The organism is Kluyvera genomosp. 3 (assembly GCF_011765685.1).
In the GTDB taxonomy this organism is placed as follows: Bacteria; Pseudomonadota; Gammaproteobacteria; order Enterobacterales; family Enterobacteriaceae; genus Kluyvera; species Kluyvera georgiana_A.
Genome location: NZ_CP050321.1, coordinates 3310201 through 3367871 on the forward strand (window position 1 = coordinate 3310201; position 57671 = coordinate 3367871).

Sequence of the window (57671 nt, forward strand, 5' to 3'; positions counted from 1 at the left end):
ATGCTGAAACGCTGAACATGACCCGCGAGCCGGACAACAACTTCGCAAACAAAACTCAGAACTTCGAAGCTGTTGTTCAGTATCAGTTCGACTTCGGTCTGCGTCCGTCCCTGGGCTACGTACAGTCCAAAGGTAAAGACCTGATCGGCCGTGGCGACTTCAAAGGCGGCGATGCTGACCTGGTTAAATACATCGAACTGGGCACCTGGTACTACTTCAACAAGAACATGAACGTCTACGCGGCGTACAAGTTCAACCTGCTGGACGACAACGCGTACTCTGCTGCCACCAAGCAGGGAACCGACGATCAGGCTGCTGTTGGTATCGTTTACCAGTTCTAATCAGCAGACCCTCACTGCTATATGCCTCAAGAGCAGGACTTCGGTCCTGCTTTTTTGCGTTCTAAAGAGGAAGATCTTAACTTTTGAAAAGCTTCGCGCTTTTAGTCTCTAACGGTTGGCATTTTGTAAATCTACCGTTAACCTGATAGCGGATTTCCCCCGAACTTATTAATGGAACCTCGTCATGTTTGAGAACATTACAGCCGCCCCTGCCGACCCAATTCTGGGCCTGGCCGATCTGTTTCGCGCCGACGAACGCCCGGGAAAAATCAATCTCGGGATAGGTGTTTATAAAGATGAAACCGGCAAGACGCCGGTGCTGACCAGCGTAAAAAAAGCTGAACAGTATCTGCTGGAGAATGAAACCACCAAAAACTATCTCGGTATTGATGGTATTCCTGAGTTTGGTCGCTGCACGCAAGAGCTGCTGTTCGGCAAAGGCAACAGCATCATTAGTGACAAACGCGCGCGCACCGCTCAGACCCCAGGCGGCACCGGCGCACTGCGCGTGGCGGCGGATTTCCTCGCGAAAAATACTGACGTGAAGCGCGTTTGGGTCAGCAACCCAAGCTGGCCGAACCACAAGAGCGTCTTTGGCGCTGCTGGCCTGGAAGTACGCGAATATGACTACTACGATGCAGAAAAGCATGCCCTTAACTTCGACGGCCTGCTGGCGAGCCTGAATGAAGCCCAGGCGGGTGACGTGGTGCTGTTCCACGGCTGCTGCCATAACCCAACCGGCATCGACCCGACGCTGGAGCAGTGGCAACAGCTGGCAAATCTGTCGATTGAAAAAGGTTGGCTGCCGCTGTTCGACTTCGCCTACCAGGGCTTTGCTCGCGGTCTGGAAGAAGATGCCGAAGGCCTGCGCGCATTTGCCGCGCTGCACAAAGAGCTGATTGTGGCGAGCTCCTACTCGAAAAACTTCGGCCTGTACAACGAACGCGTTGGTGCTTGCACCCTGGTCACAGCCGATGCCGACACCGCCGATCGCGCCTTCAGCCAGCTGAAAGCCGTGATTCGCGCGAACTACTCTAACCCGCCGGCGCACGGCGCATCCGTGGTCGCAACCATTCTCAGCAACGACGCGCTGCGCGCCATCTGGGAACAAGAGCTGACCGATATGCGTCAGCGCATTCAGCGCATGCGTCTGCTGTTCGTTAATACGTTGCAGGAGAAAGGCGCGAGCCGTGATTTCACCTTCATCACGAAGCAGAACGGTATGTTCTCGTTCAGCGGTCTGACCAAAGAGCAGGTACTGCGCCTGCGTGAAGAGTTCGGTATTTATGCCGTCGCTTCCGGCCGTATCAACGTGGCGGGCATGACGCCGGACAACATGGCGCCGCTGTGCGAAGCCATCGTCGCGGTCCTGTAATCAATACGCTCCCTTCAGGGACAAAAAAGGCCGCATTCGCGGCCTTTTTATTATTCTGAGATTACCACACCGGCAATTCATCCTGCAGGAATGGATTATGCAGACGCTCATAACCCAGCGTCGACATTGGGCCATGGCCGGCAATAAACTTCACGTCATCGCCTAACGGCAGCAGTTTGCGCTTAATCGCATCAATCAACTGCGCGTGATCGCCACGCGGGAAGTCGCTGCGCCCGACGCCGCCTTTAAACAGCACATCACCCGAGATCAGCAAACGCGCCTGGTCATCGAAGAACACGACATGCCCCGGCGTATGTCCCGGGCAGTGCAGCACCTGCAGCTTCACGTTGCCGACACTCACCGTATCCCCTTCGTTCAGCCAGCGGTCCGGCGTCAAAGGCTGACAGTCCTCGAGGCCAAACATCCGGCTTTGCGCAGGCAGCCCCTGCAACCAGAATTCATCTTCTTTTTCCGGGCCAATAATTGGCACCCCGTAGTGCTGCGCCAGTTCAGCCGCCGCCCCCACATGGTCAAGATGACCATGGGTCAGCAAAATTTGCTGCAACGTCACGCCCGCTTCGGCAACCTGCTGCTTGATAGTTTCCGCATCGCCACCTGGGTCGACCAGCGCCGCCAGTTTAGTTTGCTCGCACCAGATCAATGAACAGTTTTGCGCGAACGCAGTCACCGGAATAATACGATAATTCATGTTGCTCCTGTTTGGACTCGTCACCGTTCAGACACTTCAGTGTGCCTGAACGGTTGGCGTAGAGCTACCAGTGCCGGACCGGCCCGGTATCAATATGCACAAAGTTGCTACGTGGGTAATATCCTACACCACCTGCGCGCATAGATAACGCAGCTTTGCGTATATTACTTAATGAAACGCCTTCAATATGAAAATCCATTGCCTGACCTTTCGTGTGATAACTATTTTTAGCCACCCCACGACTGTGCGCTCTCAGTTCGGTATTGGTATCAACAGAACGATACCCGGAAATCAATTGCACAGGTTTATTTGTTCCTAATAGTCCCTGAAGGCGATAAAGCTGATCAAACAAAGAAGGATCGATGCTTTTTATTTTATTCGCGCGATAGTCACGGAAAAAATGGTTTAGTTTTGCTAATTCATCCTGAATATAGCCTCGGCCGTCAAAAAACTCGGCTTTTATCAACTCACCTGTATGCAGGTTATTCAGCGTTAAAATACGCGGACGTGGGGTCGAGAGGGTGGCAAGTGCAGGCGTGGGCAAGATGGCGGCCGCGCCGAGCGCAACACCACCTAACGCCAGCAGCTTGCGGCGATTAGCGTCAAATTTGTCCATGATAATCAGGTCTACAGTCAGTAATGTGATCGAAAAATATGCACTTCTGGCGCACGTTAAGCACCTTACCGGGCATCAAAGCCAGCGTCAAGGCGGCCTGCCGCGCAGAGACACCAGCCCTGGACCTGCGGGGCTGGTATCTGCGCTTTTTATTCGACAACTACATTACCTGAACTACTTCATTTATCTGATCAATTGTTCCGCTTTTGGCAAAATCTGTGCACCCGATCGCGCAGTGACATCGTAATTGTAAATATCTGTTCGATATTGTGTCTGACCGTCAGCACCGACAAAGGCGGTCAGATAATAGAGATTAACCGGAATATTCTGCCGGATATTCACGTAGCGCGTATTCCCTTCTTTAAGGGCATCAGAAATTCGGGCGTCATTCCAGCCTGCATCCTGTAACAGCATATTCGCCAGATCGGAAGCTTTATTTACCCGCACGCAGCCGGAGCTTAATGCCCGCGCATCTTTCTGGAACAGATTATGGTTAGGCGTATCATGCAGATAAATGGCATCGGAGCTTGGCATATTAAACTTATAGCGCCCCAGCGAGTTATGTTCCCCCGGCGCCTGCTGGAAACGGAACGGCAAATTCGACGGCGTGATTGTCGACCAATCGACCCGCCACGGATCGATAGTCTCTTTACTGTTCCAGCCGCGTAACACAGTGTAATTATGTCGCTCCAGGTAGCCCGGGTCATTACGCAGCTTCGGGAGAATATCGTTACGCGCCAGCGTCGGCGGCACGTTCCACGGTGGGTTGACCACCACATTATTCAGCGCGCTGCTCATCATCGGCGTTTTACGATCGGGGCGGCCCACGATAACCCGCGAGGCCAACGCTTCGTTGCCGTTGAGATAGTAGACCAGCGAGTAAGCCGGAATATTCACCATAATCCCGGTAGAGACTTTCCCCGGTAACAGGCGCAGACGCTGAATGTTCAGCGCCAGCACGCCCGCACGCTGGGCGGAGGAGACGTTCAGCCAATCGCGCGTCGATGCCCCAATGACGCCGTCCGCGCCAAGCCCCTGCGCCGCCTGGAATCGTTTCACCGCATCCACCAGCTGGCGGTCATAGGCGGCGGGCCCGCTTTTCGCTGCCTTTTTCGTCTTGCCGACGTTATCACCCGGCAGCGGAATGGCCGGACTGTTGTCCAGCACGCCATTACGTTGCAGGATTTCACGTAGCGCCGGCACATCGCTGCTCCACTGCCCCGGACGCAATGCGGCCGTCGAGGTCAGTTTTGGCCACGGGCGGTTATCCCCCGTCAGCGCCAGTAGCGCCTGATGCATTGCGCTATACTGCGGATGCTGCGGCGCCAGCGCGGCGATAAACTGCGGCAGCGAGCCGTTTTCCAGCGCTAACTGCCATTGGTTAATCACCGACAGCGGCGGCGTCGCCAGCGTGTACGGTTTATCGCTATACAACCAACGATTGCCCTGAACCGGAATACCGCTGATAAAGTGCAGATAGCCCATCAGCGCGTCGGAAAGTACGACATCACGTGCCATCCCATTGATGCCGGGATCGGTCAGCAGCTCGACCCAACGGGTAAACTGCGGCTGGAAACCGGCGATCGCCACTTCCGCCAGTTGCTGCTGGAAGGCGCGTACCGCATCACGGTTTTCCCACATGGGTTTCATCTCTCGGGCGGCATACAATGTCGCCAGAGGATTCAGGTAGACAGGTTGATATCCGGCAGGTAGCGTAGCCAGAATATCGGCGCGGCTTTTCGCCGCCGCCCCTTCAGCCAGCGGCTGAGTGCCGACAAGGCTCGCCATTGCCGACGATTGCGCGCCCGAGTTCAGAAGCACTGGCGCTTGTTCTGCTGGCGTTGCGGTGCTATCAGAAGGAACCAGTTCTGGTTCATCCGCAAAGGCAGTAAACAGCGGAGCAAATGTCATCGCCAGACACAAACTCATGGCTGACAACCGACGACCATTTTCTTTTTTCAGCAACATCCCTTGCCCCCTGTTATCTATACGAAGACCCCTAACGTGGGCTTACCTTCAGTATATAAAGACAAAAACTATTTTGCCCGCTCAAATGTAAAGAAGTCTAAAGATAATAACGCGCTGGCGGCGAAAAACAGATAACAAAAAAGGCGACATTGCTGTCGCCTTGGATTCTGTATTCGGACACATGGACCGTTTCCCGGAGTCGCTGCGCGCCTCCGGGCGACGGTTATGACGCGTCGGCGGTCCCTGGTAAGGTTTCCGGTAACTGAGCAGCAAAGCCGCGCAGCCCCACTACGTGTACGTGTTCGTGGTTGTGTACCACTTTACGCACCAGCTTGTAGGTTGTGCCTTTCTCCGGGCTGATGTTTTCCGGCGCCGCGATAATCAGCTGCATCTCGAGGCGTTCGCACAGCTCGAACAGCGTGGCGATGGAACGTGCATCAAGACGCGCGGCTTCATCGAGGAACAGCAGACGGCACGGTGACAAATCTTTACCGCGCAGACGGCGTGCTTCATCTTCCCAGCTCTGCACCACCATCACCAGAATCGACATCCCGGTACCGATCGCCTCACCGGTCGACAGCGCGCCGGACTCCGCGCGCAGCCAGCCGTCAGAACCACGGTTAACCTCAACTTCCATCTCCAGGTAGCTACGGTAGTCGAGCAGCTCTTCACCAATAGTCTGCGGCGTACGCTGGCCCATATCGATCTGCGGGTTCAGGCGCTGGTACAGCTTCGCCAACGCTTCCGAGAAGGTCAGACGGTTGCTGTTGAACAGATCCTGATGCTGTTCGTGCTGCTCAGAGAGCACGTCCAGCAGCGTTGAGTGACTCTCACGCACGTTCACGTTCAGACGCACGCTGTTCACCTGGCCGAACGACACGCTCTGCAGCCCCTGGTTCAGCTGGCGAATACGGTTCTGCTCGCGCTGAATGGTTTTGCGAATAATATTCGCCACGCTGCGGGAGCTGATCGCCAGCTTCTGCTCACGGTTGGTCAGTTCTTCAGTCAGACGGCTCAGTTCGATTTCCATCTGTTCGATGGCTTCTACCGGATCATCGGTGCGGATAATATCCTGACGGATACGTTCGCGCAGATGCTGATATACCGCCACGAAGAACTGAATCTTACGCTCAGGACGCTTCGGATCTTCCGACATACGCAGCACGTCACGCAGATGTTCGTTATCCGCAACCGCCAGACGCAGCGCGCCCAATGCTTTATCCGACATTGAACGCAGATCGTCTGCGGAGAGATAGGCCAGCTCGCGGCGGTGCAGGCGACGTTCAACGTTATTGTCTTTCACCAGACGCATCACCGCGCACCATCCCGCTTTCGCGCTGACGACTTGCTCACGCATTTCGAGATAATCACGCTCCAGCTTGCGCAGCTTACGGGTCAGGTTATCCATCTCCGCTTCGCAGAAGGTCAGAGCTTTTTCCAGCTGGTTACGGCGCGCACGGTTGTTGCTCAGCTGCGCGTGCAGCTCGTCACGGCGAATGCGCGCACGCTCTTCTGCACCCGCATCAGCACGTACGCCAATATCTTTCAGCTCTTTGTAGAGATCGTTAAGCAGCTCTTTCTTGGTGTCGTAGGAGCTCTTCAGCGACGCCAGCACCTGGCTGTACTGACTCACCTGCGCAGCGTGCGTGCGCATGGCTTCACGCGCGCGGCTACGCTCGCTTTCTGCCTGCGCCAGACGTTCGCGTAATTTTTCGTTCAGGTCGCTGTTGCCGCTCAGCATTTCCGCTGAGTCAGAGTAACCAAAGTGGGCGCGACGCTGCACGACTTCGGTCAGGGCAAACGCCTGCTGACGCGCTTCGCGCTGTACCTGCTGCGACCAGGCGTAATCTTCTTTCAGCTGTTCAAATTGCTCCGGGTCGCTCTGCAGTACAGAGACCATCGGCTCAAGTTTCGCCAACTGGTTACCGTGCTGCTGAATAAAGCGCGCCGCTTCCTGCGCTTCATCCAGACGCTCCTGAATTTCATCCACGCGATCGGCCAGCGTTTCATCGGCCAGCAGGTTCAGACGCGGCAGGAGACGGTTGAGCAGCGCAACGCCCTCTTTCGCCTGTTCGTACTGCGCCTGCTGCTGCTGGTTATCACTTTCGTGGCTGCTCAGCGCGCGTTCCAGCTCGTTGCGACGGGTATTCAGCTTGCGAATTTCCGCTTCCGGATCGTCGTCAAACGCCACCGACAGGTGACTGCCGATAAAGCGGCTGAACGCCTGATGCAAACGCTGGGTTTTCTGGACGTCGAACGACAGGGTCGCAAAACGTTCAGACAGCACTTCACGCTCGGCGTGCAGGCTCTCAATGCGGCTTTCGCGCGCGGCGCGGCCAAACAGCGGCACCGCCGGGAAGCGCGAATAACGCCACTGGCGGTCGGCGGTCTTCACCACTACCGCTTTTTCCAGCTCGTCGACGTTGAACACGCTGTCATCGAAGGATTGCGGATCCCCTTCAATCAGGTAGAGATCTTCCGGGCAATCTTCCAGCCCTTCCAGATACTCGGCGATCTGCGACAGATCCGGCACCACGATGGCATGACGCGACGGACCATACAGCGCGGAGAAGTACGGCGCGTCGTCCAGGCTGACGTCATCATAAATTTCCGACAGCAGTACGCCGCCAAAACGTTCAGCCAGCGCGTTAAGGCGCGGGTCTTCGGAACCGCCCGGCTGGCTTAAGCGCTCGATTTCATCATCGACGGCACGTTTGCGCGCGCCCACTTCGTCGCGTTCCACGATCGCTTCGCGCTCGCGCTCCAGCAGTTGCTGAAGGTATTCGGTCACATCCTGACTCGACTCGAACTGCTCGCCGCTCTGCTCGCACAGCTGGCTCAGGCTGTTCTGCGCCGCCAGCCAGACCGGCGCGCGGTGCATCAGCGCGGAGATACGCGATTGCAGCTGTTCCTGTTCCTGGCGCAGTTGCATACGCTGCTCGCGAGCGTCAGTCACGCTATCGCTCAGAGCGGCGATGCGCGCTTCCAGCTCACGATGCAGGTTTTCAAGATCGTCAATGTCGTACTGTTTGCCCTGACGCTTGCAGAAATCGGCCAGCAGACGCTCGGCCTCCTGCTGTTCGCGCAGACGTTGTTCCAGCTCATTCAGACGGCTGCGCAGCGGCTGCGCCTGTTCCGCCAGGTGACGCTGGTTTACGCCGTCGCGCAACAGTTCACGCGCCACGTCCCAGGCTTCGTTACGCGCCAGCGGGCCGTTGATTGACGCCACCAGCTGATAGGCTTGCTCAAACTGGCTGTGTGCCGTCTCGGCAACGCTCATTTTCTGCTCGAGCGACAGCAGTTTTTCCGTCGCTTCCTGCTCTTTGGCCTGGAAGGTTTCCAGCCATTCCGCTGCGCTGTCCGGGGTTAAATCCGGCAGGTGGCACAGCGCTTTCGCGCGTTCCAGCGCCTGTAGCGCCTGGGTGTACTGAATGGCGCGCGTTTGCTGCACGTCCAGCGCCTGCTGGTAGTCGGCGAGCTGGCTTTTCAGCTCATCCACTTCCAGCTCGGCGGCTTCGGCGCGCGCTTCGTTCTCTTCCTGCTGTTCGGCGGCTTCCGCCACCACTTCGTTCTGCTCTTCGAGGCGAATTTGCAGCTCGTCTAAATCCGCTTCATAGCGCTCAATTTTTTCCTGCTGACGCAGCGCGGTCTGCACCAGGTTCAGGTGGTCGCTGGCAGCCTGGTGATCGGCTTCGAGATCGCCTTCCGCGCCGTTGTGTTCCTGTAGCTCACGCGCCATGTCGACGTGCTTGTACTGTTCCGCCGCCAGCTGCGAGCGGGAGGTAAACAGTTCGCGACGGTACTCCAGCGCTTTATCCAGATGCACACGGCGCTCGTTGGCGTGGCGCATATAGTCGGCGGCCACGTAGTCGGTGGCTTCGGAGATCAGATGCTTGAACAGGTCGCGGTCAGACTGGGTGACGCGAATCGCTTCCAGCGTCATCCGGTTTTCACGCAGCGCCGCTTCCATATCCTGGAACGCTTTACGCACGCCGCTGTTTTCCGGCAGCAGGTAGTCACGCAGCGAGCGGGTAATCGCGCTGGAAATACCGCCGTACAGCGAGGCTTCAATCAGGCGATAGAATTTACTACGGTCAGCGGCAGAGCGCAGACGACGCGCGACGATGCCCAGATCGAACATCAGCGCGTGGTAGTCGGTTATCGAGTTGAACTGCTTGAACTGTACGCCTTCGATGGTCTCAAGCTTATCTTTCAGCTCCTGCAACGTCAGCACGCGCGCCTGGCGCTCGTTCAGCGTTTCAGTCAGCAACTGGGTCGGCTGAATAGAGGTTGGCAGTCCCTGAATGGCGAATGGTTTAATGTCGACTTTACGATCGCGCCCCGCCACCTGTTGCAGACGCACGCCGACCACCACGCGCTGGTGACGCGAGTTCATCACGTCAAGCACCGAGTAGCAGACGCCCGCTTTCAGCTTACCGTGCAGACCTTTATCGCGTGAACCACTGGTGGCCCCCGCTTCGGTGGTATTGCGGAAGTGCAGCAGCGTTAAGTCGGGGATCAGCGCCGTGACGAAGGCCGCCATGGTGGTCGATTTACCGGCACCGTTACCGCCGGACAACGTGGTGACCAGCTCATCCAGATCGAAAGTACGGGCAAAGAACCCGTTCCAGTTAATCAGCGTTAGCGAACGAAATTTACCACGTTCGATCATTATTCTTCCTCCCCGCTATCCTGCTGATGGTCGTCGTTCTCGTCATTGAGCTGCAGATGGTTTTCAATCGCCATGGCTTCCCCGTCGCGAATCATGCGCAGCTGCGCTTCGCGCGCGTCATCGCCGGAACGCACATCGGCGCCGAAGCGGAACACCGATTCGGTGATGCGGAATTTGCTGCTGTCATGGCCCATAAACCACACCATGCCCAGACGGCGCAGGCGGTTGAGCGAAGAACGCACCTTTTCCTGTAACTTCTGACGGTCAAGGTCAGAACCGGTGGAACGGTTGTTAACCAGTTTCAACAGTTTGGCTTCATCGGCCAGCGCCAGCAGCTCATCGTACAGTTCCTGCTGGGTGAAGATGCCTTCATTTGCCAGACGTTCCGGGCTGAGGTAGAGGTAGCAAAGGATTTTGCCGACCATCATGTCCAGTTCGGAGAGAACCGAACGCGGAATCAGCGTGGTAGAACGCGGGCGCAGATAGAAGAACCCTTCCGGCGCGCGGATCAGTTCAACATTATAGCGAGCGTAAAACTCTTCCAGGTACTCCTGGAAATCCATCAAAAAAGCGTGGTTGTCGAGCTCGTCCAGGCCAATATGGCGGCCAGCACGCAGCGCGCTATCCAGCGCAGGGAAAAGGGGGTTGGCCAGGGCCTGTGCCAGTTTAACCGGCATCACTTGTTCAATATTTGTCAATGACATGCGCCTGTACCTTGGCTCCGTAATCATTAATTGCCTGCCATTTGGCCGGCAGTCCGGTGAAATCTGCTTGCGCTACGCCCAAACGAACCGCCTGGTCAACCACAATACGCGCCACGTCGAAGTGGCGCGCTCGCGGATACTGAGCCAGATACTCTTTCACCACCAGACCGAGGTCCAGCGGCAGCTGTTTGGTTTTATAGATAGCCAACTGTTCTTCGATCAGCGCGGCAAGCTGTTCGCGGATTTCGTTAAATTCTTCGAACTCTAAGTCCGGCGGAAGTTCGCCGGTGACCTCTTCGTCGCGCAGCGTCATCTCTTCATCACGCATGTCCAGCAAACGGTCGGCGCTGGCGTAGGTGAGCGCCCACGGCGCGTCGAAGTAGGACTGCACCGACTGGCGCAAGCGCTGAGCAAAGACGCGGTTTTTATCCATATCGATAGCGGTACGAATAAACTTATGCACATGACGATCGTAGCCGATCCACAGGTCAATGGCCTGCTGACCCCAGCTAACGATACGGTCGAGCTTGCTTTGCAGGTCGAACACCAGCCGGTCGACAAAATGCAGATCGTTATGACTCAGCGTGGCATCCTGAATGCGCAGCAGGTTCGCCTGCAGCTTATCGCCCGCCGCGTCCAGCGTATCCTGCAATTCGCGTAACGTGCCGGAGGTTTCGGACAGCAAAAGCTCACAGCTGGAGATCGCCGCGCGCCAGTCTTTATTCAGCAGCTGCGCGATGTCATCTTTGACCGACTGTTGCTGCTCATCCATGATGCGCTGCGTCAGGTCGATGCTGTCAAAAATCTCCGCCACCGAATATTTCAGCGGCGCGTAAACATTGCGGTGCCAGTGAAACTCATCGCCGCCCTCTTCCGCCGAATCGGCAGCTCTTTTCAGCTCGCTGGCCACAATCGACAGCTGCATTGACAGGCGCAACGTCGAAAATTCACGCTGGCGAATATAGTAGTCGGTAATGCCAATGCCCAGCGGCGTCAGACGATAGATGGCGTTTCCTTCCGTGATTTCGCTGGTAAAGCGGTTCAGCAGACGTTGGCGAACCAGATCGTTAATCGCGTTGTTGGCGCGCGTACCGATGGTTTCACTGGTTTGCTCAAACGCATCACTGACGTGACGGAACGCATCCACCAGCTCGCCTTCCGTCATTTCACCTTCCAGCCGCTCGCCGTTCAGCGTTGCGATAGCCAGCAAAAATGAGAGCCTATCGACGGGTAGCGAAATGGCGAAATCATTTTTTCTGGCCCAGGCAACCAGTTCGGGGACTGTCTGGGAAAATTCACTCATCGTTTATCCTTGTTTCTGTCTGCGGCTTAAGCGCGGTGACATGAATATAGCGCCCCAGGCTGATATAAGGTTCCTGACGGCAATAGCGCGTTTCCAGCTCCAGCAGGATGTCATAGCTATCCTGTTGCTTATGCTTATCGCGCAGATAGTCATGAAACACTCGCACGCCGGTTTTCCCGTTAATTTGCCAGCCAATCTCTTCCAGCCAGCTATAGACCTGCTGCGGGTCGCGCGGGTAGTTCGGCGACAGCGTACGCTTTTTCTTTTTCGGCATGCCAAGAGCAACATAATCAAAGTTGCCCGCCACCATGTTATGCATCAACAGGCCGTTTGCATTGTAGAACATTAATGATAATGCGCCGCCTGGACGCAGCACCGACCACAGCGTTTTTAACGCCTCCTGCGGTTCGGCCACCCACTCCAGTACAGCGTGAAACAATATCAGATCAACCGGGCTTTCCAAATGCCCGGCCACGTCCTGCGCCGCGCATTGTATGAAATGCATGTTGTGGCTCACACCTTTGTCGCTGGCAGCCTGACTTGCACGGGCGATCATCTCGGCAGAAAGATCGCACAGCGTCACATGATGACCGCGCTCCGCCATTTTGATCGCCGTCTGGCCTTCACCGCCGCCGGCGTCCAGAATGCGCAGCGGCTGCGTGCCCATGGCGGCAAGCAGCACATCAAGATCCTGCCACAGAATAGCCTGGCGCAGCTGGCCCTTGGTGGTGCCATAAATATTGCGCGAAAACTTTTCCGCAATGTCATCGAAATTGCGATCCTGCACGGGACGTCCTTCCATCACCAGCCACAAAGGGTCTATTTTGTCACACCCACAGCGAGAATGAAGCTATCTGGTGTAATATCCCTGCATTCATGCGTCAGATGGTTAAAAAAGGTACTCAATAGAATGCTTTTTATGCTGAAAAAGTTTATCGGCGGCATGATGCTGCCGCTACCTTTGCTGCTTTTATTGATCGGTTTGGGAATAGTCCTGGTGTGGTTTACCCGCTTCCAGAAAACGGGTAAATGCGCCATCACCGCTGGCTGGCTTTTTTTACTGCTGCTGAGCCTGCAACCTGTTGCCGACGGCCTGCTTAAACCTATTGAAGATAAGTACCCGACATGGCGCGGCGAGCAGCCAGCGCAGTATGTGGTGGTGCTCGGCGGCGGCTATACGTGGAACCCACAGTGGGCGCCCAGCTCAAACCTGATTAGCAATAGCCTGCCGCGGCTGGCGGAAGGGATTCGCCTGTGGCAGGCCAATCCAGGGTCGAAGATGATCTTCACCGGTGCCCCGGCATTAACCAACCCGGTCAGTACCGCCGAAGCGGGTGCGCGGGTCGCGGAAAGCCTTGGCGTACCGCGCAGCGAGATTATCGTGCTGGATACACCAAAAGATACGGAAGAAGAGGCGAGCGCGGTGAAAGCCGCCATTGGTGATGCCCCATTCCTGCTGGTGACGTCGGCGTCGCATCTGCCGCGCGCGATGATTTTCTTCCAGCACGTTGGCCTGCATCCGCTGCCCGCGCCGGCCAACCAGTTGGCTATCACCTCGCCGCTGAATCCGTGGGAGCGTATTATCCCTTCCCCGGTCTGGCTGATGCACAGCGACCGGGTGGGCTATGAAACGCTGGGGCGCATCTGGCAATGGCTGAAAGGCGATTCAGGAGAGCCAGGGGAGCAGTGATTTCGAGGCCAGGTCAAAATTGGCGCGGTTAAATTTTCCCGTGTTGACCAGCTTCTCGACCTCATCCCACAACAGATACAGCCAGCGCCGCCAGAGAAACGCTTCGGCGACCGGCGCGCGCTGGAGGTAGTGCCATAACAGCTGTTCCGCCTGCGGGCTTTCATGCAGGCGGAACAGCTCGTATTCGCGCGGCGCCCACAGAATCGGCCCTGGGCCGACCATCGCCAGCAGTTGATCGCTGCGCGAATCTTTCAGCATGCTGCGTAAAGTAAGATGACCGTGCACCAACACGCAGTTATCGCTAAAGCCCTCAAACAGCGCCTCCAGACATTCGCGGGTGCGGAACAGCAGTCGCCTATCCTGCATGGTCAGGCCCGTATTCTGATACAGATTCAGCGTGCCCCACAGCACTTCGATCCGCTGTCGATACCATTGCGGCCAGCTGTTTTCCTGAGTGCTATCCACAAAGCCTACGCAACCCGCACTGTCTACCCGATGCCACGCCAGCAGCGCTTCGACAATCTGATCTTTTAACGCGTCCCAGCGTTGCTGATTACGGGTGGGCGCTTCAGCAGGAACTCCCCGCAGTCGCTCCAGCAGCAAGACATCCGGCCCAGGGTGCTCTTCGTGGGTCATCACGCCATACACTACCGGCATCCGCACGGTGCCGTGACGCGCCAGCGTTGAGATTTTCCATGCCAGCTGGCGAGCCAGGCCGGGGGACGTAAAGCTGCGCGCCAGCAGCGGCATGGCATTGCCTTCGGCATCATACAACGACCACAACGCGGTATCCGTTTGCTCGTTGATGCACTCTACGCGGCTGAGCGATTCACCCAAAAGATGGCTGAGTTCTACCCGTAGCTGTTCCATATCCGATTACCCCCATAAAAGCCATTGCTTTCATAATGAGCATATGAAAAGTGAATTTCACCAGACAAGATCAAAATTGAAACAGAAAGTCAGAAATACCCGGCAGGAAGATGCCCCCGCGGAAAGCGGGGGCGGTAGAATTACTTCAGTTCGGCGCGGACGCGGGCCAGATCTTCCGGCGTATCAACCCCCGTTCCCGGCACTTCTTTGGCGACGGCAACGTGAATTTTTTCGCCGTACCACAGCACTCGCAGCTGCTCGAGCATCTCAATATGCTCCAGCGGACTTGGCGCCCAGTTAACATAGCGGCGAATAAAGCCGGCACGGTAGCCATAGATACCGATGTGGCGCAGCAGGGTGTCGCCAATTTCTTCGCGGCTTTTGGCGAAGCGGTCACGATCCCACGGAATGGTCGCACGGGAGAAATACAGCGCGTAGCCGTCTTTATCCATAACCACTTTTACCGCATTGGGGTTAAACGCTTCTTCCGCATCGTGAATCGGTACCGCGAGGGTCGCCATACCGGATTGGCTCGCGGCCAGGTTTTCCGCCACCTGGCGGATAATGACCGCCGGGATCATCGGCTCGTCGCCCTGCACATTAACGATAACGGTGTCATCGCTGAAGGCGCATTTTTCCACCACTTCCGCCAGACGTTCGGTACCAGACTGGTGATCGGCACGGGTCATGCACACTTCGCCGCCCGCCGCTTCAACGGCTTTCGCGACTTCGGCATGATCGGTCGCAACAATAATACGCTCAGCGCCAGATTCACGTGCGCGTTCCAGCACGTGCACAATCATCGGTTTACCGTTGATGTCCTGTAACGGCTTACCCGGCAGGCGCGTAGAGGCGAAACGCGCCGGAATAATCACAACGAAACTCATGGTCTGTTCTCTTCAGCGGCTAAAACGCGGGCTTCGTTTTCCAGCAATACGGGGATACCGTCACGCAGGGGAAACGCCAGATTATCAAGTTTGCAAATCAGTTCTTGCTTGTCCTGGCTGTAATAGAGTTTGCCGTTGCAAACCGGGCAGGCAATAATTTCTAGTAGACGGTGATCCATGGTTCCTCCTGATGGGCCGTATCGAAAACCAGTGCAGCATATCATAGAGCGCTACCGGTCGGCGTCAATCTCCCAACCGTGTCGTTGATGGAGAAAGAGTTTTTCCGCCACCGCGCCGAGGGTCACGCGCGTCGCCCCCTGCCAGCGGGCAAAATCGTTGATGGCCTGCATCAGACCTTTTTCCAGATGCTGGCTGACCCGCACGCCCTCTTCCAGATACAGTGCGAAAATTTCCAGCACGCCGTCGCTACGGTGCATTTTGCTGTCCATGCGGCCAACTAACTCACCACGGTGCAGCAACGGCAGGACAAAATAGCCGTACTTCCGTTTCGGCGCGGGCGTGTAGCACTCCAGCCGATAGGTAAAATTGAAAAACTGTTCGGCGCGTTTACGATCCCAGACGACCGGATCGAAAGGTGATAACACCGCACTGTGGGTCGCATTGAGTTTACCTTCCGCCGCCCGCGCCAGCTCGGCTTGTAAGCTGTGATGTACCCACATCTCGCCAAGCTGTTCAACGTTTACCGGTACCACCTGTTCCTGCTCCTGCCACTGCGCCAGCAGCGCGCGGAGATCCGGCTGGCGCAATCGATAATAGTCCGCCAGCCACTGAGGACGAAAAATGCCCAGGCTGCGAGCGCTGTTTTCCAGCATCAGGGCTTCGGCCTGCGGTTGCGCAAGCGCGTCCCGGCGATCGTCCCACTGCGGCATGACGCGCTCCGTCAGATCGTATACGCGATGGAAGTTTCGCCGCTCGACCACCATAACTTCGCCTGCGGTAAACAGCCCCTCAAGGTGTCGCTTGTGCGGTTTCCACTCCCACCAGCCGCTCTGCCCCCTACGCGGGTGTGCAAAATCGGCGGAGCGCACCGGGCCATTCTCAGCGATATGCGCTTTCAGAGCCGCAATCTCGGCGGCGTGCTCATCCATCCAGCTTTGGTGATACTTCCAGCCCATGTTATGCGGCGCCAGCATACGATGGCGCACCAGCGCAAAATCGCTGCGCGGCAGGAAACACGCTTCATGCGCCCAGTACTCCATCAGCTCGCCGCGCGCGAGCGCATCATCGAGCCACGACGAAGGATAGGCGCCAAGACGGCTGAAGAGCACCAGATACGGGCTACGGGCCACCACGTTAATGGTGTCAATTTGCAGCAAAGACATTTGCTGAATGGTACGGAGAATATCCGTCGTCTGAGGCTGACGACGTGGACGGGTAAGAAGGCCCTGTGCCGCCAGATGCAGATGCCGCGCGGCGCGAAGGGTGAGTTGCAGTTCTGCCATGCCGTTCCCCTGCTTTCGCCGACGCGGTTAGCGCCGTGCGAGGGTAATCAATTCCTGTAGCAGCGTCTGCGCGCGATCGCCGGAAAGCACGGCGTCCACCGGCAGATACCACCAGTTTTTCTGCGCGAAGCGGCGACATTTCACCGCATCTTTTTCGGTCATGATCAGCATCTGTCCTGGCGCGACCAGCGCCTGCACATCCGCTTCACTCAGCGCCTGGTGATCGGCCAGCGCCACCGTTCGTACCGGTTGCAGGCCGCAATCATTCAGGGTGGCAAAAAAGCGCGGCGGGTGACCAATACCGGCCATCGCCACCACGTTTTGTAGTGTGGAAACAGGCTGCCGCTCACCAGTCAGCAGATTGACGGCATCGCCGGGACGTAACGTCATCGGAATTTCGCCCGGCAGCGCTTCGCCACCGTTGACGATCCGCGCATCGACCGTATCCAGACGTGAAGCGCGTTCACGCATCGGGCCAGCCGGTAACCACCAGCCATTACCAAAGCGGCGCACACCGTCGATCACCACGATCTCTTTATCGCGTGCCAGCCGGTAGTGCTGCAAACCGTCATCGGTGACGATCATTTGCAGATCGTGAGCCGCCAGCAGCGCTTTCACCGCATCAACCCGCACCGGCGAAACCGCCACGGGCGCGCCGGTGCGCTGATAAATCAGCACCGGTTCATCTCCGGCCTGCGCGGTAGTGGTATCGGCATTCAGCAGCAGAGGATAGCTGTCCGCTTTGCCACCGTAGCCACGAGAGACCACGCCAACGCGTACTCCCTGACGCTGAAGCTGTTCCACCAGCCAGATAACCACTGGCGTTTTACCATTGCCGCCCGCCGTCAGGTTACCCACAACCACAACCGGGCATGGCGCACGCCAGGACTTCTTCAGGCCGAGTTGATAACACAGACGAATCACGCCGCTCACCAGGCCGTACAGCCAGGAGAGCGGCAGCAGCAGCCGCCACAGCGGCGATTCGCCGGACCAGATCTTCGCTATCATTCGCCAAACTGCATTTTATGCAGCTGTGCGTAGACGCCGCGCTGTTCGAGCAGATCGCGATGGCTGCCGCGCTCAACGATACGTCCGTCTTCGACCACAATGATTTCGTCAGCCTGCTCGATAGTGGACAGACGGTGCGCAATCACCAGCGAGGTGCGGTTTTTCTGCAGTTCGTCCAGCGCCGCCTGAATCGCACGTTCAGATTCGGTATCCAGCGCCGAGGTGGCTTCATCCAGAATCAGGATTGGGCTGTTACGCAGCAGCGCGCGGGCGATGGCAATACGCTGGCGCTGGCCGCCGGAAAGTAGAACGCCGTTTTCACCGATTACCGTATCGAGACCGTTATCCATTTTGTTGATGAAGTCCATCGCGTAGGCCATCCGCGCCGCCTCTTCAACCTGCTCGCGGCTGAACTCGTCGGTGCGCGCATAGGCGATGTTGTTGGCTACCGTGTCGTTAAACAGATGCACGTTCTGCGAAACCAGTGCGACCTGATTACGCAGCGATGCCAGCTTGTACTCGCGCAGGTCATGCCCGTCGAGCAGGATTTCACCTTCATCGATATCGTAGAAGCGGGTCAGCAGGCTGGCGATAGTGGATTTACCCGAACCGGAACGCCCCACCAACGCCACCGTTTTCCCTTCCGGAATCGACAGGTTGATGTTTTGCAGCGCCGGGGTTTCGCGGCCAGGATAGGTGAAGGTAACGTTACGGAATTCAACGCTGCCTTTGGCGCGTTCGATATCCAGTTTACCTTCGTCTTTTTCCTGCTCGCTATCCAGAATGGCAAACAGTGTCTGACAGGCTGCCATCCCGCGCTGGAACTGCGCGTTGACGTTAGTTAACGATTTCAGCGGACGCATCAACGCAATCATGGACGAGAAGACCACGGTAATGGTACCGGCAGTCAACGTTTCCATGACGCTTGGGAAGCTGGCGGCATACAGGACAAATGCCAGCGCCAGAGAGGCAATCAGCTGGATGATTGGGTCAGAGATAGACGACGCGGAGACCAGCTTCATCCCCTGCAGACGCATCTTGTTGCTGACCTTATCAAAACGCTTAGTTTCCACTTCCTGGCCACCGAACATCAGCACTTCTTTATGCCCTTTTAGCATCTGTTCTGCGCTGGTGGTCACCTGCCCCATGGTGTTCTGCATGTTTTTACTGATGCTACGGAAGCGTTTAGACACCACGCGGATCGCCATCGACACGATAGGCGCCAACACAATCAGAATCACCGACAGCTGCCAGCTGTAGTAAAACATCATGATGAACAGGCCGATGATGGAAGCCCCTTCACGCACCACGGTAATCAACGCGCTGGAAGAGGACGATGCCACCTGCTCAGAGTCATAGGTGATGCGCGACAGCAGCGTCCCGGTGGACTGCTTATCGAAGAAGGAGACCGGCATCCCCATCATGTGGCTGAACAGCCGACGACGCATGGTCATCACGACCTTGCCGGAAACCCAGGAAATACAGTAGCTAGAGATATAGCTCGTGATCCCACGCAGGATCATCAGGCCAATCACGACCAGCGGCATCCACAGCAGCACTGAGCGGTCTGTTTTACCAAAACCATCATCCAGTAACGGTTTAAGAAGCGATAGCATAAAAGTATCGCTGGCTGCGTTAAGGATTAACGCCACGCCCGCCACGATCAGCCCTGCTTTAAACGGCGCAATAGTTGGCCAGAGTCGGCGGAAGGTCTGCCACGTGGAGAGATCTTTGTCGTTCTGCATTCAAAAAACCAGCTTGTGTTGAAATAGCCGCATATTCTACCCGTTATCGCGAGCCTCGCCAAACCACTGATGATACCAACGAGGTAAAAGTTGATCTCGTAAGCCTTCAATCTTCCAGCCATTGGCACTAAAAGTGAGTGTAATTTGCCCCTGATGCGGTGTATCGAACCAGGCGTACTGTCGTTGAAGATAGCGCGTCCTGACCTTTGCTGAAGGCAGGTGCCATGCGTTATAGCGGGATGCGGAAGCCAGTGCGGCTGCACCGCCCACCCGTTGAATCAGCGCCATCCCCGAGGACGTCGAGCTACCGTGATGTGGGACCTGGATAATTGTAGACGCAAATGGCCGCCAGAAACGGCTAATCATGGCCATTTCTGCCGATAATTCAATATCTCCCGTCAGCAGGATACTGTTTTTGCCATCATCAACCCTCACGACACAGGAGCCGTTATTGCCCTTCGGAGCCTTCCCCGGCAGCGGCCAGAGCGCACGAAAGGTTAACCCCTGCCACTGCCAGGATTCCCCGCGCGCGCAGGGTTGATGACCGGCCCAGCCCAGAGGACTTCTGACCCACATTTCCGTCCAGGTTTGCTGTAGCGAACGCAGACCGCCGCGATGATCCAGATGATCGTGGCTCAGAATAATGCCCTGAGGCGTAAGTCCGTGCCAGCGTAACCATGGCGCAATCAGCTGTTCACCGCTGTCACCCTCCGGCCAGGCTAACCCGGTATCGTAGAGCAACGCTTTGCCCCCTCGCGAAATCACCATCGCTAACCCCTGCCCGACATCAAGCATGGTAACCTGCCACTGGTTTTCAGGCGTTTTACGCCACAGTGGGAAGGCCAGCAGTATGCTTAACGACAACCAAAGCGCCGGAAAGCGCAACCAGCCATGCAAGCGCCAGAGAATCAACGCTCCCCACGGCAGCAGGGAAAGTCCCAGCCATGCGCTGCCAATGTACCACCATCCGGTTGGCAGCAGGCGCAAGTAAGCAAACACCAGCGCCAGCACCCGGTCGGCGCCGTACCATGCCATTGTTTCCAGCGTCATTGGGCCGCACAGATGCAGGAACATCGCCAACAGAATCAGCGGAACAGCCATAAATGTCACCACCGGCACCGCAACCAGATTCGCCAACAGCGAGGTTAGGCTGATACCGTGAAACAACATGATTTGCAGCGGTGTTAACAGCAGCATCAAGCCAAGCTGAAGATGGATCAGGCTCGCGAGCGGGCGAAGCCATCGTGGATATTCCCACGCGGGCAACGGTAGCCACTGATACCAGAAAATGAGCGCGCCAACCGCAACTGCCGACAACCACAGACTATCGGACAGCACCGCCAGTGGGTCGAGAAACAGGATGGTTGCCAGACAGCAAAGCCACACTTCCCAGCCAGCCCAGCGCCTGGCGTGTAAACGGAGCAGACAGCAGACGGCGGCTGCCACCACCGTGCGCATCGCGGGCGGCTGCATTCCCGTCAGCGCCGCGTAAGCAAATCCACTCGCCAGTGACACCAGGAGCGGCAAACGCCAGTTAATCAGCCAGACGGGAAGGAAAAACTGCACGGCGCGCACCAACAGCCAGCCCAGTGAAGCGCCAAGCGCAATATGAAGCCCGGAAATCGCCATCAGGTGTGAAGTCCCGGTTTGCTGCATTAGCGATTTAATCTCCGGCGCCACCGAGAGCCTCTCCCCCATTCCAAGCGCCAGCATGACGTCACGCCAGGGATAGGCCGCGAGGGTTGTTTGCAGCGATGTCAGGTAGCGAGCGCGGAGGCTACAGGTATTGTGCAACAATTCCGCAGCGATCGCTCGCCCCGTCAAAGCACGGTGTTGTGAAAACGCGTAACGCTGGGAATCGAAGCCCCCTGAGTTTAGCTGCCCGTGAACGGCGCGCGCACGAATCGTCATTCGCCAACGCTGACCAACGCACGGCGGCTGCGGCAGATAGCTACCGTAGAGGGTAATCGCGGTGCCGGGGAACAGGCGCTGACCTTCCAGCCGGGTAATCATGCCCTGATGTGTCGTTTGTCCGTCAGTCTGCGTTATCGTCAACTCAACCTGACGATTCTTTCCCGGCAGCGTCAGTGCAGGCCACTGCACCTGCCACGCTGCCAGAACGCCCCAACAGAACATAAGCCCCACCAACGAAGCGGAGCGCCCCAACCGTCCACACGCGCTGAGAATAATCAGCGCGACAATGGCAAGCTTAATACACCAAAGCGCGGGCAGTTCTGGCAGCACACTCAGCGGTAAGATTCCAGCCAGCACATAGCCAGCCAGCTGCGGCAAACGCATTGACACCTCCTTGTTATCAGGAGTGTCGCGTAGGATAAAACGATTGTCGTGAGCGGTTTTTCAAACTTGCGTGGTGGTGTCAGATGAATATTCGTTGCGTGCAGGCATTGCGAAAAAAACGCGAGAGTGATTCCAGAGTGAGCATCTCAAAACGAAAAAAGCACCCGCAGGTGCTTTTCTCTCAACCAAGTTACCGCCGGTTAGCGGTCAAAACTCAATCGTAAATATTGGCGCGGTCGCGCAGTTCTTTACCCGGCTTGAAGTGCGGCACATATTTGCCTTCCAGTTCCACTTTGTCGCCAGTTTTCGGGTTACGCCCGGTACGTGGTGCTCGATAGTGCAGAGAGAAGCTGCCGAAACCGCGGATTTCAATGCGCTCGCCCTGGGCCAGGGTTGAGGCCATATGCTCCAGCATCTCTTTTACCGCATCTTCCACTGCTTTGGCAGGGATATGAGATTGCTGGCTGGCAAGTCTTTCAATCAATTCTGACTTGGTCATGATTCCTCCGGTTTCCTTTCAAGGAAAATTAGCTAACAGCTTATTAAACAAGGGCGGCCGTAGCCGCCCTTTGTGCTAGATTACAGGCCGAAACCTGCAATCTGTCAAGTAAACTCATCACAATTCAGGTTGTTAAACCCGAATGAGCAAGATTACTCGCCTTTAGCTGCTTTGAATGCTTCAGCCATAGCGTTGGAGAAGTTGCCGTCTTCCTGTTTGTTGTTAACAGTAGCGATTGCATCTTTCTCGTCAGCTTCGTCTTTCGCACGAACAGACAGGCTAATTGCGCGGTTTTTGCGATCAACGCCGGTGAATTTAGCTTCAACGTCGTCGCCAACGCTCAGAACCAGAGTCGCATCTTCAACGCGGTCACGGGAAGCTTCAGAAGCGCGCAGGTAACCCTCAACGCCGTCAGCCAGTTCTACGGTTGCGCCTTTAGCGTCAACTGCAGTCACTTTACCGTTTACGATTGCGCCTTTCTTGTTCAGAGCAACCCAGTTGTTGAACGGATCTTCTGCGAGCTGTTTAACGCCCAGGGAGATACGCTCACGCTCTGCGTCAACCTGCAGAACAACTGCTGCGATTTCGTCGCCTTTTTTGTATTCACGAACTGCTTCTTCGCCTGCAACGTTCCAGGAGATGTCAGACAGGTGAACCAGGCCGTCGATGCCGCCGTCCAGGCCGATGAAGATACCGAAGTCAGTGATAGACTTGATTTTACCTTCAACGCGGTCGCCCTTGTTGTGGGTTTCTGCGAACTGCTGCCATGGGTTAGATTTGCACTGCTTCAGACCCAGGGAGATACGACGACGTTCTTCGTCGATATCCAGAACCATAACTTCCACTACGTCGCCAACGTTAACAACTTTGGACGGGTGGATGTTTTTGTTGGTCCAATCCATTTCGGAAACGTGAACCAGGCCTTCAACGCCTTCTTCGATTTCAACGAAGCAGCCGTAGTCGGTCAGGTTGGTCACGCGACCGGTCAGTTTGGTACCTTCCGGATAACGCTTAGCGATAGCTACCCATGGATCTTCGCCCAGCTGTTTCAGGCCCAGAGATACACGAGTACGCTCGCGGTCGAATTTCAGCACTTTAACGTTGATTTCGTCACCAACGTTCACGATTTCGCTCGGATGCTTAACGCGTTTCCAGGCCATATCGGTGATGTGCAGCAGGCCGTCAACGCCGCCCAGATCAACGAATGCACCGTAGTCAGTGAGGTTCTTAACGATACCTTTAACTTCCATGCCTTCCTGCAGGTTTTCCAGCAGCTGATCGCGCTCTGCGCTGTTTTCGGATTCGATAACGGCACGACGAGAAACAACAACGTTATTACGCTTCTGGTCCAGCTTGATTACTTTGAACTCAAGCTCTTTGCCTTCCAGGTGCAGAGTATCGCGCACCGGACGAACGTCTACCAGGGAACCCGGCAGGAACGCACGAATACCGTTCAGCTCAACAGTGAAGCCACCTTTAACTTTGCCGTTGATAACACCAACTACAGTTTCAGCTTCTTCGTAAGCTTTTTCCAGCGTGATCCAAGCTTCGTGACGTTTAGCTTTCTCACGGGACAGCAGGGTTTCACCGAAGCCGTCTTCTACTGCATCCAGAGCAACGTCAACTTCGTCACCAACCTGGATTTCCAGTTCGCCCTGGGCGTTTTTGAACTGCTCAGCCGGAATGGCAGACTCAGATTTCAGACCGGCGTCAACCAGTACTACGTCTTTGTCGATAGCAACAACAACACCACGAACGATGGAACCCGGGCGGGTTTCGATTTCTTTTAAGGATTCTTCAAACAGTTGAGCAAAAGATTCAGTCATGTTTAATCTTCAGGTTAATATTAACGTCCACCTGACACCTTGTCGGATGGGGTTGTTTCACATACCCGCTGTCAATCCTTTGCAACGGGGGTACTGCAAATTCGGTCGCGTCTTACGCGATTGCCAATTTCTGGCGCGCATAGTCTAACGCTTTTTCAATTACTTGCTCAATGCTTAAGGTGGTGGAATCCAACACTAAAGCATCGGCGGCAGGAACCAGCGGCGCAACGGCACGATTACGATCGCGGTCGTCTCGCTCCTTTATCTCTGCCAAAAGGCGCTCAAAGTTAACACTAAAGCCCTTTTCCTGCAACTGTAGCATGCGGCGTTGCGCACGTTCTTCCGATGAGGCATCGAGGAAGATTTTGACCGGGGCGTCCGGGAACACCACGGTGCCCATGTCGCGGCCGTCGGCAATCAGGCCCGGCGCTTCGCGGAAAGCGCGCTGACGACGCAGCAGCGCTTCACGCACGCGCGGGAAGGCAGCCACCTGTGAAGCGGCGTTAGCCACTTCCTGAGTGCGAATTTCGCCGCTAACATCTTCCCCTTCGAGGATAACTTCCAGCGCCCCATCAGTAGAGACAAAACGTACGTCCAGATGCGCCGCGAGCGGGACCAGTGCATCTTCCGAGTTCACATCAACATGGTGATGCAGCGCCGCAAGCGCCAGCACGCGATAAATAGCGCCAGAGTCCAGCAAATGCCATTGCAATGCTTCTGCCATCGCTTTGCACAGCGTGCCTTTACCTGCGCCGCTCGGACCGTCAATGGTAATTACCGGGGCAATTGCCGTCATCTCACTCTCCTTAATAAAAGGCATACATAACGTAAACGCCGCGCATTATACGCATCTCTGCGCCAGACGGTTACCTTTGTCTGCGAATTCCAGAATTAGCCCTATCAATAGCAGGAGAATAGACAAGTATAGCGGGCCGACGAGAGGCCGGCCCGGAAAGTGACAGTGATTTACTTTTTGTCCGCCGCGATGCGGTCGCGAATATGCTGCGCGCGTTCGGCTGAAGGCGGGTGAGAGTCAAACAACGATTTCGAGTGACCCGCGTCAAGCGTCGCCAGCTTATCGAAGCTGCCGACCAGACCCTGGGTACTGATGCCGCGTTTCTTCATCAGGTCGTAAGAGAAGTCATCGGCTTCTGATTCTTGCGAACGGGAGAACGCAGAGTTGATCATCCCTTCCGCCACATCGCCAAGCTGCGATTTCGACAGCTGAGCCGCCGTGCCGCTGGTGGCGGAAATAGCATCGCGAGCCGCAACGGTCGCATAGGCAGTTTGCATCGCCTTACGTGAGTGACCCAACGCTACGTGCCCCAGTTCATGCCCCAGAACGCCTTCCACTTCGTTGTCGGTCATCATGTCCATTAAGCCGCTGTAAACGCGAACGCAGCCGTTGGCCATCGCCCATGCGTTGACATCGGAGGTCATGTATACCTTGTAGTTTACCGCCGTGCCGTTGATGTTATTACCCAAGGCTTTGGCAATCTTATTCAAGCGCTTGGTGTATTTGCTGGACTGACTCGCCAGCTTGTTGTCGCCATCCATTTGCTCGCAGGCATCGTTGGAAAGGGCTTTAACCTCACCGTCCGACAGCGTCGCCGCTTTGTAGGCCGTCATCCCGGATCCTACCAGCGCATTGGTGTCGACACCCTGCATATTTTTACAACCCACAAGCAGCGTCGCGGAAACCGCCAGCGCCAGCATTACCTTTGCATTCTTCATATGAATCATCCATTGATTAATTATAATTAAATATCAATTAGTTATTTCAGAAAGAAGGGTAACACTGCTCGGTGTGGGCAAAAAAGTCCGAAAAAAAACGCCGGCGTCATGCCAGCGTTTTTACGATAACAAAGGATTAGGCCGGGGTACTAATACGCGCCAACTGCTCGAAATAGTCCGGGAACGTTTTCGCCGTGCATTTCGGGTCAAGAATAGTGACGGGCGTATCCGACAGCGCCACCAGCGAGAAACACATTGCCATACGGTGATCGTTATAGGTGCCGATTTCCGCAAAATTTAGCGTCGCGGGCGGTGTCACACGAATATAGTCTTCACCTTCTTCAACTTCAGCGCCCACTTTACGCAGTTCGGTCGCCATCGCGAACAGTCGGTCAGTCTCTTTCACACGCCAGTTATAGATGTTACGCAGCGTCGTCGTGCCTTTGGCAAACAGCGCCGCGGTGGCAATCGTCATCGCCGCGTCAGGGATATGGTTCATATCCATGTCAATTGCGTTCAGCTCGCCGTGGGTGCAGGCAATGTAGTCATCGCCCCAGGTGATGGTTGCGCCCATTTTCTCCAGCACGTCAGCAAAGCGAATATCGCCCTGTACGCTGTGGCGGCCGATACCGGTCACCTTCACGGTGCCACCTTTAATCGCCCCGGCCGCAAGGAAGTAAGAAGCTGAAGAGGCGTCGCCTTCTACCAGATATTGTCCAGGAGACACATATTGCTGATTACCGCTCACGACGAAGCGCTGGTAATTCTGGTTTTCAACTTCAACACCGAAGGTTTTCATCAGGTGCAAGGTGATATCAATATACGGTTTGGAGACCAGGTCACCCTTGATACTAATGGTGGTGTCCTGCGGCGCCAGCGGTGCGGTCATCAGCAGCGCGGTCAGGAACTGGCTGGAAACGCTGCCGTCAACCTCAACGTTACCGCCGTTAAAACCGCCCTTCAGTCGCAGCGGCGGGTAGTTTTCCTGCTCCAGATACTCAATCTGTGCGCCGCCCTGACGTAGGGCATCGACCAGGTGACCAATCGGACGCTCCTTCATGCGCGGTTCGCCGGTCAGCACAATATTGTTTGCGCCGAGGCACAGCGCGGCAGCCAGCGGACGCATGGCGGTGCCGGCATTACCCAGGAACAGTTCCAGCTCGCCGGGCGCCTGCAGCGGGCCGCCGTTGCCGGTCACTTCGCAGCGGGTACGATCGGCAGACAGGGTGTAGTGAATTCCCAGCGCTTTCAACGCGTTCAGCATGTGGCGAACATCATCGCTGTCCAGCAGGTTTGTCAGGACGGTGGTGCCACGTGCCAGCGCCGCCAGCAGCAGCGCACGGTTCGACACGCTTTTAGAACCAGGCAGATTAATCGTGCCATCTACGCGCGCGATAGGTTGTAACGTCAGGGATTCCATGAAACTCAACTCTCAAAAGCAGAAGTAAAAACCCCACAGACTGGTGCTGTGGGGATGAACAAAAAATAAAATTAACCGTGGCGACGTTCGAAGTCCTGCATGAACTCAGTTAACGCCTGTACGCCAGCCAGCGGCATAGCGTTATAGATAGATGCGCGCATCCCGCCCACGACGCGGTGGCCTTTCAGCGCATGCAGGCCGGCGGCAAAGGATTCCTCGAGGAACACTTTGTCCAGCGCGCTGTCGGCTAGCTGGAACGGCACGTTCATGCGTGAACGGTTGGCGCTGGCCACGTCGTTGCGATAGAAATCGCTGCTATCAATGGTGTTATACAGAAGATCGGCCTTCTGCTGATTGATGCTGTCCATGGCCGCAACGCCGCCCTGCTCTTTCAGCCATTTGAAGACCAGACCCGCCAGATACCAGGCGAAAGTCGGCGGCGTATTGAACATGGAGTCGTTGTCGTTCAGCACGGTGTAGTCGAGGATAGACGGGCAAGCCACGTGCGCTTTGCCCAGCAGATCTTCGCGCACGATGACCAGCGTTAAGCCCGCCGGGCCAATGTTTTTCTGCGCGCCTGCGTAAATCACGCCGTAACGGCTGACGTCAATCGGGCGAGAGAGAATGGTCGATGAAAAGTCAGCGGCAACGATCACGTCTTTACCAAAGTTCGGCGTCTCTTCAATCGCGATGCCGTCGATGGTTTCGTTCGGGCAGTAGTGCAGATAGGCCGCGTTATCGGAAAGCTGCCAGTCGCGCATCGGTTTAACCGCACGCTTGCCGTCGACGGTAATTTTCGCGTCGATAACATTCGGGGTGCAGTATTTTTTGGCTTCTTTTACCGCACTTGCCGCCCAGTAACCTGCATCGACGTAGTCGGCAGTGGTTTTGTCACCCAGAATGTTCAGCGGAACGCCGGCAAACTGACCGCGTCCGCCGCCGTGGCAGAACAGTACTTTGTAGTTGGAAGGGATATTAAGCAGGTCGCGGAAATCTTTTTCTGCTTCCTCTGCCACGTGGATAAACTCTTTACCACGATGGCTGACTTCCATTACCGACGTACCTAACCCGTTCCAGTCGCAAAGTTCTTTCTGCGCCAGTTTAAGAACTTCTGCCGGAAGCATCGCCGGACCTGAACTGAAATTAAAGACCTGAGCCATAACCCTCACCACATTGCAATGTTGTCTGACCGCATGCCTCGCGCGTCATCAACGCGTGGGCATAAGTTATTCCTGTGGCTATTGGTTTTATCATTCAGTGACACGCGCCGCAATGTCTAAAACTTTCTGCCGCCGAAATGCGCCGTTCATCACACAATAGATTCTGCCGTCTTGCCGGTACAAAACCGACAAAATCGCTGTCAGGCAATACGTTTCGCCCTGCTCACCTTCGTCCATGCCGGATTTGCGCAGCGCGGACATAATTGGCGTTCCCCCGCCTGTAGGCCGACAACATAGCTGCAACGGACGCACGCGTATTCTCCCGGCTCAGGCACCGCTTTAAATCGCTGGGTCAGGCTATCGGGTAAGATACACAGGCCAGGTTTTACCTCATCGTCGGGATAAAAAAACACGCTAATCTGGCCGTCGGTTTCCATAATCGCCAGGCGGACCTGCCCAAGTTGCTCAATGCTGTTAAGACGCAGCGCCATAAAAAAATCCAGCTCCGTCAGATTCGCTCGCCGCACGTTCTCCCAGGCCAGTTGGCCTTCTTTCACGATGACAATCGCTTTGCCTTCGAGTAGATCCTGCACTTTCTCGCTTTTCGACATCAGCCACATCGCCAGCCGATACAACAGCGCGAGAGTGACAAAAACGGCAAATACCGGTACCAGCGGGACATCATCATAAAACGCCACGTCTCCCGCCGCCGACCCCAACGTCAGGATAATCAGCACTTCAAAGAGCGACATCTGGCGAACGCCGCGGCGCCCGGTAATTTTGAGAAACAAGAAAACCAATACGAAAGTAAAGAGGCACCTTAGCGCCACTTCACCTAAAAATTCAGGGGGAGCTTTATCAAATGCCATCCGTTGAAGATCAAATGCTTTCATTTTTTTCGACGCCTTAACAGTAGGTTATCGTCAGTAAGCATAGCTGCCCCTTTTATTTTCGCCGAAGATAGCACCCGTCACGCAAAACCCGTATCATTGCGCGCTTTCCGTACGACAAAAGAGATTGCTATGACGCAAACCTATATTCCCGGCAAAGATGCCGCACTGGAAGATTCCATCGCTCGCTTCCAGCAAAAGCTGCTCGATCTGGGCTTCGATATTGAAGAAGCCTCCTGGCTGAACCCGGTTCCTAACGTCTGGTCGGTGCATATTCGTGATAAGGCATGCTCTCTGTGCTTTACCAACGGCAAAGGCGCGACCAAAAAGGCGGCGCTGGCTTCCGCGCTGGGCGAGTACTTCGAACGTCTGTCAACCAACTATTTCTTCGCCGACTTCTGGCTGGGCGACAAAATCGCCAACGATCCGTTCGTTCACTACCCGAACGAAAAATGGTTCCCACTGACCGATGATGATGAAGTACCGGAAGGCCTGCTCGACGCGCGTCTGCGTGCGTTCTACGATCCTGACGATCAACTGACCGCCAGCATGCTGGTCGATCTGCAGTCCGGCAACGACGATCGCGGCGTGTGCGGCCTGCCGTTTACCCGTCAGTCCGACGGTGAAACCATTTATATCCCGATGAACATCGTCGCGAACCTGTACGTTTCCAACGGCATGTCGGCGGGCAACACCCGTAACGAAGCCCGCGTTCAGGGTCTGTCGGAGGTGTTCGAACGCCACGTGAAAAACCGCATCATTGCGGAAAGTATCAGCCTGCCGGAGATCCCGGCCGAGGTGCTGGCGCGCTATCCGGGTGTGGTGGAATCCATCAAAACGCTGGAAGCGGAAGGTTTCCCGATCTTCGCTTACGACGGTTCATTGGGCGGTAAATATCCGGTTATCTGCGTGGTACTGTTCAACCCAGCCAACGGAACCTGCTTTGCCTCCTTCGGCGCTCATCCGGACTTTGGCGTCGCGCTGGAGCGTACGGTAACCGAGCTGCTACAGGGTCGTGGTCTGAAAGATCTCGACGTGTTCACGCCGCCCACCTTCGATGACGAAGAAGTGGCTGAGCATACCAACCTGGAAACCCACTTCATTGACTCCAGCGGTTTGATCTCCTGGGATATGTTCAAGCAGGACGCCGACTATCCGTTCGCCGACTGGAACTTCTCCGGCACAACCGAAGAAGAGTTCGCTACTCTGATGGCTATCTTCAAAGAAGAAGATAAAGAAGTGTACATCGCCGACTACGAGCACCTTGGCGTCTACGCGTGCCGCATCATCGTACCGGGCATGTCCGATATTTATCCGGCTGAAGATCTGTGGCTGGCAAACAACAATATGGGTAGCCATCTGCGCGAAACGATCCTCTCCCTGCCGGGCAGCCAGTGGGAGAAAGAAGAGTACCTGAATCTGATCGAGCAGCTCGACGATGAAGGGCTGGACGACTTTACCCGCGTGCGCGAACTGCTGGGTCTGGCGACCGGTCCAAACAACGGCTGGTACACCCTGCGTATTGGCGAACTGAAAGCCATGCTGGCACTGGCGGGCGGCGATCTTGAACAGGCGCTGATCTGGACCGAGTGGACCATGGAGTTCAACGCCTCGGTGTTCAGCGCAGAGCGCGCTAACTACTATCGCTGCCTACAAACGCTGCTGCTGCTGTCTCAGGAAGAAGAGCGCGAACCGCTGCAGTATCTGAACGCGTTTGTCCGTATGTACGGCGCCGATGCGGTGGAAGCCGCCAGCGCAGCGCTGAGCGGCGAAGAGGCATTCTATGGCCTACAGCCGGTTGACGGTTCTCTGGAGGCCTTCCCGGCCCATCAGTCGCTGTTACAGGCCTACGAGAAACTGCAGCGCGCAAAAGCCGCTTTCTGGGCGAAGTGATCGTTTCTCCATATAAATAGTAGGTTTAATCGACGACCTGGGCTATATTACGGGGCCACTTGCTGGCCCCTTTTTTATATTTCAACGTTTCGCTTCGTGATTCTGTGAAAATAAAGTTAAACATAAGTAAACACTATAATTAGTAGCTTACTTTTATTGTTAAATTTCACGATCATTACTCCATTTTAATTAACCAATAAAATGAAGGTAAAAGAAAAAATTCAACTGAATTTGCAAATCTTAAAATTTATTTTCACCTTATTATTCATATCGTTAGCAAGGGATTGTTGAAAAACCACGCGTTCTTCAGGCCTATTAGCCAGGTGAGATATGATCTACATCAAATTCTCATCTATAATGCTTTGTTAGTATCTCGTCGCCGATTAAATAAAAAGAGAGAGTTAGTGTGAAAGCTGACAACCCTTTTGATCTACTCCTTCCTGCCGCTATGGCCAAAGTTGCCGAAGAAGCAGGTGTCTATAAAGCAACCAAGCATCCGCTGAAAACCTTTTATCTGGCGATTACTGCGGGCGTCTTTATCTCGATTGCTTTTGTTTTTTACATTACCGCAACCACAGGTACAGCGGGCATGCCGTTCGGCATTGCTAAGCTGATTGGCGGTATCTGTTTCTCGCTTGGCTTAATTCTTTGCGTAATTTGTGGCGCTGACCTCTTTACATCGACCGTCCTAATCGTTGTGGCGAAAGCCAGCGGCCGAATCACCTGGGGTCAACTGGCAAAAAACTGGCTTAACGTCTATGTTGGTAACCTGATCGGCGCGCTGCTGTTCGTGTTGCTGATGTGGTTGTCCGGTGAATACATGACAGCCAACGGCGGATGGGGGCTAAACGTTCTGCAAACCGCTGACCACAAAATGCACCATACATTTATCGAAGCCGTTGCTCTCGGCATCCTGGCGAACCTGATGGTCTGCCTGGCAGTCTGGATGAGCTACTCTGGCCGCAGCCTGATGGATAAAGCCATGATTATGGTTTTACCGGTTGCCATGTTCGTCGCCAGCGGTTTTGAGCACAGTATCGCAAACATGTTTATGATCCCGATGGGTATCGTAATACGCAACTTTGCTAGCCCGGAATTCTGGACCGCTATCGGTTCGACTCCGGACAGTTTCTCTCACCTGACCGTGATGCACTTCATCACCGATAACCTGATTCCGGTAACCATCGGGAACATCATCGGCGGCGGTTTGCTGGTTGGGTTGACATACTGGGTCATTTACCTGCGTGGCGGCGACCGTCATTAATTGATGGTTGCTCCAGGCAGTAAATAAAAAGTCCACTTAAGATAGGTAGGTGTTACATGTCCGAACTTAATGAAAAGTTAGCCACAGCCTGGGAAGGTTTTGCGAAAGGTGACTGGCAGAATGAAGTAAACGTACGTGACTTCATCCAGAAAAACTACACTCCGTATGAGGGTGACGAGTCCTTCCTGGCTGGCGCAACTGACGCGACCACAGCACTGTGGGACAACGTTATGGAAGGCGTTAAACTGGAAAACCGCACTCACGCGCCAGTTGACTTTGACACCGCCGTAGCTTCCACCATCACTTCCCACGACGCTGGTTACATCAACAAAGCGCTGGAAAAAATTGTTGGTCTGCAGACTGAAGCTCCGCTGAAGCGTGCGCTTATCCCGTTCGGCGGCATCAAAATGATCGAAGGTTCCTGCAAAGCGTACAACCGCGAGCTGGATCCGACCATCAAAAAAATCTTCACCGAATACCGTAAAACCCACAACCAGGGCGTGTTCGACGTTTATACTCCGGACATCCTGCGCTGCCGTAAATCCGGTGTTCTGACCGGTCTGCCAGACGCATACGGCCGTGGCCGTATCATCGGTGACTATCGTCGTATCGCCGTTTACGGTATCGACTACCTGATGAAAGACAAATTCGCTCAGTTCTCCTCTCTCCAGTCTGATCTGGAAAACGGTGTGAACCTGGAAGCGACTATTCGTCTGCGTGAAGAAATCTCTGAACAGCACCGTGCGCTGGGTCAGATCAAAGAGATGGCTGCTAAATACGGCTACGACATCTCTGGTCCGGCTACCAACGCTCAGGAAGCTATCCAGTGGACTTACTTCGGCTACCTGGCCGCGGTTAAATCCCAGAACGGCGCTGCAATGTCCTTCGGTCGTACTTCCAGCTTCCTGGATATCTACATCGAACGTGACCTGAAAGCAGGCAAAATCACTGAACAAGAAGCTCAGGAAATGATTGACCACCTGGTCATGAAACTGCGTATGGTTCGCTTCCTGCGTACCCCTGAGTATGATGAACTGTTCTCCGGCGACCCGATTTGGGCAACTGAATCCGTCGGTGGTATGGGCGTTGACGGCCGTACCCTGGTCACCAAAAACAGCTTCCGTTTCCTGAACACCCTGTACACCATGGGTCCGTCTCCGGAACCGAACATCACCATCCTGTGGTCTGAAAAACTGCCGCTGGCGTTCAAAAAATTCGCCGCGAAAGTGTCCATCGATACCTCTTCTCTGCAGTACGAGAACGATGACCTGATGCGTCCGGACTTCAACAACGATGACTACGCTATCGCTTGCTGCGTAAGCCCAATGATCGTTGGTAAACAAATGCAGTTCTTCGGTGCGCGTGCAAACCTGGCGAAAACCATGCTGTACGCAATCAACGGCGGCGTTGATGAAAAACTGAAAATGCAGGTTGGCCCGAAATCTGAACCGATGAAAGGCGAATACCTGAACTACGATGAAGTTATCGACCGTATGGATCACTTCATGGATTGGCTGGCTAAACAGTACGTCACCGCGCTGAACGTCATCCACTACATGCACGACAAGTACAGCTACGAAGCTTCTCTGATGGCGCTGCACGACCGTGACGTTATCCGCACCATGGCTTGCGGTATCGCGGGTCTGTCCGTAGCGGCTGACTCCCTGTCTGCTATCAAATATGCGAAAGTTAAACCGATTCGTGACGAAGACGGTCTGGCTATCGACTTCGAAATCGAAGGCGAATACCCGCAGTTTGGTAACAACGACCCGCGCGTCGATGACATGGCGGTTGACCTGGTAGAACGTTTCATGAAGAAAATTCAGAAACTGACTACTTACCGTAACGCTATCCCGACTCAGTCTGTTCTGACCATCACCTCTAACGTGGTTTATGGTAAGAAAACCGGTAACACCCCAGACGGTCGTCGCGCTGGCGCGCCGTTCGGTCCAGGTGCTAACCCGATGCACGGCCGTGACCAGAAAGGTGCTGTTGCCTCTCTGACCTCCGTTGCTAAACTGCCGTTTGCTTACGCTAAAGATGGTATCTCTTACACCTTCTCTATCGTTCCGAACGCACTGGGTAAAGACGACGACGTTCGTAAAACCAACCTGGCAGGCCTGATGGATGGTTACTTCCACCACGAAGCGTCTATCGAAGGCGGTCAGCACCTGAACGTTAACGTTATGAACCGCGAAATGCTGCTCGACGCGATGGAAAACCCGGAAAAATATCCGCAGCTGACCATCCGCGTATCTGGCTACGCAGTACGTTTTAACTCCCTGACTAAAGAACAGCAGCAGGACGTTATCACCCGTACCTTCACTCAGTCCATGTAATGGATTTGACTGAAATCGCGATTTAAAAAGCGTACAATAAAGGCTCCACGTCAGTGGGGCCTTTCTTATAAGTGCTCTACGCTCTCCGAGCCTATTTTGCCTGCTAACTTCTATAATCAGGTTAACAAGCAAAATAAACTCAAGACGGCCTGAAATCATGATCGTCACCCTGCCGGACGCAGGGAAGAACTGGAGATAACACTGCAATGTCTGTAACTGGTCGCATTCACTCCTTTGAATCCTGTGGCACCGTTGATGGCCCGGGCATCCGCTTTATTACCTTCTTCCAGGGCTGCCTGATGCGCTGCCTGTACTGCCATAACCGTGATACATGGGACACGCACGGTGGCAAAGAGATCACCGTTGAAGAACTGATGAAAGAAGTGGTCACCTATCGCCACTTTATGAACGCGTCTGGCGGCGGCGTTACCGCGTCCGGCGGCGAGGCCATTCTGCAAGCCGAGTTCGTGCGCGACTGGTTCCGCGCCTGTAAGCAGGAAGGCATTCACACCTGTCTCGACACCAACGGTTTTGTGCGCCGCTACGATCCAGTGATTGATGAACTGCTGGAAGTGACCGATCTGGTGATGCTCGACCTTAAACAGATGAACGACGACATTCACCAGAACCTGGTCGGCGTATCTAACCACCGTACGCTGGAGTTCGCACAATACCTGTCGAAGAAAGACATCAATGTCTGGATCCGCTACGTGGTGGTGCCGGGCTGGTCCGATGATGACGATTCCGCGCATCGCTTGGGTGAATTTACCCGCGATATGGGCAACGTTGAGAAAATCGAACTGCTGCCGTACCACGAGCTGGGTAAACATAAATGGGTGGCGATGGGCGAAGAGTACAAGCTCGACGGCGTGAAGCCGCCGAAGAAAGAGACCATGGAGCGCGTGAAGGGCATTCTTGAGCAGTATGGTCACAAAGTGATGTACTAAACACCAATAGCTTACCCGGCGGCGCAAACGTCGCCGGGATATCTTCCCTACGACATAAAATATTCCGACAGCTTGTTGGTTACGCTCTCAATCGAGAAAATACGCTTCTGATGCGCTTTCCGGCACTGGCTATAGCGTTCATCCTGCCCCTCCAGCGCACTTAAAATACGATCGGCGACCATCATAGCGCCCGCAATTTCGGCAAAGCCAGATTCCCCCTCGCCTTGCAGGGCGACGGCAGCCTGCAGGTTCCAGTCCGACAGTCGATTTAACGGCGCGAACGATCCCCGAGTCAGCGAGGCAATTTTAATCCCCTGTTCCTTTGCCAACGCCAGCGCCTGCATCATATCAGTCGATGTCTGCTCGGTATGGACAACGATAATTCCCGTCTTCTCGCAGTCGGCCAGCGGTGAGATGGCCGAAGGATAGGAGCGATCGATAAAGTTGGCGCTCTTCCCCATTTGCACCAACTTCATCTGTAAAAACTGGGCGACCGGTACGGCACTCCCCACCGCATAAATGGCAATATATGTGAGCTGATTTAGCCACACCGCAATCGACTGCAATTCAATGCTATCAACGATAGCGTTGCTGTCACGGATACTGGCCATCACTGCGGAAGTTTCATCATCTGGCTCACCTTCTGAACGCGCCGCGCCGCGCTCCAGCGCCAATGCCGTTCTGAAGTCTGAGAACCCTTTAAAGCCAAAAGCCCGACAAAATCGCGTAATGCTGCCTTCGCTGGTATCAATCGAATCAGCAAGCTCAGAAATCGTGTGTCTCATCACGAAATCAGGATTTTCCGTGATAAAACGCCCTACTTTTTCCAGAATGGGACTTAACCCTGAAGCCTCATTTCTTATGTTTATCAATAAGTTGTTATCTATCTGGCTCATTTTTCGCCTTTTTTGCATGAAATGCAAATTCAGTCACATTCTTCGGTTTGTTTTTCGATAATTATTTTTATCACAAAACGTTAAATAAAAATAATTATTTTCACAAAACAGGAGAACGTCTCATGAAAGGTCTTATCGTCTGTCGTACCGGTATGGGCAGCTCGTTGATGCTCAAAATAAAAGCCCAGAAAATCATCGATAAAAACGGTTGGGACATCGATCTTGAACACGATGTACTGTCCGGCCTTGCTACATGGCAAGGCATTGATTTTGTTATCACAATGCGCGATCTCACTGATGAAATTGAAGCGGCCGGGTTCCGAGCTATCGGCATCACCGATTTGATGAACAGCGAAGAGATGGAATCCGCGCTCATCAGCGTCGTTCAGAACAACTAACCTCTCGGGGGAAATATGGATCTCCTAAAGTTTATTGTATTCGACATTCTGGGCGTAACCCCACTTTTAGTTGGTTTTATTGCACTCATAGGGCTGCTTATCCAACGCAAGCCTATCGAAAAAGTCCTCTCTGGAACCTTTAAAACTATCGTCGGTTTTCTGGTTTTTGCGGGCGGTGCAGGCCTCGCAGTCACCTCTCTGGGTAATTTTCAGACCTTGTTCAGCGATGGGTTCGGTTTGAAAGGCGTCATGCCTTTAGCAGAGGCGCTAACCGGGCTGGCGCAAACCAAATTCGCGATGTGCGTTTCACTCATTATGGTGGTGGGTTTTGGCTGGAACCTGTTTTTTGCCCGTATAACGCCGTTTAAGTACATCTTTCTCACCGGGCAACACAATCTGTATCTCTCCGCCCTGCTTACCGTCACGTTGAAAGCGCTAGGCTATAGCGACATGACGACAATTATCGTCGGTTCTATTTTGCTGGGGCTGGCAGCCTGCCTGTATCCGGCTATTGCCCAGCCGTGGATGCGCAAAATCACGGGCAATGATGAGATCGCTATGGGGCACTATGTCACTCTGGCTTACGCCGCGTCGGGGTGGATAGGCTCAAAGGTCGGCGATCCCAAACAATCAACGGAAAAGCTTAACCTTCCGGGATGGCTCGGGATCTTCAAGGATTACATTGTTTCAGTGTCGATCTCGGTCAGCATTTTTTACTACATTGCCGCGCTGGCTGCAGGTAAAGCCGCGGTCACCGCAGCCGCAGGCGGTATGCACTGGCTGGTTTATCCGCTGTATCAATCGCTCACCTTCACGGCATCGCTATACATTATTATCACTGGCGTCCGGCTGCTGTTGTCTGAAATTGTTCCCGCTTTTCTCGGTATCTCAGAGAAATTTATCCCTAACGCTAAACCCGCACTGGACTGCCCGGTCGTCTTTCCTTACGCGCCTACCGCCACCGTACTGGGATTTATTTCATCTTTTGTCGGCGGACTTGTGGTCATGGGGTTTCTTGCCCTGCTTGGCCAAACGGTCATTATTCCCGTCGCGATTCCCTACTTCTTTATCGGCGCCACGGCAGCGGTATTTGGGAACGCCTCAGGGGGCTGGAAAGGCGCTATTGCCGGAAGTTTTATCACCGGAATTCTGATCGGCATAGGCCCTGCACTGATCTATCCCATCATGGAATCCGTCGGACTGTCGGGCACCAGCTTCCCGGAAACCGATTTTGTCGCCCTGGGGCTGGTTGTGTACTACATCGGCAAAATGCTGCCATAAGAGGGAAATACGATGACTATTGAACAACTGAAGTCGCACGCGCTGAGCGCTCGCCGTGACATTGTAAGCATGATTTATGAATCAGGGATCGGCCACCCGGGAGGTGCCCTTTCCATCATCGATATCCTGACGTGGATCTATGATGAAGAGGTCGATTTTTCTGTTTCGCCGCGGGCCCGCGTGGTGATGAGCAAGGGCCACGCCGTTGCAGCGCAGTATGCCATGCTGTACCAGAAAGGAATTATCAATCGAAGTGAATTTAGCTCGTTCCGCCAGATTAACTCACGCCTGCAGGGTCACCCCAGCATTAAGTCGATTCCCGAGGTGGATGCCACCACCGGGCTGTTGGGTCAGGGATTATCCATCGCTTTCGGGATGGCCGCGGCCAAAAAACAGCACGGTGAGAACCAGCGCGTCTTCGCCATTATCGGTGACGGTGAAATGCATGAAGGGCAAATCTGGGAAACGCTGCAGCAGGCGGGGCATATGAAAATGGATAACCTGGTAGCCATTATCGACTACAACGGGTTTTCTTCTCACGACCCGGTTAACGAGATGATTAACCTCGAACCACTAGCCGATAAGATCCGTCATTTTGGCTGGCACGTCCTTGAATTACAAAACGGTAATGACATGCACCAGGTCGCCGACACGCTGCTACTGTCACGCCATCTTAAAGGCAAACCAGTCGCGATCATCGCCCATACCACGAAAGGCTGCGGCGTAAGCTACATGGAAAATAACGGCGACTGGCATTCTAAAACCCCCACCACTGAACAGTACCAGCAGGCTATGGAGGAGTTGCAATGATGAAAGCACCACGCGATGAAATCGGTCAGGCGCTGATCGCCCTGAAACAAAAAGGCTACCCGATCGTCGCCATTGATAGCGATTTAGCCAGCTCGACACGGACCGACCAGTTCGCCGCCGTCTACCCGGATGCGTTTTTCGAAATGGGGATTGCGGAAGGTTCGGCGATGAGCTTCGCCATCGGTCAGGCGCTGGAAGGCAACATTCCCTTTTACGTTAACTTCGCCATGTTCATCACCGGCACGGCATGGACTCAGCTACGGCAGGCCTGCTACGCCAAAGCCAATATTAAGCTCGTCGGCAGCCACCCCGGGATGGATGATGGGCCTGATGGCGCTTCGCATCATGCCCTGGAAGACCTGGCGCTCACCCGGGTTCTACCTGGCCTGACTATCCTGACGCCCGCTGATGCCGAAGAGGTGGCGGAGGCATTTGAGCAAGCAGTAAACATCAACGGGCCGGTCTACATCCGCGTGGCGCGCGAACCGATGCCGGTCCGCGATAAATCTGTCGTTCCACGCGTCAGCGATATTGCCGCCATCGCCAACAGCGGCAGTGACTTTGCGATCGTTTTTGAAGGGACCGTGCTTGAGCAAGCGACTGAAGGCTATGAAAAGCTCCTCGCCAGCGGTAAAAAAGGCAAACTGATCCACGTCGCGACGCTGAAGCCGTTTAACCAGCAGGCATTCTTTACGCTGATTGAAGGCTGCCCGATCATTGCTTCGCTCGAGAATCACACGGTTAACGGTGGGTTGGGCGGGCAGATAGCCGAAACGCTGGCTCAGGTGGCCCACCCCGCTCGTCTTACCCGTCTTGGCACGCAAGATACATTTACCGAATCCGGTAACAGCCGGCAGCTAAAAGCCAAATACGGCATATCTGGCGACGCGCTATATCGTGCGCTTTGTTAACCAGGGAATCGGTCGCCCGGCGTATCGGGCGACCTTATCAGCAGGAGTTCGACATGGAGAATGCGCTTTTTACTGCCCATCAATTCACCGCGCAAAAAATCGATTGGCGCAGCGCCGTTAAGCTCGCCTGTCAACCGCTTGAAGCACAAGGAGATATCAGTGCTCACTACGCACAAGCCATTATCCGCGCCACCGAGCAGAACGGCCCCTGGTATATCCTTAGTCCCGAGTTTGCGCTACCTCACGCGCGTCCGGAAGAAGGCGTATTAAGCCAGCAAAGCCGCTTGTCGCTGCTCTGTTGCGCCGAATCGGTCGTTTTTCCCGACCACCCGGATGTGCGGCTGATTATCGTACTGGCCGCGGCAAACGGTGAGCAGCATATTCAAACCATTCAGCGTTTGGTCTGCTGGCTGGATGAGGAAAATCGTTTAGCGAATCTCACCGCCATCACCAGCCAGCAACAGTTCACATCGATGATCGCCAGCTTGTAATCGTAAAGGGGGCTTCCCCCCTTTGTTCGCTTTAGCGATTCTTACGCGCCAACAGCGGGAAAATCAGCCCCAGCCCCACTAGCACAAACGGTGTCGCCACGTTCAACGATAGCTGGAAAGCCCACTCCGGCGTGAAAGCGGTCATTTTCGGGAAAATGCCGGTCAGGCAGGCAAAAGCGGTAAACAGGAAGCACCATACGCCAACGGTCATCGCCAGCGAGCGATTGCGAATAAACACGTACTCGGCGTGATATTTTTTTCCCAGCCGAATCACCGCAATAAACGCCACGAATACCCACAGATAGCGCAGCGGCATGACCACCGAGTTGAGGTTAAGCAGCCACTTGTAGAGGTTGTTCATATCGCCAATGCCCAGCGTCGGCAGCATAATCAGCAGCGCCACCAGCACCAGCGTCAACAGGTAACCATTGACCGGCGTGCCTGACGCATTGGTGCGGCACAGTTTCTGCGGGATATAGCGACTATCGGCATCGCTCAAGAGTACTTTCAGCGGCGCATCGATAGAAAACACCAGCGCGGCAACCTGCCCCAACGTGTTGGCAATGGCGTAAATGACCATCAGGCTATTGCCCATATGATAGTACTCGCCGAGGCGCTGGAAGGCGTAATACTGACCGTTGGCCATCAGGTCATCGGGAATATTGTTAGAGTCAAACATCATCCCCATCGCCAGCGAGCCGAGAATGGCGCACACCGCCACCATTACCGCGAGGAAGATCATCCCGCGCGGAAACTCTTTTCCGGGATTACGGGTATTGTTGACGTACGGCGAGATTTTCTCCGCGCCGCCAACGGCAAAGACCAGCATCGAAATGGTGGTGATATAAGTGAAGTCAAAATGCGGAATGAAAGTGCGCCAGGTAATATTGGTGGTGGCGATGGTCACTTCGGTGATGGCCGGTGCGGTCACCGCCATCACCACGTACAGCAGCGACATCACAAACATCGCGATACCGGCGATAGACCCCACCAGCTTCAGCGATTTCATTCCACGCGAAGCCACCCACATAAAGAAGACAAATAGCGCCAGCGTGCAGCCCTGGAGCGCGACAACGCCGTACTCGGTGATCAGCGAGCCGTTGCCTTTAATGGCCCAACCGAGGGCAATCAGAATCGCCTGCGGCTTCTGCGCCAGATAGGGAATATGCACCACCCAGTAGGTCCAGGCCGCCAGATACGCCAGCCCCGGCCCCATGGTGTTTTTAATCCAGGTACTGACCCCACCCTTGCCGTCTTTAAAGGTGGAACCGAGCTGCCCGACGATCAGCGCATACGGCGTGAAGTAAAGGGCGAAGATAAACAGCCAGGAGAAAACAACCACCAGCCCCTGGTTGGCGTAGTTATTGACGACGTTGCCAAAACCCCACACCGTAATGAAAGACATCAGCGCGATGTTGTACCATCGCAGCTGTTTCTCTTGCTCGCTTGCCATAAAATCCGTTCCTTGAATGTTATTATTCGCAAATGCGTTATTTTTCGACGGATGATTATGCGAGCACTAAGCGGAAAAGGATAACGTAACAGTGCAAAACTCCAACATCCCGCACATTTAATAGGGTTAATGACGTTGAAGTCAGCAGGTTATAGGCTCGCCTGAACCGCCGCGCTACGATAGCGCGACGTGAGTTCAGTATAGTGCCGATGGTGGAAAGGCGCGTTATCAGGCCGATAACGCGCCGAAAATCAGGCGTGGGCCACCGGGGTCGGATGGTGTCCGGCTTTGCGCAGCAGCATCATGAGATACACGAACGACACCCCGGCAATCATAATAAACAGCAGGTTATCAGAATAGTTTTGCATCAACATCGCGGTTAGCGTTGGGCCGACCAAGCTGCCGATGGTATAGCTCAGCAGCAGCGCCTGATTCATCGATACCAGTTGATGGTGTTCCACTTTCTCGCAGGCCCAGGCCATCGCGACCGGATAGAGCGTAAAGCCCGCAGCGCCCAGAATAAACAGCGCGGGCGCCATCATCGCCTGGCTTAACATCCCCATACAGCCGATGATGACGACAAACACCTGGACGCGCAGTACCAGCAAACGACCATAGCGATCCGCCAGCCGTCCAATCGGCCACTGCCCCAGAATTCCGGCGCTGACCATCACCGCCATCCAGAAACCGATGCCGGAATCGCTGACGCCGCGATGGTTCAGATACAGCGGCATCAGCCCGTACAGCGAACCCAGCACGATACCGGAAATAATGCAGCCGTTGACGCCAAGGCGCGCCTGACGCAGCTTGAACATCGGCCAGACGCGCGCGCTGTCGTCCTGCTGTTCATCCTTCTGATTGAGAATACGGGTAAACAGCAGCGGCAGAATACCGGCCAACACCACGCCGGTCATTAGCGGCAGAATGGTCGCCATGTCCGTCGGCAGCTTGCTGACAATGAGCTGGCCGAGCACGGTGCCGATGTAGTACATCATCATGTAAGCCGCCAGCAGCCGTCCGCGGTTGCGCGAAGTGCCGCTGCACATCAGCGCGCTCTCCACCACCACCCAGATCATCGCGCAGCCGACGCCCGCGACAAAGCGCCAGAACATCCAGCTCCAGAAGCCCACCATAAAGCCCAACCCCACGCAGCCCGCAGCAAAAATCAGCGATGCGATGTAATAGCTGAAGTTGAAGCCCAGACGCTTAATCAGTCGACCAGTCAGCATCGTACCGACCAGGTTGCCGGTAAAATAGGACGAACCGACCATCCCTACCTGCCAGGTTGGCAGATTTTCATGGGCGAGCCAGAGCGGGACGAGCGTGTTTAATACCGCGATCGCCAGCGTCAATAACAGTAAGCCGCAGAGCAGCAACAGCACTGGGCGAGTATAGGTGGACATGGGCTAAAAACCGTGAGGATAGAATGATTTCGAGCGCATCATGCCACCGCCAAAAACATTGTCAATCCACCTGATTTGCCCCAAAACGCGCTTTCTGACGCGACGATTGATGTTTCTTATTCAGCGTGACGGTGCAAACGAATAAGTAAAATGTATTTAATTGTTTTTATTGATAAACGGAGTAAATGCGCAGGAAGGGTTCAGTCGAAAAAATTCATGAACAAAAAGTGCCAGGGAGGGATCGCCCTGGCAGATTATTAGCTTAGCTGGCCACCGCCATGCCTACGGTCATATGCAGACCGTAGAACACGCCACGACCAATCAGCTCTCCGACCAGCACCAGCACAAATGCCAGGCTGAGGAGCGGCAGCGCCGGCTGATAGCCCTTCAACTGCGGAACTATCCAGCACACCAGCGCCAACACAATCGCAGCAACGCGCCACGCCATCAGCGAACCGTAGTCCGGCACCAGCGCAGACGCTTGCTGAATCGAGCTGTGAATCGTGGCCAGTTCAACCCCTTGCATCAGGGAAACCACCACGCTAATCGCCAGCGCCGCGAGGCTCACCGCCGGCAGTAAGCGCAGTGCCCAACCTTCCACTCCTGCCCAACACAGCAGCAGGTAACCCAGCAGCGGGCCGCCGATAAACAGCGTCAGGAAGAAGCTCAGCGGTGTCCAGACGCTATACCAGGTCGGTACGGTATCGATGGTGTTATAGACGCGCACCATCATCCACACGAAGACCACGCCCAGCACCATCGTCACCACCAGCCACAGGCTACGCAGTGCGCAGGAGAGCTTGTTGGTCACGGCCAGCAGCCAGCCGATACCGCCGACGGCGAAGAAAATCGCGCCGCTGGCAATTTCGTTACTCAGTGACGACGCGCCTACGCGATTCAGCGAGTTAAAGGCACGCATCGGCGAACCGAGGTGTAGCGTCGAGGCGACAAACCCAATGCCCATCAACACCCACAGCGCAAACATACTCAGCACCACGCGCTGTTGCTGCTCGCGCGATAGCTGCCCTTTCATCAGCGCCAGCGCCAGAACGATAAAACCGCCGGCCACGCACTGCCCAAAGACCGTGAAGATCATTAGCGGCCATTCATGCCATCCACTTCCCATCTCACACCTCCTTCGGATTGGCCAGGTAGCCAGTGGTATCGCCGCACGGACGTGCATTGGCGTTCGGTTTAATCACAATGCTTGGTTTGGTGAAGTGCGCCGACGGCAGCGGCGCAACAGCCGCCAGTTGGCCGTGCTTCTGGCGCAGTTCTTCAATCGGCCCAAAGTCCAGCGCGCGCAGCGGGCAGGATTCCACGCAGATTGGTTTTTTGCCTTCCGCTACGCGCTCATGGCAGCCGTCGCACTTGGTCATATGACCTTTGGCCGCGTTGTATTGCGGCGCGCCGTACGGACAAGCCATGTGGCAGTAACGGCAGCCGATGCAGACATCTTCGTTAACGACCACAAAGCCGTCTTCGCGTTTGTGCATCGCGCCGCTCGGGCACACTTTGGTACAGGCCGGGTCTTCGCAGTGGTTACAGGCAATCGACAGGTAGTAGGCAAAGACATTCTGGTTCCAGACGCCGTTGTCCTCCTGCCAGTCGCCGCCCGCGTATTCGTAAATACGGCGGAAGCTGACATCCGGGGTTAAGTCTTTGTAATCTTTACACGCCAGCTCGCAGGTTTTACAACCGGTGCAGCGTGCCGAATCAATAAAAAAGCCATATTGGGTGGTCATCGGTTACTCCTTACACCTTCTCAACCTGGACAAGGTTCGTGTGCGATGGGTTGCCTTTCGCCAGCGGCGACGGGCGTTGAGTGGTCAGCACGTTAATGCAGCCCGCCTGGTCGATACGTTTTGTATCCGGGTCATACCAGGCCCCCTCACCCAGCGCAACGATGCCCGGCATCATGCGTGGAGTCACCTTCGCTTCAATATGCACTTCCCCGCGGTCGTTGAAGATACGCACGCGATCGCCATTGGCAATGCCACGTTTCTTCGCATCCAGCGGGTTGATCCACATCTCCTGACGGCAAGCCGCTTTCAGCACGTCGACGTTACCGTAGGTGGAGTGCACGCGCGCCTTATAGTGGAAACCGGTCATCTGCAGCGGGAATTTTTCCGCCAGCGGATCGTTGTAGTTTTCAAAGCCCGGGGTGTAGATCGGTAACGGATCGATCACATCGCCTTCCGGCAGTTCCCAGGTGGCGGCGATTTTCGCCAGCTCCTCGGAGTAGATCTCGATTTTCCCTGACGGAGTCGTCAATGGGTTGGCCTGTGGGTCTTCACGGAAGGCTTTGTACGCCACGTGGTGGCCTTCAGGGTCTCGCTGTTTAAAGATGCCCTGCTTACGGAAGGTATCGAAATCTGGCAGCTCCGGCACCGCCTGGCGAGAAAGTTCATGCAGATGACGCATCCAGCCTTCCTGCGTGCGCCCTTCGGTGAACTTCTGCTCCACGCCCATCCGTTTCGCCAGCTCGGTGGTCATGTCGTAAATCGTCTTGCACTCGAAACGCGGTTTGATGACCTGATCGGTGAAGATAACGTAGGACATGTTGCCGCAGGAGGCATCCAGCGCGAAGTCCATCTGCTCGGAAGCGGTGCAGTCCGGCAGCAGAATATCGGCATATTTCGCCGATGAAGTCATGTGGCAGTCGATCACCACAATCATTTCGCATTTCTTATCGTCCTGCAGAATTTCATGGGTGCGGTTAATTTCGGAATGCTGGTTAATCAGACAGTTACCGGCATAGTTCCAGATCATTTTGATCGGCACATCCAGCTTGTCCTTACCGCGTACACCGTCACGCAGCGCGGTCATTTCCGGACCACGAACGATCGCATCGGTCCACATAAACATGGAGATGCTGGTTTCAACCGGGTTATCGAACGTTGGCATACGTTCGAATGGCACTTCATAGGAACCTTCACGCGCGCCGCTGTTGCCACCGTGAATACCGACGTTACCGGTCAAAATCGACAGCATGGAAATCGCGCGGGTGACGATTTCGCCGTTGGCGTGACGCTGCGGCCCCCAGCCCTGGGAGATATAGGCCGGTTTAGCGCTGGCGATTTCACGCGCCAGTTTCACAATACGATCGGCTGGAATACCGGTGATCGTGGATGCCCACTCCGGCGTTTTCGCCGTGGCATCATTACCCTGCCCCAGGATATAAGCTTTGTAGTGACCGTTGGCCGGAGCACTCTTCGGCAGCGTTTTCTCGTCATAGCCGACGCAGTACTTATCGAGGAACGGCTGATCGACCAGATTTTCGGTAATCATCACCCACGCCAGCGCAGAAACCAGCGCCGCATCGGTACCCGGACGAATCGGGATCCATTCATCTTCACGGCCCGCGCCGGTATCGGTATAGCGTGGATCGACAATGATCATCCGCGCGTTCGATTTCTGCCGCGCTTGCTCCAGATAGTAAGTCACCCCGCCGCCGCTCATGCGCGTTTCGCCAGGGTTGTTACCGAACAGCACCACCAGCTTGCTGTTTTCAATATCGGACGGACTGTTACCGTCGGCCCAACCGCCGTAGGTGTAATTCAGACCGGCAGCAATCTGTGCTGAAGAGTAGTCACCATAATGGTTCAGGTAACCGCCGCAGCAGTTCATCAGACGCGCAATCAGGGTTTTCCCCGGCGGCCAGGAACGGGTTAAGGTGCCGCCGAGCGTCCCGGTACCATAGTTGAGATAAATAGATTCGTTGCCGTAATCTTTGATCAGGCGCTTCATATTATCGGCAATGGTATCAAAGGCTTCTTCCCAGCTGATACGCTCGAATTTGCCTTCACCGCGTTTACCGACGCGCTTCATCGGGTATTTGAGACGGTCCGGGTTATAGACGCGACGGCGCATCGAGCGGCCGCGCAGACAGGCACGCACCTGGTGCAAACCGTCGTAGTTATCATCACCGGTATTATCGGTTTCTACGTATTTAATCTCGCCATCGACAACATGCATGCGCAGCGGGCAGCGGCTTCCACAGTTTACCGTACACGCACTCCAGGTAACGTGCTCAGCGGCGGTAGCCGGGGCCAGCGTATCGGCCGCGTTCACGATGCGGCTAAAGGGAAGCGTAAAAGCGCTGCTGGCCATCGCCAGGCCACCTATGGCCGTGGTTTTCATTAAACCACGGCGGCTGACCTCGGCTGCCAGTAAAGCATCGGGGGTTTCAGTTTTCATGGACACTCACTTCGTTGCTTACATTGGAAACAAAGCTCGTTATATAGTTTTATATACAACGAATGGCTATTATTATAGTGTTATATGCTGTTGCTACTTCGAAGTGAGTATTAAGGGTTCTACCAGGAGAGGTATTGTTCAGTATCAATGAGGATATAAAAAAAGCGCCTTTCGGCGCTTTTTCGGATGAAACTATCAGGGAATTAACCGATATATTCCAGACCGTTCATGTAAGGACGCAGTACTTCAGGTACTTCGATACGACCATCTGCCTGCTGGTAGTTTTCCAGCACCGCAACCAGCGTACGCCCTACCGCCAGGCCAGAGCCGTTGAGGGTATGGACCAGACGGGTTTTCTTATCGGACTTACTGCGGCAGCGAGCCTGCATGCGGCGCGCCTGGAAATCCCAGACGTTCGAGCATGAAGAGATCTCACGGTAGGTGTTCTGCGCCGGAACCCACACTTCGAGGTCGTAGGTTTTGCAGGCGCCGAAGCCCATATCGCCGGTGCAGAGGATGATTTTACGGTACGGAAGGCCCAGCAGTTGCAGGACTTTTTCCGCGTGACCGGTCATCTCTTCCAGCGCCGCCATGGAGTCTTCCGGACGCACGATCTGCACCATTTCAACTTTGTCGAACTGGTGCATACGGATCAAACCACGGGTATCACGACCGTAGGAGCCCGCTTCAGAGCGGAAGCACGGCGTGTGTGCGGTCATCTTGATCGGCAGATCGTCTTCGTCGATGATTTCATCGCGAACCAGGTTGGTCAGCGGCACTTCCGCAGTCGGGATCAGCGCGTAGTTGCTGCTGTCGGCTTCTTCTTCCAGCGGACGAGTATGGAACAGGTCGCCGGCAAATTTCGGCAACTGCCCGGTACCGTACAGGGTGTCCTGGTTTACCAGGTACGGCACGTAGTTTTCGCTATAGCCGTGCTGTTCGGTGTGCAGGTCCAGCATGAACTGCGACAGCGCGCGGTGCATACGCGCGATCTGACCTTTCATCACAACGAAACGTGAACCGGTCAGCTTAACGGCGGCAGCAAAGTCCAGACCGCTGTGCATTTCGCCCAGTGTGACGTGATCGCGGATTTCGAAATCGAATTCGCGCGGCGTGCCCCAGCGGCTGACTTCAACGTTGTCGTTTTCGTCACGGCCAACCGGCGCGTCATCGTGCGGAATGTTCGGGATGGTCAGCGCGATATCGCGAATCTCTGCCAGCAGAACGTCCAGTTCAGATTTCGCGGCATCAAGTTGTTCGCCAAGCTTGTTCACTTCCAGGCGTAAAGGCTCAATATCTTCCCCGCGTGCTTTCGCCTGGCCGATGGATTTCGATCGCGAGTTACGCTCTGCCTGCAGATTTTCAGTTTCTACCTGCAGCACTTTGCGACGCTCTTCAAGAGCGCGAAGTTTATCTACATCCAGCTTAAAGCCCCGGCGTGCCAGTTTTTCTGCGACTGCGTCTGGCTCTGTACGCAGCAGATTGGGATCGAGCATGCTTATCCTATGCTTATCGAATTGAAAGTGGAGTATGCGACCACAGCCCGTGGTCGCAGAGGTACGTTGACAACATTACCGCAACGACTGCACTAGCGGTAGCGTTTTGTGCGGCTATTTTGATCCTGTTCAGCGAGCCAGGCGAGCTTTTCGCCAATCTTGCCTTCAAGACCCCGATTCGTCGGGTGATAGTAGCGAGTTTGCGCCATTTCACTGGGGAAATATTCTTCGCCGGCGGCGTAAGCGTTAGGTTCGTCGTGGGCGTAGCGATACTCCTGACCATAGCCCATCTCTTTCATCAGCTTAGTCGGCGCATTACGCAGATGAACCGGCACATCGTAATCCGGACGTTCACGGGCGTCTGCCATCGCCGCTTTAAACGCGGTGTAGACAGCGTTGCTTTTCGGCGCGCAGGCAAGATAAACGATGGCCTGCGCAATCGCCCGTTCCCCTTCGGCCGGGCCGACGCGCGTAAAACAGTCCCAGGCGGAGATAGCCACCTGCATGGCGCGCGGGTCGGCGTTGCCCACATCCTCTGAGGCAATCGCCAGGCAACGCCGCGCCACGTATAGCGGGTCGCCGCCGGCGCTGATGATGCGCGCATACCAGTACAGCGCGGCATCCGGCGCGCTGCCGCGTACCGATTTATGTAGCGCAGAAATCAGATCGTAAAAACGGTCGCCTTTGTTATCAAAACGCGCGCTGCGCTCGCCGGCTATTTCAGTCAGCAACTGTGGCTGTAGTACGCGCTTACCCGCGTCATCAAGCTCGGCCATATCGGCCATCATTTCCAGGGTATTGAGCGCCCGACGCGCATCACCATTCACCAGTTCGGCAATCGCGCGGCGAGTTTCGTCTGGCAGGATGATATCCTGACCGCCGTAACCTCGTTCGCTATCTTCCATCGCCTGAGTAAGCACTTGCTCAATATCTTCGGTGGTGAGCGATTTCAGCAGATAAACGCGGGCGCGGGAAAGCAGCGCCGAGTTTAATTCGAAGGATGGGTTTTCGGTGGTCGCACCGATGAAGGTAATGGTGCCGTCTTCGATATGCGGCAGGAAAGCATCCTGCTGGCTTTTATTGAAGCGGTGAACTTCATCGACGAAGAGAATTGTGCGCCGCCCGGCATTACGATTCTGCCGCGCGCGCTCGATGGCCTCGCGAATCTCTTTCACCCCGGAGGTGACGGCTGAAATTCGTTCCACGTCGGCGTTGGCATAGCGAGCAATCACTTCCGCCAGCGTGGTCTTGCCGGTGCCTGGCGGCCCCCACAGAATCATCGAATGCAGATGACCGGCCTCGATGGCGCGGGGCAGCGGTTTACCGGCCGCCAGCAGATGCTGTTGGCCGATATACTGCGCTAAGTTTTCTGGCCGCATACGCGCGGCCAGAGGTTGAAAGGTATTATCTGAAAAATCGAGCGACAGGTTGCCCACGCATGCCTCTTATTTACGCTGGTCGTCCACCGTCACGCCCTGCGGCGGTGTAAAGGTGAATTTGGACGCGTCCACCGAACCGTTCTGCTGCGATTTCAGCTGATAGCTGCTGCGCTGATCGTCCTGCTCGATGGCGCTGAACTGATGGATAGTGCCATCGCGTCCGACGTTAATGGTAAATTTCTTCAGGTTGCCGTTGCTGCCGCGCGGCGTCAGCACAAAATCATCGCCGGTTTGCTGGATATTGTACTGCTGCCAGTCGCTGGCCTGGTTACGGGCAATCAGCATAAACGGCGTGTTGCCGGTGGCATCTTTCAGCCAAGTCGCGGTCGCCTGCTCAACAAACGGGTTATAGAACCACAGGGTTTTGCCGTCGGAAACCAGAATACTTTCATCCGGCTGGGTCATATGCCAGTTAAACAGATTCGGACGTTTTACCCACAGATCGCCCTGACCTTCCTGTACCGCGTTGCCGCTACCGTCCGTCACCTTCTGGGTGAAACTGGCGTGGAAACTGCTGACTTTGTCAAGACGACTTTTCAGGTCACCGGCGGCGTCAGCCCATACGCTGCTGACAACAAAGCTGGAAAGTAATGCACACGTGATCGCTGCTTTTTTCATTGTTATTCCTTAAATAGCCTCATGCTCCCGCCAGGAGAGCTTCTGTCACTCACTCTAAGACTTCATCCCGAGCGGCGACAGAAGAAAATACTGAATTTTGACTTATTTACCCATCTTTGCAATCAGTCGAACGGTGGCGGTGCCAGCACCTCACGGTTGCCGTTATGCCCCTGTTCACTGACGATTCCCTGCGCTTCCATCTGTTCGATGATACGCGCCGCACGGTTGTAGCCGATGCGGAACTGACGCTGCACGCCGGAGATAGATGCTTTACGTTTCTGGGTCACAAAATTCACCGCCTGGTCGAACAAAGGATCCAGCTCTTCGCCACCCTCGAAGCCACCGCCGCCGCCTTCGCTTTCGCTATCGGAGGTGATGCCGTCGATGTACTGCGGGCGACCGCGCGCTTTCCAGTCCTGAACCACCGCATGAACTTCCTGGTCGCGTACAAACGCGCCGTGGACACGTATCGGGGTATTCGAGTTCGGGGCCGCATAAAGCATATCCCCCATTCCCAGCAGCGATTCCGCGCCGCCCTGATCGAGAATGGTACGGGAGTCAATTTTACTGGAAACCGTAAACGCAATACGAGTTGGGATGTTGGCCTTGATAAGGCCGGTAATCACATCCACCGACGGACGCTGGGTCGCCAGCACCAGGTGGATCCCCGCCGCACGCGCTTTCTGCGCCAGGCGCGCAATCAGCTCTTCGACCTTTTTACCAACGGTCATCATCAGGTCGGCGAATTCATCCACCAGCACGACGATATAAGGCAGTTTCTCCAGCACCGGATGGGTGGCGTCCATGCTATCGCCCGGCTTCCAGTAAGGATCCGGAATCGGACGGCCCATGCGCGCGGCTTCGGCGATCTTATCGTTATAGCCCGCCAGGTTACGGACACCCAGCGCCGACATCAGCTTGTAGCGGCGTTCCATTTCGTTGACGCTCCAGCGCAAGGCGTTGGCGGCGTCTTTCATGTCGGTAACCACTTCCGTCAGCAGGTGCGGGATCCCTTCGTAAACCGACAGTTCCAGCATTTTCGGGTCGATCATGATGAATCGCACGTCTTCCGGCTGCGCTTTGTACAGCATACTGAGGATCATGGCGTTCACGCCGACAGATTTACCAGAGCCGGTGGTACCCGCCACCAGCAGGTGCGGCATCTTACCGAGATCGGCCACCACGGGCTCACCGGCGATATCTTTACCCAGCACCACGGTCAGCGGCGACGGGTTATCGCGGAATTTATCGCAGTCCAGCACTTCACGCAGGTAAACGGTCTGACGTTTCTTGTTTGGCAGTTCCAGACCCACGTACGGCTTGCCAGGGATAACTTCCACCACGCGCACCGCCACGGTCGACAGAGAACGTGCCAGATCGCGAGAAAGGTTAGAGATTCGCGCGGCCTTAACGCCCGGCGCCAGATTCAGCTCGAAGCGAGTGATAACCGGGCCCGGTGAGTAGTTCACGACGTCAGCTTTGATACGGTAATCCGCCAGACGCGTTTCCACCAGGCGCGCCATCTGCTCCAGCGCGAAGGTATCGACCGGCTCAACTTCCGTTGGCGGCGGCGTTAACAGATCCAGCGACGGCAGCGGCGTAGTCGGTTTTTGCAACGGACGGTCGTCGCCATTACGCATCAACAGCGGGTGAATCAGGCTCTCCTGCGGCGGCGTGGCAGGCTGTTGCGGCGGCACGTACTGCGGTTGCTGCTGCGCATACTGCGGCTGTTGTGGCTGCTGCTGTGGTTGAGCATACTGCGGCTGCTGTGGCTGATGATAGCCTTGCGCATGCTGTGGCGGCTGCTGTTGATATTGCTGCGGCTGCGGTACCTCAGGCTCCGGCATCACGCTTGGGGTAAACAGCGGCGCTTTGGGCGCATCATCAACCAGCGCTTTCATCGGCGAGAATTCGAAGTCATCGAGCGAGAAGGGATGCGCGCCTTCCGGCTGCTCGCTGGCATAACGCGTCTGCTGAGAGGCGGCAAACTGGCGTGCCAGTTCGGCCTCCGCGGCGGCATCGGCGTCATTTTCATCCTCGGCGTAATCCTCAACGTGCGATTCACCGTAGCGCTGCTGCTGAGAGGCGGCGAATTGACGCGCCAGCGCATCTTGTTCCAGCGCATCGGCTTCATCGTCGCTGAGATTAACATCGTCATCATGCTGATAACGCTCAGCTTCGCGAGCGGCACGTTCTTCGGCCATACGCTGCGACGGCAGCTTGATGCCATAGGACGCCAGTTCGCGACGCGTCGGCACGCGGACACGGTTCGGACGCGGTAATTTCGGGCCAATGCCCTCTTTCACCTGCGGACGCGGCCCTTCAGCTGGGCTAAACAGCGGCGCTGACGCTGCTGCGGCAGCGACGGTGCCAGCAGCGGTAGCTGCGTGACGAACGCTGGCCGCAACCGGATCCACAGCGGCTGAAGGTTCAGGCACCGCAACCGACGCCGATGCAGAAGGCATGGACGAAGCGCGCTGTTCAACCGGCGCTAAAGGTTCAGGGATCGGCTGATACCATGCTGCCAGCTGTTCACGCTCACGCGCGCGTTTTTCTTCCACTTCTTCGAAGTAGTAGAGCGGTGGGCGGTGGGCCGGTTTAACTTCTTCTTCAACAACCGGTTCTGGTTCAACAGTCGGCGCAGGCTCGGCCACGTATGGCTGTTCGTGAACAGGCTGTTCAGGCTGAGCATACTGCGGCTGTTCGTAAACCGGCTGCTGAGGCTGAGCATACTGCGGCTGTTCGTAAGCCGGCTGCTGAGGCTGAGCGTACTGCGGCTGCTCGTAAGTCGGCTGCTGAGGCTGAGCATACTGCGGCTGCTCATAAGCCGGCTGTTGAGGCTGAGCATACTGCGGCTGCTCGTAAGCCGGCTGCTGAGGCTGAGCATACTGCGGTTGTTCGTAAGCCGGTTGCTGAGGCTGAGCGTACTGCGGTTGTTCGTAAGCCGGCTGCTGAGGCTGAGCGTACTGCGGCTGTTCGTAAGCCGGTTGCTGAGGCTGAGCGTACTGCGGATGTTCGTAAGCCGGTTGTTGAGGCTGAGCGTACTGCGGCTGTTCGTAAGCCGGTTGTTGAGGCTGAGCGTACTGCGGCTGCTCGTAAGCCTGTTGCTGAGGCTGAGCATACTGCGGCTGTTCGTAAGCAGGCTGCTGCACTGGCGGCCAGCCTTCTGGCGCAGGTGCGATAGTTGGGTCAACGGCAGTTGGCGACGGCACGGACTGCCATTCCACACCCGGCGCTTCCCCTGGCGCAATCGCCTGGGTCGAATCGGCTGCCCATACTGGGGTTGAAGCAACGGCAGTTGCTGCGGCGGCTGGCGCGGTAACCGAGTGGCCATTCAGCAGCGGATCATATTCATCATACTCCGCCGCGCGCGTCGCGCTGGCACCGGAGAACAGTACATCATCAGGATCGGCCTGGGCCGCGTAGCGGGCAGTCTCTTCCGGCTCATCCATTCGGCGGCCCGAGAACAGCGCTTCGTCGGTTTTGCGGCCCATCGGGTTTGCGAATTTTTCAGCAATACGCTTACGGCGTGCCAGTGCGCCACGCAGGATGCGGGCACGACGAGATTCGCGCGTATTGCTCTGCGCCACGTCATCTTCGTACTCGTCTTCTTCTTCGTATTCGTCTTCATCGACCCAGGTATCGTCGCGACGGGTGCGATTGCTGGCAAAAGTCAGGATATTGAGGATCCAACTGCCCATTTTCTCGGCGATACTGACCCAGGACCAGCCGGTAAACAGCGTCAGACCCGCTGCCCAGATGCACAATAAGGCAATGGTGCCGCCGCTGCTATGCAGCATGGGCTGTAACGCGGTGCTGAGCAGGCTGCCAATCACGCCGCCGGAAGCAAAGTACCAGATATCATCGGCGTTAATGGCGGCAAGGCCGCAGGAGGTCAGGATCAGCGCCAGCACGCCAATCAGGCGCAGCGATACGGCAAAATAGTCGATGTAGTCTTCGCTGGCACGGTGTCGCCAGGCGAACCAACAGCCGCCAATGATAATCACCGGAATGGTGTAAGCCATCACGCCGAAAATGAAGAACAGCGTATCGGCCAGCCATGCTCCGGGCGCACCGCACAAATTGTGGATAGGCTCATGCCAGGCCGTTTGCGACCAGCTGGGATCGGAAGGATTGAAGCTCAGTAGTGCTGCCATTAGCCAGACGGCAAAAATGGCGCAGAGAAGGAGTAACGCCTCAAGGAGCCGGCGTCCGCTGCTGAGTTTTGTGAGTTTGACTTCTTTGTCTTCTGTATATTCCTGGCTCAAGAAAGGCTCTCCAGGTGCCAAATGCTAAAACGGACAACAGTGCCAGATTGCACCGACACTGTTGCTGTATGGATTAACAGGAGTGTAATCAAACTACGCTGATTTTGCACCTGTTCCGTTTTAGCGGGTCTTAATTACCAGACGATTACTCTGCTTGACCTCTTCCATCACGACGTAAGTACGGGTGTCGTTAACGCCTGGCAGGCGTAGCAGGGTCTCGCCAAGAAGCTTACGGTAAGCCGACATATCCGGTACGCGGGTTTTCAACAGATAGTCGAAATCACCGGATACCAGGTGACATTCTTGAATTTCTTCAAGTTTTTGCACAGCGGCGTTAAATTGTTCAAACACGTCCGGCGCACCGCGATTCAGAGTAATCTCAACAAATACCAGCAGCGATGCATCCAGATAATGCGGGTTTAACAGCGCGGTATAGCCCTGAATAAAACCCTGTCGTTCCAGACGACGTACGCGCTCAAGGCACGGGGTCGGAGAAAGTCCTACTCTTTTGGAAAGCTCGACGTTCGAAATACGCCCATCTTTTTGCAGCTCATTCAGGATGTTGCGGTCGATGCGGTCGAGATCTTTGCCAGGGCGTTTTTTACTATCTACCATTATTATTGTCTCTCTGTATTCCTTCCCTACTCCTGTCTTGACTCTGTGCACTTCACTGTTCAGAGCCTTCTCCCGTTTTCAACACGCCGTTGTTGCTGCAACGACGCATATCCCAGGGGTTGCGTATGAGAAGCCCCGGCGCCTCGCGGCCACCCTCCGACATCACGTATGACGTCTGTCCACACCATACGTAGATTTCAGTGATCCGGGTAAAAATGGCATTTGCGTGCATGAAAATTCACCACACGCGAAACACTGCTTTTCTTCTTCCTTGAATGTTGTCGCAAAAGCACAGGTGATTGTCAAAGCAAAACATCTTTTTTTAGTACAACATGCCAGATATTCATTATCACGCGGGCTTGATTCACATGTAATCGTCTTATAATCCAGCAGCGAACAGTAGAAATAGTTATATTTTTTGATGTTAAAATAAACAATCAATCGGCTCACTCTATTACACATATCGTTAACAAAATCGCTGTGCTCTTTTTTTACGTCTACAAATTCCCTACAATCCCGAACAATGTCTGCCAACAATTATGGGGATCTCATGGGCACGGCCAAACACAGTAAGCTGCTAATCCTTGGTTCTGGACCTGCGGGATACACCGCTGCGGTCTATGCTGCACGCGCAAACCTGCAACCGGTTTTGATTACCGGGCTGGAAAAAGGCGGTCAACTGACCACCACCACCGAGGTGGAAAACTGGCCTGGCGATCCGAACGATCTGACCGGTCCGCTGCTGATGGAACGTATGCACGAGCATGCGACCAAATTTGAAACCGAAATTATTTTTGACCACATTCACAGCGTGGATCTGCAAAACCGTCCGTTCCGTCTTACCGGCGACAGCGGCGAATACACCTGCGATGCGTTAATCATCGCTACCGGCGCGTCTGCCCGTTATCTGGGTCTGCCGTCGGAAGAAGCGTTTAAAGGCCGCGGCGTTTCCGCCTGCGCGACCTGCGACGGGTTCTTCTATCGTAATCAGAAAGTGGCGGTCATCGGCGGCGGCAACACCGCAGTAGAAGAAGCGCTGTATCTGTCCAACATTGCATCAGAAGTGCACCTGATTCACCGTCGTGATTCTTTCCGCGCGGAGAAAATCCTCATCAAGCGTCTGATGGATAAAGTGGAAAGCGGCAATATCGTGCTCCACACTAACCGTACGCTGGAAGAAGTGACCGGCGATCAGATGGGCGTGAGCGGTTTGCGTCTGCGTTCAACCGAGAGCGATGATATTGAATCGCTGGACGTCGCAGGTCTGTTCGTGGCTATCGGCCACAGCCCGAACACGGCGATTTTCGAAGGCCAGCTGGCGCTGGAAAACGGCTACATCAAAGTGCAGTCCGGTATCCACGGCAACGCCACCCAGACCAGCATCCCGGGCGTGTTCGCTGCGGGCGACGTAATGGACCACATTTACCGTCAGGCAATCACCTCTGCGGGCACCGGCTGTATGGCGGCGCTGGACGCGGAACGCTACCTCGACGGTCTGGCCGACGCCTGCAAATAATCTTTACAAGTCAGTAACAAAAGTAAAAAAGGCGACGATAAGTCGCCTTTATTTTTTCTGCGATGTAACATTGCCGCGCCCATAACTGAAACCATTATCCATAAGCCACCTGCTAAGCGCCCAATGAATAAAAGTCGCCAACAAGAACTCACCCGCTGGCTCAAACAGCAAAGCGTCCTGTCTCGCCGCTGGTTGATGCTCTCCCGCCTGCTCGGCTTCGCCAGTGGGATACTGATTATTGCTCAGGCGTGGCTG

General features: G+C 55.3%; 47 protein-coding genes (2 of these 47 only partly in view). 15 read left to right on the forward strand and 32 right to left on the reverse strand.

Annotation, left to right across the window (positions count from 1 at the left end; all coding sequences use genetic code 11):
- Positions 1–341, forward strand: the 3' end of a protein-coding gene (locus GY169_RS15605) for a porin (protein ID WP_275957276.1). The gene continues 841 nt to the left of window position 1, outside the view; the window shows 341 of its 1182 coding nt (coding positions 842–1182); its start codon lies off the left edge, out of view; it ends in the stop codon at positions 339–341.
- Positions 342–525: 184 nt separating this feature from the next.
- The gene (locus GY169_RS15610; RefSeq protein WP_163448531.1) at positions 526–1716 is read left to right on the forward strand and encodes an amino acid aminotransferase; all 1191 of its coding nucleotides are present in this window, start codon (positions 526–528) and stop codon (positions 1714–1716) included.
- Positions 1717–1777: 61 nt separating this feature from the next.
- Here the strand turns inward: GY169_RS15610 and GY169_RS15615 are convergent, their stop codons facing one another.
- Positions 1778–2425 carry an MBL fold metallo-hydrolase gene (locus GY169_RS15615; protein WP_065355691.1) on the reverse strand — a complete coding sequence of 216 codons (648 nt, stop codon included), beginning with the start codon at positions 2423–2425 and terminating at the stop codon, positions 1778–1780.
- 64 nt (positions 2426–2489) lie between these two features.
- Positions 2490–3041: a YcbK family protein gene (locus GY169_RS15620; protein WP_163448529.1), complete on the reverse strand. Its 552-nt coding sequence runs from the start codon at positions 3039–3041 to the stop codon at positions 2490–2492.
- Between the two features lie 38 nt (positions 3042–3079).
- On the opposite strand from GY169_RS15620, the gene GY169_RS23535 reads away from it, so the two are divergent.
- The gene (locus GY169_RS23535; protein ID WP_263406829.1) at positions 3080–3214 is read left to right on the forward strand and encodes a hypothetical protein; all 135 of its coding nucleotides are present in this window, start codon (positions 3080–3082) and stop codon (positions 3212–3214) included.
- A gap of 10 nt (positions 3215–3224) precedes the next feature.
- On the opposite strand, the gene ldtD is transcribed toward GY169_RS23535, so the two are convergent.
- From ldtD to cmoM, 5 genes are all read right to left on the reverse strand, one after another.
- Positions 3225–5009: a L,D-transpeptidase gene (ldtD, locus tag GY169_RS15625; protein ID WP_167576287.1), complete on the reverse strand. Its 1785-nt coding sequence runs from the start codon at positions 5007–5009 to the stop codon at positions 3225–3227.
- Positions 5010–5232: 223 nt separating this feature from the next.
- Positions 5233–9681 (reverse strand): chromosome partition protein MukB, encoded by a 4449-nt coding sequence (mukB, locus tag GY169_RS15630; protein WP_163448526.1) that lies wholly within the window; start codon positions 9679–9681, stop codon positions 5233–5235.
- Positions 9681–10385 (reverse strand): chromosome partition protein MukE, encoded by a 705-nt coding sequence (gene mukE / locus GY169_RS15635; RefSeq protein WP_064548815.1) that lies wholly within the window; start codon positions 10383–10385, stop codon positions 9681–9683. The genes mukB and mukE overlap by 1 nt, the downstream gene beginning before the upstream one ends.
- Positions 10366–11688 (reverse strand): chromosome partition protein MukF, encoded by a 1323-nt coding sequence (gene mukF, locus GY169_RS15640; protein WP_163448524.1) that lies wholly within the window; start codon positions 11686–11688, stop codon positions 10366–10368. Before mukF ends, mukE begins: the two co-directional genes overlap by 20 nt.
- Complete coding sequence (gene cmoM / locus GY169_RS15645) at positions 11681–12475, reverse strand: tRNA uridine 5-oxyacetic acid(34) methyltransferase CmoM (protein WP_167576288.1); 795 nt, start codon at positions 12473–12475, stop codon at positions 11681–11683. The genes mukF and cmoM overlap by 8 nt, the downstream gene beginning before the upstream one ends.
- Before the next feature lie 123 nt (positions 12476–12598).
- Here cmoM and elyC point away from each other — a divergent pair, with 123 nt between their 5' ends.
- On the forward strand, positions 12599–13378 hold the full coding sequence (gene elyC / locus GY169_RS15650; RefSeq protein ID WP_163448520.1) for an envelope biogenesis factor ElyC: 780 nt from the start codon (positions 12599–12601) through the stop codon (positions 13376–13378).
- Here elyC and GY169_RS15655 read toward each other — a convergent pair.
- The 14 genes from GY169_RS15655 to GY169_RS15720 form a co-directional block, all read right to left on the reverse strand.
- A complete protein-coding gene (locus GY169_RS15655) occupies positions 13355–14248 on the reverse strand; it encodes a YcbJ family phosphotransferase (protein ID WP_167576289.1) in 894 nt (297 codons plus the stop codon). The two genes, elyC and GY169_RS15655, sit on opposite strands and share 24 nt — an antisense overlap.
- 140 nt (positions 14249–14388) lie before the next feature.
- Positions 14389–15135 carry a 3-deoxy-manno-octulosonate cytidylyltransferase gene (kdsB, locus tag GY169_RS15660; RefSeq protein WP_163448516.1) on the reverse strand — a complete coding sequence of 249 codons (747 nt, stop codon included), beginning with the start codon at positions 15133–15135 and terminating at the stop codon, positions 14389–14391.
- Positions 15132–15314, reverse strand: coding sequence for a protein YcaR (gene ycaR / locus GY169_RS15665; RefSeq protein ID WP_035892430.1), 183 nt, complete (start codon positions 15312–15314; stop codon positions 15132–15134). Before ycaR ends, kdsB begins: the two co-directional genes overlap by 4 nt.
- 51 nt (positions 15315–15365) lie before the next feature.
- Positions 15366–16598 (reverse strand): winged helix-turn-helix domain-containing protein, encoded by a 1233-nt coding sequence (locus GY169_RS15670; RefSeq protein WP_167576290.1) that lies wholly within the window; start codon positions 16596–16598, stop codon positions 15366–15368.
- A gap of 27 nt (positions 16599–16625) precedes the next feature.
- On the reverse strand, positions 16626–17606 hold the full coding sequence (lpxK, locus tag GY169_RS15675; RefSeq protein WP_167576291.1) for a tetraacyldisaccharide 4'-kinase: 981 nt from the start codon (positions 17604–17606) through the stop codon (positions 16626–16628).
- Positions 17603–19351, reverse strand: coding sequence for a lipid A ABC transporter ATP-binding protein/permease MsbA (gene msbA / locus GY169_RS15680; protein ID WP_163448511.1), 1749 nt, complete (start codon positions 19349–19351; stop codon positions 17603–17605). The genes lpxK and msbA overlap by 4 nt, the downstream gene beginning before the upstream one ends.
- 36 nt (positions 19352–19387) lie before the next feature.
- Positions 19388–21649: a ComEC family protein gene (locus GY169_RS15685; RefSeq protein WP_167576292.1), complete on the reverse strand. Its 2262-nt coding sequence runs from the start codon at positions 21647–21649 to the stop codon at positions 19388–19390.
- A gap of 214 nt (positions 21650–21863) precedes the next feature.
- Positions 21864–22148 carry an integration host factor subunit beta gene (gene ihfB / locus GY169_RS15690; RefSeq protein WP_015965094.1) on the reverse strand — a complete coding sequence of 95 codons (285 nt, stop codon included), beginning with the start codon at positions 22146–22148 and terminating at the stop codon, positions 21864–21866.
- A gap of 152 nt (positions 22149–22300) precedes the next feature.
- On the reverse strand, positions 22301–23974 hold the full coding sequence (rpsA, locus tag GY169_RS15695; RefSeq protein WP_064548795.1) for a 30S ribosomal protein S1: 1674 nt from the start codon (positions 23972–23974) through the stop codon (positions 22301–22303).
- Between the two features lie 112 nt (positions 23975–24086).
- Entirely contained in the window at positions 24087–24770 is a 684-nt protein-coding gene (gene cmk, locus GY169_RS15700; protein WP_064548793.1) for a (d)CMP kinase, read from the reverse strand.
- 170 nt (positions 24771–24940) lie between these two features.
- Entirely contained in the window at positions 24941–25708 is a 768-nt protein-coding gene (locus tag GY169_RS15705) for a M48 family metallopeptidase (protein ID WP_163448509.1), read from the reverse strand.
- Between the two features lie 136 nt (positions 25709–25844).
- Positions 25845–27128, reverse strand: a complete 1284-nt coding sequence (aroA, locus tag GY169_RS15710; RefSeq protein WP_167576293.1) for a 3-phosphoshikimate 1-carboxyvinyltransferase — start codon at positions 27126–27128, stop codon at positions 25845–25847.
- A gap of 71 nt (positions 27129–27199) precedes the next feature.
- Complete coding sequence (serC, locus tag GY169_RS15715) at positions 27200–28288, reverse strand: 3-phosphoserine/phosphohydroxythreonine transaminase (RefSeq protein ID WP_163448505.1); 1089 nt, start codon at positions 28286–28288, stop codon at positions 27200–27202.
- A 200-nt stretch (positions 28289–28488) separates the two neighbouring features.
- The gene (locus GY169_RS15720; protein WP_163448503.1) at positions 28489–29181 is read right to left on the reverse strand and encodes a DUF421 domain-containing protein; all 693 of its coding nucleotides are present in this window, start codon (positions 29179–29181) and stop codon (positions 28489–28491) included.
- A gap of 129 nt (positions 29182–29310) precedes the next feature.
- Here GY169_RS15720 and ycaO point away from each other — a divergent pair, with 129 nt between their 5' ends.
- From ycaO to pflA, 4 genes are all read left to right on the forward strand, one after another.
- Complete coding sequence (gene ycaO / locus GY169_RS15725) at positions 29311–31071, forward strand: 30S ribosomal protein S12 methylthiotransferase accessory factor YcaO (RefSeq protein WP_163448502.1); 1761 nt, start codon at positions 29311–29313, stop codon at positions 31069–31071.
- A gap of 406 nt (positions 31072–31477) precedes the next feature.
- Positions 31478–32335 (forward strand): formate transporter FocA, encoded by an 858-nt coding sequence (gene focA / locus GY169_RS15730; RefSeq protein ID WP_064548778.1) that lies wholly within the window; start codon positions 31478–31480, stop codon positions 32333–32335.
- A gap of 56 nt (positions 32336–32391) precedes the next feature.
- On the forward strand, positions 32392–34674 hold the full coding sequence (pflB, locus tag GY169_RS15735; protein WP_163447728.1) for a formate C-acetyltransferase: 2283 nt from the start codon (positions 32392–32394) through the stop codon (positions 34672–34674).
- A 206-nt stretch (positions 34675–34880) separates the two neighbouring features.
- The gene (gene pflA / locus GY169_RS15740; RefSeq protein ID WP_064548773.1) at positions 34881–35621 is read left to right on the forward strand and encodes a pyruvate formate lyase 1-activating protein; all 741 of its coding nucleotides are present in this window, start codon (positions 34881–34883) and stop codon (positions 35619–35621) included.
- Positions 35622–35668: 47 nt separating this feature from the next.
- On the opposite strand, the gene GY169_RS15745 is transcribed toward pflA, so the two are convergent.
- Complete coding sequence (locus tag GY169_RS15745) at positions 35669–36517, reverse strand: MurR/RpiR family transcriptional regulator (RefSeq protein WP_167576294.1); 849 nt, start codon at positions 36515–36517, stop codon at positions 35669–35671.
- Between the two features lie 122 nt (positions 36518–36639).
- On the opposite strand from GY169_RS15745, the gene GY169_RS15750 reads away from it, so the two are divergent.
- From GY169_RS15750 to GY169_RS15770, 5 genes are read left to right on the forward strand one after another with little or no spacing between them, the layout of a single operon-like run.
- Positions 36640–36915, forward strand: coding sequence for a PTS sugar transporter subunit IIB (locus GY169_RS15750; RefSeq protein WP_163447730.1), 276 nt, complete (start codon positions 36640–36642; stop codon positions 36913–36915).
- A 15-nt stretch (positions 36916–36930) separates the two neighbouring features.
- Positions 36931–38196 (forward strand): PTS ascorbate transporter subunit IIC, encoded by a 1266-nt coding sequence (locus GY169_RS15755; RefSeq protein WP_064548768.1) that lies wholly within the window; start codon positions 36931–36933, stop codon positions 38194–38196.
- Between the two features lie 12 nt (positions 38197–38208).
- Positions 38209–39006 (forward strand): transketolase, encoded by a 798-nt coding sequence (locus GY169_RS15760; protein ID WP_167576295.1) that lies wholly within the window; start codon positions 38209–38211, stop codon positions 39004–39006.
- Entirely contained in the window at positions 39006–39917 is a 912-nt protein-coding gene (locus tag GY169_RS15765) for a transketolase family protein (protein WP_163447760.1), read from the forward strand. Before GY169_RS15760 ends, GY169_RS15765 begins: the two co-directional genes overlap by 1 nt.
- A 53-nt stretch (positions 39918–39970) precedes the next feature.
- Positions 39971–40408, forward strand: coding sequence for a PTS sugar transporter subunit IIA (locus GY169_RS15770; RefSeq protein ID WP_163447732.1), 438 nt, complete (start codon positions 39971–39973; stop codon positions 40406–40408).
- Between the two features lie 31 nt (positions 40409–40439).
- Here the strand turns inward: GY169_RS15770 and GY169_RS15775 are convergent, their stop codons facing one another.
- The 10 genes from GY169_RS15775 to lrp all read right to left on the reverse strand — a co-directional run bounded on the left by GY169_RS15775 (position 40440) and on the right by lrp (position 55900).
- The gene (locus tag GY169_RS15775) at positions 40440–41861 is read right to left on the reverse strand and encodes an APC family permease (protein WP_064548763.1); all 1422 of its coding nucleotides are present in this window, start codon (positions 41859–41861) and stop codon (positions 40440–40442) included.
- A gap of 251 nt (positions 41862–42112) precedes the next feature.
- Entirely contained in the window at positions 42113–43264 is a 1152-nt protein-coding gene (locus GY169_RS15780; RefSeq protein ID WP_167576296.1) for an MFS transporter, read from the reverse strand.
- A 262-nt stretch (positions 43265–43526) separates the two neighbouring features.
- Positions 43527–44390, reverse strand: a complete 864-nt coding sequence (locus GY169_RS15785) for a dimethyl sulfoxide reductase anchor subunit family protein (RefSeq protein ID WP_064548758.1) — start codon at positions 44388–44390, stop codon at positions 43527–43529.
- 1 nt (position 44391) lies between these two features.
- The gene (locus GY169_RS15790; protein WP_167576297.1) at positions 44392–45009 is read right to left on the reverse strand and encodes a DMSO/selenate family reductase complex B subunit; all 618 of its coding nucleotides are present in this window, start codon (positions 45007–45009) and stop codon (positions 44392–44394) included.
- A 10-nt stretch (positions 45010–45019) separates the two neighbouring features.
- Positions 45020–47464 carry a dimethylsulfoxide reductase subunit A gene (dmsA, locus tag GY169_RS15795; RefSeq protein WP_064548754.1) on the reverse strand — a complete coding sequence of 815 codons (2445 nt, stop codon included), beginning with the start codon at positions 47462–47464 and terminating at the stop codon, positions 45020–45022.
- Between the two features lie 203 nt (positions 47465–47667).
- Entirely contained in the window at positions 47668–48960 is a 1293-nt protein-coding gene (gene serS / locus GY169_RS15800; RefSeq protein ID WP_035892448.1) for a serine--tRNA ligase, read from the reverse strand.
- 92 nt (positions 48961–49052) lie between these two features.
- A complete protein-coding gene (gene rarA / locus GY169_RS15805; protein WP_167576298.1) occupies positions 49053–50396 on the reverse strand; it encodes a replication-associated recombination protein RarA in 1344 nt (447 codons plus the stop codon).
- Between the two features lie 9 nt (positions 50397–50405).
- Positions 50406–51017: an outer membrane lipoprotein chaperone LolA gene (lolA, locus tag GY169_RS15810; protein WP_163447737.1), complete on the reverse strand. Its 612-nt coding sequence runs from the start codon at positions 51015–51017 to the stop codon at positions 50406–50408.
- A gap of 122 nt (positions 51018–51139) precedes the next feature.
- Positions 51140–55285 (reverse strand): DNA translocase FtsK, encoded by a 4146-nt coding sequence (gene ftsK, locus GY169_RS15815; RefSeq protein ID WP_167576299.1) that lies wholly within the window; start codon positions 55283–55285, stop codon positions 51140–51142.
- Positions 55286–55405: 120 nt separating this feature from the next.
- Positions 55406–55900: a leucine-responsive transcriptional regulator Lrp gene (lrp, locus tag GY169_RS15820; RefSeq protein ID WP_000228469.1), complete on the reverse strand. Its 495-nt coding sequence runs from the start codon at positions 55898–55900 to the stop codon at positions 55406–55408.
- Positions 55901–56450: 550 nt separating this feature from the next.
- Here lrp and trxB point away from each other — a divergent pair.
- Both trxB and cydD read left to right on the forward strand, forming a co-directional pair.
- Positions 56451–57416: a thioredoxin-disulfide reductase gene (trxB, locus tag GY169_RS15825; RefSeq protein WP_163447739.1), complete on the forward strand. Its 966-nt coding sequence runs from the start codon at positions 56451–56453 to the stop codon at positions 57414–57416.
- Between the two features lie 123 nt (positions 57417–57539).
- On the forward strand, positions 57540–57671 hold the 5' portion of the coding sequence (cydD, locus tag GY169_RS15830; protein WP_167576300.1) for a heme ABC transporter permease/ATP-binding protein CydD. Its footprint extends 1635 nt past the window's final position; only the first 132 of its 1767 coding nucleotides appear in the window; its start codon is at positions 57540–57542; the stop codon falls past the right edge of the window.

Coding starts and splice junctions, on each gene's coding strand:
- GY169_RS15610 (WP_163448531.1), top strand. CDS start 526: ATGTTTGAGAACATTACAGCCGCCCCTGCCGACCCAATTCTGGGCCTG.
- GY169_RS15615 (WP_065355691.1), bottom strand. CDS start 2,425: ATGAATTATCGTATTATTCCGGTGACTGCGTTCGCGCAAAACTGTTCA.
- GY169_RS15620 (WP_163448529.1), bottom strand. CDS start 3,041: ATGGACAAATTTGACGCTAATCGCCGCAAGCTGCTGGCGTTAGGTGGT.
- GY169_RS23535 (WP_263406829.1), top strand. CDS start 3,080: ATGCACTTCTGGCGCACGTTAAGCACCTTACCGGGCATCAAAGCCAGC.
- ldtD (WP_167576287.1), bottom strand. CDS start 5,009: ATGTTGCTGAAAAAAGAAAATGGTCGTCGGTTGTCAGCCATGAGTTTG.
- mukB (WP_163448526.1), bottom strand. CDS start 9,681: ATGATCGAACGTGGTAAATTTCGTTCGCTAACGCTGATTAACTGGAAC.
- mukE (WP_064548815.1), bottom strand. CDS start 10,385: ATGTCATTGACAAATATTGAACAAGTGATGCCGGTTAAACTGGCACAG.
- mukF (WP_163448524.1), bottom strand. CDS start 11,688: ATGAGTGAATTTTCCCAGACAGTCCCCGAACTGGTTGCCTGGGCCAGA.
- elyC (WP_163448520.1), top strand. CDS start 12,599: ATGCTTTTTATGCTGAAAAAGTTTATCGGCGGCATGATGCTGCCGCTA.
- GY169_RS15655 (WP_167576289.1), bottom strand. CDS start 14,248: ATGGAACAGCTACGGGTAGAACTCAGCCATCTTTTGGGTGAATCGCTC.
- kdsB (WP_163448516.1), bottom strand. CDS start 15,135: ATGAGTTTCGTTGTGATTATTCCGGCGCGTTTCGCCTCTACGCGCCTG.
- ycaR (WP_035892430.1), bottom strand. CDS start 15,314: ATGGATCACCGTCTACTAGAAATTATTGCCTGCCCGGTTTGCAACGGC.
- GY169_RS15670 (WP_167576290.1), bottom strand. CDS start 16,598: ATGGCAGAACTGCAACTCACCCTTCGCGCCGCGCGGCATCTGCATCTG.
- lpxK (WP_167576291.1), bottom strand. CDS start 17,606: ATGATAGCGAAGATCTGGTCCGGCGAATCGCCGCTGTGGCGGCTGCTG.
- msbA (WP_163448511.1), bottom strand. CDS start 19,351: ATGCAGAACGACAAAGATCTCTCCACGTGGCAGACCTTCCGCCGACTC.
- GY169_RS15685 (WP_167576292.1), bottom strand. CDS start 21,649: ATGCGTTTGCCGCAGCTGGCTGGCTATGTGCTGGCTGGAATCTTACCG.
- ihfB (WP_015965094.1), bottom strand. CDS start 22,148: ATGACCAAGTCAGAATTGATTGAAAGACTTGCCAGCCAGCAATCTCAT.
- rpsA (WP_064548795.1), bottom strand. CDS start 23,974: ATGACTGAATCTTTTGCTCAACTGTTTGAAGAATCCTTAAAAGAAATC.
- cmk (WP_064548793.1), bottom strand. CDS start 24,770: ATGACGGCAATTGCCCCGGTAATTACCATTGACGGTCCGAGCGGCGCA.
- GY169_RS15705 (WP_163448509.1), bottom strand. CDS start 25,708: ATGAAGAATGCAAAGGTAATGCTGGCGCTGGCGGTTTCCGCGACGCTG.
- aroA (WP_167576293.1), bottom strand. CDS start 27,128: ATGGAATCCCTGACGTTACAACCTATCGCGCGCGTAGATGGCACGATT.
- serC (WP_163448505.1), bottom strand. CDS start 28,288: ATGGCTCAGGTCTTTAATTTCAGTTCAGGTCCGGCGATGCTTCCGGCA.
- GY169_RS15720 (WP_163448503.1), bottom strand. CDS start 29,181: ATGAAAGCATTTGATCTTCAACGGATGGCATTTGATAAAGCTCCCCCT.
- ycaO (WP_163448502.1), top strand. CDS start 29,311: ATGACGCAAACCTATATTCCCGGCAAAGATGCCGCACTGGAAGATTCC.
- pflB (WP_163447728.1), top strand. CDS start 32,392: ATGTCCGAACTTAATGAAAAGTTAGCCACAGCCTGGGAAGGTTTTGCG.
- pflA (WP_064548773.1), top strand. CDS start 34,881: ATGTCTGTAACTGGTCGCATTCACTCCTTTGAATCCTGTGGCACCGTT.
- GY169_RS15745 (WP_167576294.1), bottom strand. CDS start 36,517: ATGAGCCAGATAGATAACAACTTATTGATAAACATAAGAAATGAGGCT.
- GY169_RS15750 (WP_163447730.1), top strand. CDS start 36,640: ATGAAAGGTCTTATCGTCTGTCGTACCGGTATGGGCAGCTCGTTGATG.
- GY169_RS15755 (WP_064548768.1), top strand. CDS start 36,931: ATGGATCTCCTAAAGTTTATTGTATTCGACATTCTGGGCGTAACCCCA.
- GY169_RS15760 (WP_167576295.1), top strand. CDS start 38,209: ATGACTATTGAACAACTGAAGTCGCACGCGCTGAGCGCTCGCCGTGAC.
- GY169_RS15765 (WP_163447760.1), top strand. CDS start 39,006: ATGAAAGCACCACGCGATGAAATCGGTCAGGCGCTGATCGCCCTGAAA.
- GY169_RS15770 (WP_163447732.1), top strand. CDS start 39,971: ATGGAGAATGCGCTTTTTACTGCCCATCAATTCACCGCGCAAAAAATC.
- GY169_RS15775 (WP_064548763.1), bottom strand. CDS start 41,861: ATGGCAAGCGAGCAAGAGAAACAGCTGCGATGGTACAACATCGCGCTG.
- GY169_RS15780 (WP_167576296.1), bottom strand. CDS start 43,264: ATGTCCACCTATACTCGCCCAGTGCTGTTGCTGCTCTGCGGCTTACTG.
- GY169_RS15785 (WP_064548758.1), bottom strand. CDS start 44,390: ATGGGAAGTGGATGGCATGAATGGCCGCTAATGATCTTCACGGTCTTT.
- GY169_RS15790 (WP_167576297.1), bottom strand. CDS start 45,009: ATGACCACCCAATATGGCTTTTTTATTGATTCGGCACGCTGCACCGGT.
- dmsA (WP_064548754.1), bottom strand. CDS start 47,464: ATGAAAACTGAAACCCCCGATGCTTTACTGGCAGCCGAGGTCAGCCGC.
- serS (WP_035892448.1), bottom strand. CDS start 48,960: ATGCTCGATCCCAATCTGCTGCGTACAGAGCCAGACGCAGTCGCAGAA.
- lolA (WP_163447737.1), bottom strand. CDS start 51,017: ATGAAAAAAGCAGCGATCACGTGTGCATTACTTTCCAGCTTTGTTGTC.
- lrp (WP_000228469.1), bottom strand. CDS start 55,900: ATGGTAGATAGTAAAAAACGCCCTGGCAAAGATCTCGACCGCATCGAC.
- trxB (WP_163447739.1), top strand. CDS start 56,451: ATGGGCACGGCCAAACACAGTAAGCTGCTAATCCTTGGTTCTGGACCT.